The sequence below is a fragment of the Chryseobacterium pyrolae genome (assembly GCF_025153485.1).
In the GTDB taxonomy this organism is placed as follows: Bacteria; Bacteroidota; Bacteroidia; order Flavobacteriales; family Weeksellaceae; genus Chryseobacterium; species Chryseobacterium antibioticum.
The window spans coordinates 57672-106605 of sequence record NZ_JANZQH010000012.1 but is presented as its reverse complement, the minus strand read 5'-3'; the positions used below and the strand labels follow the sequence as shown (position 1 = coordinate 106605).

The 48934-nt window shown below is 37.2% G+C and carries 59 protein-coding genes and 1 riboswitch (1 of these 60 running past the window's edge); of the genes, 35 read left to right on the top strand and 24 right to left on the bottom strand.

Going from position 1 to position 48934, the window contains the following annotated elements:
* Positions 1-380: 380 nt before the first annotated feature.
* The 8 genes from NZD88_RS19815 to NZD88_RS19780 all read right to left on the bottom strand — a co-directional run bounded on the left by NZD88_RS19815 (position 381) and on the right by NZD88_RS19780 (position 5764).
* Positions 381-1298, bottom strand: a complete 918-nt coding sequence (locus NZD88_RS19815) for an alpha/beta fold hydrolase (RefSeq protein WP_259831428.1) — start codon at positions 1296-1298, stop codon at positions 381-383.
* A 68-nt stretch (positions 1299-1366) separates the two neighbouring features.
* Positions 1367-1945, bottom strand: a complete 579-nt coding sequence (locus tag NZD88_RS19810; RefSeq protein WP_259831426.1) for a hypothetical protein — start codon at positions 1943-1945, stop codon at positions 1367-1369.
* Between the two features lie 133 nt (positions 1946-2078).
* The gene (locus NZD88_RS19805; RefSeq protein WP_259831425.1) at positions 2079-2315 is read right to left on the bottom strand and encodes a bacteriocin-like protein; all 237 of its coding nucleotides are present in this window, start codon (positions 2313-2315) and stop codon (positions 2079-2081) included.
* A gap of 217 nt (positions 2316-2532) precedes the next feature.
* Positions 2533-3270, bottom strand: coding sequence for an SDR family oxidoreductase (locus NZD88_RS19800; protein ID WP_259831424.1), 738 nt, complete (start codon positions 3268-3270; stop codon positions 2533-2535).
* 71 nt (positions 3271-3341) lie between these two features.
* Positions 3342-3926, bottom strand: coding sequence for a TetR/AcrR family transcriptional regulator (locus NZD88_RS19795; RefSeq protein ID WP_259831422.1), 585 nt, complete (start codon positions 3924-3926; stop codon positions 3342-3344).
* A 98-nt stretch (positions 3927-4024) separates the two neighbouring features.
* Positions 4025-4558, bottom strand: coding sequence for a GNAT family N-acetyltransferase (locus NZD88_RS19790; protein WP_259831419.1), 534 nt, complete (start codon positions 4556-4558; stop codon positions 4025-4027).
* Positions 4559-4582: 24 nt separating this feature from the next.
* Complete coding sequence (locus NZD88_RS19785) at positions 4583-4975, bottom strand: VOC family protein (protein WP_259831417.1); 393 nt, start codon at positions 4973-4975, stop codon at positions 4583-4585.
* A 9-nt stretch (positions 4976-4984) separates the two neighbouring features.
* The gene (locus NZD88_RS19780; protein WP_259831415.1) at positions 4985-5764 is read right to left on the bottom strand and encodes a hypothetical protein; all 780 of its coding nucleotides are present in this window, start codon (positions 5762-5764) and stop codon (positions 4985-4987) included.
* Positions 5765-5865: 101 nt separating this feature from the next.
* On the opposite strand from NZD88_RS19780, the gene pafA reads away from it, so the two are divergent.
* A complete protein-coding gene (gene pafA / locus NZD88_RS19775; protein ID WP_259831412.1) occupies positions 5866-7512 on the top strand; it encodes an alkaline phosphatase PafA in 1647 nt (548 codons plus the stop codon).
* 89 nt (positions 7513-7601) lie between these two features.
* Here pafA and NZD88_RS19770 read toward each other — a convergent pair whose 3' ends face one another.
* From NZD88_RS19770 to NZD88_RS19725, 10 genes are all read right to left on the bottom strand, one after another.
* Entirely contained in the window at positions 7602-8417 is an 816-nt protein-coding gene (locus NZD88_RS19770; RefSeq protein WP_259831410.1) for a hypothetical protein, read from the bottom strand.
* A 38-nt stretch (positions 8418-8455) separates the two neighbouring features.
* A complete protein-coding gene (locus NZD88_RS19765) occupies positions 8456-9250 on the bottom strand; it encodes a hypothetical protein (protein ID WP_259831408.1) in 795 nt (264 codons plus the stop codon).
* A gap of 42 nt (positions 9251-9292) precedes the next feature.
* Positions 9293-10084 carry a hypothetical protein gene (locus NZD88_RS19760; RefSeq protein WP_259831405.1) on the bottom strand — a complete coding sequence of 264 codons (792 nt, stop codon included), beginning with the start codon at positions 10082-10084 and terminating at the stop codon, positions 9293-9295.
* A 335-nt stretch (positions 10085-10419) separates the two neighbouring features.
* Positions 10420-10740 (bottom strand): barstar family protein, encoded by a 321-nt coding sequence (locus NZD88_RS19755; RefSeq protein WP_259831403.1) that lies wholly within the window; start codon positions 10738-10740, stop codon positions 10420-10422.
* The gene (locus tag NZD88_RS19750) at positions 10737-11351 is read right to left on the bottom strand and encodes a matrixin family metalloprotease (RefSeq protein ID WP_259831401.1); all 615 of its coding nucleotides are present in this window, start codon (positions 11349-11351) and stop codon (positions 10737-10739) included. The genes NZD88_RS19755 and NZD88_RS19750 overlap by 4 nt, the downstream gene beginning before the upstream one ends.
* Positions 11338-11853: a ribonuclease domain-containing protein gene (locus NZD88_RS19745; protein ID WP_259831399.1), complete on the bottom strand. Its 516-nt coding sequence runs from the start codon at positions 11851-11853 to the stop codon at positions 11338-11340. The genes NZD88_RS19750 and NZD88_RS19745 overlap by 14 nt, the downstream gene beginning before the upstream one ends.
* A 29-nt stretch (positions 11854-11882) precedes the next feature.
* Complete coding sequence (gene nadE, locus NZD88_RS19740; RefSeq protein ID WP_259831397.1) at positions 11883-12677, bottom strand: NAD(+) synthase; 795 nt, start codon at positions 12675-12677, stop codon at positions 11883-11885.
* Between the two features lie 317 nt (positions 12678-12994).
* Positions 12995-13138, bottom strand: a complete 144-nt coding sequence (locus NZD88_RS19735; RefSeq protein ID WP_259831396.1) for a hypothetical protein — start codon at positions 13136-13138, stop codon at positions 12995-12997.
* A 58-nt stretch (positions 13139-13196) separates the two neighbouring features.
* On the bottom strand, positions 13197-13721 hold the full coding sequence (locus NZD88_RS19730) for a GNAT family N-acetyltransferase (protein WP_259831395.1): 525 nt from the start codon (positions 13719-13721) through the stop codon (positions 13197-13199).
* Positions 13722-13730: 9 nt separating this feature from the next.
* Positions 13731-14372 carry a leucine-rich repeat domain-containing protein gene (locus tag NZD88_RS19725; RefSeq protein WP_259831394.1) on the bottom strand — a complete coding sequence of 214 codons (642 nt, stop codon included), beginning with the start codon at positions 14370-14372 and terminating at the stop codon, positions 13731-13733.
* A 52-nt stretch (positions 14373-14424) separates the two neighbouring features.
* Here NZD88_RS19725 and gldB point away from each other — a divergent pair, with 52 nt between their 5' ends.
* From gldB to NZD88_RS19665, 12 genes are all read left to right on the top strand, one after another.
* Positions 14425-15408: a gliding motility lipoprotein GldB gene (gene gldB, locus NZD88_RS19720; RefSeq protein WP_259831393.1), complete on the top strand. Its 984-nt coding sequence runs from the start codon at positions 14425-14427 to the stop codon at positions 15406-15408.
* A 189-nt stretch (positions 15409-15597) separates the two neighbouring features.
* Positions 15598-15924: a gliding motility protein GldC gene (gene gldC, locus NZD88_RS19715; RefSeq protein ID WP_169236241.1), complete on the top strand. Its 327-nt coding sequence runs from the start codon at positions 15598-15600 to the stop codon at positions 15922-15924.
* Positions 15925-15955: 31 nt separating this feature from the next.
* Positions 15956-16516, top strand: coding sequence for a hypothetical protein (locus NZD88_RS19710; RefSeq protein WP_259831392.1), 561 nt, complete (start codon positions 15956-15958; stop codon positions 16514-16516).
* 11 nt (positions 16517-16527) lie between these two features.
* Positions 16528-17670 carry a cystathionine gamma-synthase gene (locus tag NZD88_RS19705; RefSeq protein ID WP_259831432.1) on the top strand — a complete coding sequence of 381 codons (1143 nt, stop codon included), beginning with the start codon at positions 16528-16530 and terminating at the stop codon, positions 17668-17670.
* A gap of 20 nt (positions 17671-17690) precedes the next feature.
* Positions 17691-18173 carry a nuclear transport factor 2 family protein gene (locus NZD88_RS19700; protein WP_259831391.1) on the top strand — a complete coding sequence of 161 codons (483 nt, stop codon included), beginning with the start codon at positions 17691-17693 and terminating at the stop codon, positions 18171-18173.
* Positions 18174-18178: 5 nt separating this feature from the next.
* Entirely contained in the window at positions 18179-18631 is a 453-nt protein-coding gene (locus NZD88_RS19695) for a GNAT family N-acetyltransferase (RefSeq protein ID WP_259831389.1), read from the top strand.
* 121 nt (positions 18632-18752) lie between these two features.
* Entirely contained in the window at positions 18753-19259 is a 507-nt protein-coding gene (locus NZD88_RS19690; protein ID WP_259831387.1) for a DinB family protein, read from the top strand.
* Positions 19260-19632: 373 nt separating this feature from the next.
* Complete coding sequence (locus tag NZD88_RS19685; RefSeq protein WP_259831385.1) at positions 19633-19971, top strand: hypothetical protein; 339 nt, start codon at positions 19633-19635, stop codon at positions 19969-19971.
* A gap of 118 nt (positions 19972-20089) precedes the next feature.
* Entirely contained in the window at positions 20090-20515 is a 426-nt protein-coding gene (gene tnpA, locus NZD88_RS19680) for an IS200/IS605 family transposase (protein WP_259831383.1), read from the top strand.
* A 296-nt stretch (positions 20516-20811) separates the two neighbouring features.
* Positions 20812-21360: an L-threonylcarbamoyladenylate synthase gene (locus tag NZD88_RS19675; RefSeq protein WP_259831381.1), complete on the top strand. Its 549-nt coding sequence runs from the start codon at positions 20812-20814 to the stop codon at positions 21358-21360.
* Positions 21361-21463: 103 nt separating this feature from the next.
* Positions 21464-21808, top strand: coding sequence for a nuclear transport factor 2 family protein (locus NZD88_RS19670; RefSeq protein WP_259831378.1), 345 nt, complete (start codon positions 21464-21466; stop codon positions 21806-21808).
* 45 nt (positions 21809-21853) lie between these two features.
* Positions 21854-23275, top strand: coding sequence for a CCA tRNA nucleotidyltransferase (locus NZD88_RS19665; RefSeq protein ID WP_259831377.1), 1422 nt, complete (start codon positions 21854-21856; stop codon positions 23273-23275).
* A 162-nt stretch (positions 23276-23437) separates the two neighbouring features.
* Here NZD88_RS19665 and NZD88_RS19660 read toward each other — a convergent pair whose 3' ends face one another.
* The 3 genes from NZD88_RS19660 to NZD88_RS19650 form a co-directional block, all read right to left on the bottom strand.
* Positions 23438-24481: a YncE family protein gene (locus tag NZD88_RS19660; protein ID WP_259831375.1), complete on the bottom strand. Its 1044-nt coding sequence runs from the start codon at positions 24479-24481 to the stop codon at positions 23438-23440.
* 13 nt (positions 24482-24494) lie between these two features.
* Positions 24495-26336 carry a TonB-dependent receptor plug domain-containing protein gene (locus NZD88_RS19655; RefSeq protein ID WP_259831373.1) on the bottom strand — a complete coding sequence of 614 codons (1842 nt, stop codon included), beginning with the start codon at positions 26334-26336 and terminating at the stop codon, positions 24495-24497.
* 31 nt (positions 26337-26367) lie between these two features.
* Positions 26368-26544: riboswitch (cobalamin riboswitch) on the bottom strand.
* A gap of 300 nt (positions 26545-26844) precedes the next feature.
* A complete protein-coding gene (locus NZD88_RS19650) occupies positions 26845-27327 on the bottom strand; it encodes a cytidine deaminase (protein WP_259831371.1) in 483 nt (160 codons plus the stop codon).
* A 99-nt stretch (positions 27328-27426) separates the two neighbouring features.
* Here NZD88_RS19650 and namA point away from each other — a divergent pair, with 99 nt between their 5' ends.
* From namA to NZD88_RS19555, 19 genes are all read left to right on the top strand, one after another.
* A complete protein-coding gene (gene namA, locus NZD88_RS19645) occupies positions 27427-28479 on the top strand; it encodes an NADPH dehydrogenase NamA (protein ID WP_259831370.1) in 1053 nt (350 codons plus the stop codon).
* A gap of 9 nt (positions 28480-28488) precedes the next feature.
* Positions 28489-28782 (top strand): DUF2752 domain-containing protein, encoded by a 294-nt coding sequence (locus NZD88_RS19640; RefSeq protein ID WP_259831369.1) that lies wholly within the window; start codon positions 28489-28491, stop codon positions 28780-28782.
* Between the two features lie 183 nt (positions 28783-28965).
* Positions 28966-29370, top strand: coding sequence for a type VI secretion system tube protein TssD (gene tssD, locus NZD88_RS19635; RefSeq protein WP_259831368.1), 405 nt, complete (start codon positions 28966-28968; stop codon positions 29368-29370).
* A 165-nt stretch (positions 29371-29535) separates the two neighbouring features.
* Complete coding sequence (locus NZD88_RS19630) at positions 29536-31467, top strand: type VI secretion system Vgr family protein (RefSeq protein WP_259831367.1); 1932 nt, start codon at positions 29536-29538, stop codon at positions 31465-31467.
* A gap of 1 nt (position 31468) precedes the next feature.
* Positions 31469-31639, top strand: a complete 171-nt coding sequence (locus NZD88_RS19625) for a hypothetical protein (protein WP_169236510.1) — start codon at positions 31469-31471, stop codon at positions 31637-31639.
* Positions 31626-32678, top strand: coding sequence for a DUF2931 family protein (locus NZD88_RS19620; protein ID WP_259831366.1), 1053 nt, complete (start codon positions 31626-31628; stop codon positions 32676-32678). Before NZD88_RS19625 ends, NZD88_RS19620 begins: the two co-directional genes overlap by 14 nt.
* Positions 32679-32722: 44 nt before the next feature.
* Positions 32723-34135, top strand: a complete 1413-nt coding sequence (locus NZD88_RS19615; protein WP_259831365.1) for a T6SS phospholipase effector Tle1-like catalytic domain-containing protein — start codon at positions 32723-32725, stop codon at positions 34133-34135.
* Positions 34136-34146: 11 nt separating this feature from the next.
* Complete coding sequence (locus NZD88_RS19610) at positions 34147-34446, top strand: hypothetical protein (protein ID WP_259831363.1); 300 nt, start codon at positions 34147-34149, stop codon at positions 34444-34446.
* A gap of 38 nt (positions 34447-34484) precedes the next feature.
* Entirely contained in the window at positions 34485-35525 is a 1041-nt protein-coding gene (locus tag NZD88_RS19605; RefSeq protein WP_259831360.1) for a hypothetical protein, read from the top strand.
* Positions 35526-35544: 19 nt separating this feature from the next.
* A complete protein-coding gene (locus NZD88_RS19600; RefSeq protein ID WP_259831358.1) occupies positions 35545-36588 on the top strand; it encodes a hypothetical protein in 1044 nt (347 codons plus the stop codon).
* A 2-nt stretch (positions 36589-36590) separates the two neighbouring features.
* Positions 36591-37088 carry a DUF4280 domain-containing protein gene (locus NZD88_RS19595; RefSeq protein WP_259831356.1) on the top strand — a complete coding sequence of 166 codons (498 nt, stop codon included), beginning with the start codon at positions 36591-36593 and terminating at the stop codon, positions 37086-37088.
* Between the two features lie 3 nt (positions 37089-37091).
* The gene (locus tag NZD88_RS19590) at positions 37092-39926 is read left to right on the top strand and encodes an OmpA family protein (RefSeq protein WP_259831354.1); all 2835 of its coding nucleotides are present in this window, start codon (positions 37092-37094) and stop codon (positions 39924-39926) included.
* An 82-nt stretch (positions 39927-40008) separates the two neighbouring features.
* Positions 40009-40902, top strand: coding sequence for a hypothetical protein (locus NZD88_RS19585; protein WP_259831352.1), 894 nt, complete (start codon positions 40009-40011; stop codon positions 40900-40902).
* A gap of 101 nt (positions 40903-41003) precedes the next feature.
* Positions 41004-41378, top strand: a complete 375-nt coding sequence (locus NZD88_RS19580) for a hypothetical protein (protein ID WP_259831349.1) — start codon at positions 41004-41006, stop codon at positions 41376-41378.
* Positions 41379-41415: 37 nt separating this feature from the next.
* Positions 41416-41769 (top strand): hypothetical protein, encoded by a 354-nt coding sequence (locus NZD88_RS19575; protein WP_259831347.1) that lies wholly within the window; start codon positions 41416-41418, stop codon positions 41767-41769.
* 140 nt (positions 41770-41909) lie between these two features.
* Positions 41910-42464, top strand: coding sequence for a hypothetical protein (locus tag NZD88_RS19570; RefSeq protein ID WP_259831344.1), 555 nt, complete (start codon positions 41910-41912; stop codon positions 42462-42464).
* 114 nt (positions 42465-42578) lie between these two features.
* The gene (locus NZD88_RS19565; RefSeq protein WP_259831341.1) at positions 42579-43361 is read left to right on the top strand and encodes a hypothetical protein; all 783 of its coding nucleotides are present in this window, start codon (positions 42579-42581) and stop codon (positions 43359-43361) included.
* On the top strand, positions 43361-43921 hold the full coding sequence (locus NZD88_RS19560; protein ID WP_259831338.1) for a LemA family protein: 561 nt from the start codon (positions 43361-43363) through the stop codon (positions 43919-43921). Before NZD88_RS19565 ends, NZD88_RS19560 begins: the two co-directional genes overlap by 1 nt.
* Positions 43902-44288 carry a hypothetical protein gene (locus NZD88_RS19555; RefSeq protein ID WP_259831336.1) on the top strand — a complete coding sequence of 129 codons (387 nt, stop codon included), beginning with the start codon at positions 43902-43904 and terminating at the stop codon, positions 44286-44288. Before NZD88_RS19560 ends, NZD88_RS19555 begins: the two co-directional genes overlap by 20 nt.
* Before the next feature lie 104 nt (positions 44289-44392).
* Here the strand turns inward: NZD88_RS19555 and NZD88_RS19550 are convergent, their stop codons facing one another.
* The gene (locus NZD88_RS19550) at positions 44393-45916 is read right to left on the bottom strand and encodes an endonuclease (RefSeq protein WP_259831334.1); all 1524 of its coding nucleotides are present in this window, start codon (positions 45914-45916) and stop codon (positions 44393-44395) included.
* Between the two features lie 199 nt (positions 45917-46115).
* Here NZD88_RS19550 and NZD88_RS19545 point away from each other — a divergent pair, with 199 nt between their 5' ends.
* A complete protein-coding gene (locus NZD88_RS19545) occupies positions 46116-46586 on the top strand; it encodes a hypothetical protein (RefSeq protein ID WP_259831332.1) in 471 nt (156 codons plus the stop codon).
* A gap of 63 nt (positions 46587-46649) precedes the next feature.
* Here the strand turns inward: NZD88_RS19545 and NZD88_RS19540 are convergent, their stop codons facing one another.
* Both NZD88_RS19540 and NZD88_RS19535 read right to left on the bottom strand, forming a co-directional pair.
* Complete coding sequence (locus NZD88_RS19540; protein WP_259831330.1) at positions 46650-47177, bottom strand: DUF4136 domain-containing protein; 528 nt, start codon at positions 47175-47177, stop codon at positions 46650-46652.
* Position 47178: 1 nt separating this feature from the next.
* On the bottom strand, positions 47179-47361 hold the full coding sequence (locus tag NZD88_RS19535) for a C1orf53 family protein (protein WP_076510366.1): 183 nt from the start codon (positions 47359-47361) through the stop codon (positions 47179-47181).
* A gap of 41 nt (positions 47362-47402) precedes the next feature.
* On the opposite strand from NZD88_RS19535, the gene NZD88_RS19530 reads away from it, so the two are divergent.
* Both NZD88_RS19530 and NZD88_RS19525 read left to right on the top strand, forming a co-directional pair.
* A complete protein-coding gene (locus tag NZD88_RS19530) occupies positions 47403-47729 on the top strand; it encodes a hypothetical protein (RefSeq protein WP_259831329.1) in 327 nt (108 codons plus the stop codon).
* A 317-nt stretch (positions 47730-48046) separates the two neighbouring features.
* Positions 48047-48934, top strand: the 5' portion of a protein-coding gene (locus NZD88_RS19525; protein WP_259831327.1) for a 1-aminocyclopropane-1-carboxylate deaminase/D-cysteine desulfhydrase. 24 nt of this gene lie beyond the right edge of the window; the window shows 888 of its 912 coding nt (coding positions 1-888); the start codon lies at positions 48047-48049; the stop codon falls past the right edge of the window.

Below are 48934 nucleotides of genomic sequence, written 5' to 3'. Positions count from 1 at the left end.
GTTTTTTTATTTTTTTTTTTTTTAAATAATATAAATAAAAATTGTTTTTTTTTTTTTTTTTAAATTTTTTTTTAATTTTTGGGGGGCGCCTTTGGCCCCCCCCGAAACTATTTTATTTTTTAAGAATTCTCCTATTTGATCTCCTACCAAATTCCAGATCCCGCTTCTGGATCATTTGTTGAGGCTCCATTAAAGATACTGTCCATTTGCTATATCCGTATGGTAGTATTTAGAAAATTCCAGTTTTTTATAAAAAAATTCTATTGGTTTTTTTGACCGTAAACTAATGACTGAATCAGGATTAGACAAAAAATGGAAAGTAGTTTTTTCATATTTTACCAAAAATGATAAGGGCGCAAATTTAATGAAAGTACTTAAGTTTAATGATGTCTGCTGACGAAATGCCAAACAGAATTAATGAATTTTCTATTTTTCTCATAGTATAAAAGATGCCCTCCATCAATAGAAACAACTTTCTGATCAGGAAACTGAAACGTTTTATAGTGCTGTGTTCCTACGGCTTTATCCTTTTTTCCGGTGATAATTAATACAGGAACATGAATGGTCTTTGTAGCTGGTGCATAATCAGCATAATATTCAGGAAACTCTTTAGGTTTTGAGATCACGGCCATTCCAAAATCGATAATTCTGGGATGAAGCGAGTCTATTTTGTCCATCTGTTTGATGGTTTCGATATCTTCAGTGAGAAATTTATAGCCCATTCTTTTCTTTCTTAGCGCAGCGCTTATTTTTGAAAGTTCAATAGAAAGGCTGTCTTCAGGAACGACTTTATTTTTCTGTAGAAGAAGACTGTTTCCATATTCAATCTGTTCCTTCACCGATTCGTTATTCAGAAAATGGAGTGTGATATTGGATAAAATCAAACCTTTTGTATGCTGAGGATATTTTTTAGCATAATTGACCGCAATAATTCCTCCGAAAGAATGCGCCAGCAGGAAAATTTTGTCAAGTTTCAGATGTTGCCTAAGTTCTTCAATATCCTGAACCATAGCCTCCAGATGATAATTTTCAGATGTTCCGGATTGACCGGATCCCCGCTGATCCATATAAATCATCTTCATATTTTTTTCAAGATGGTTTCCACCCATAAGTTCAAATGATGGATACCCCTGTCCCGGACCTCCCGGAACATACAAGCAGGCTTCTCCTTTTCCGGAAACCTTATATTTGATTTTAACGTGATCAGAAGTCTCAAAAATGTCTTCAGAACTGCTTTTCTGAGCTGAAACAGCAGTCGCAAAAAGAAAAAGAAACAAAAGTAAGTAGATGGTTTTCATATAATAATAACAACTAAAGGGAAGTGTTTATTACTTTGTAGAAATAAAAATTAAAGATCCAGGAACTGTCAGAGATTTTCTTCAAAGTCCTCTAAGTCACCTTTGATACCCTTTATTTTCTGGTTTTCAAAATGATTAATATACTCGTCCCTCGTTTTGAATATGATATCCGGATCAGATTCATAATATTCAATGGTAGTGAGGATTTTCTTATTCAGTTCTTTATTTTTTGTGTCTGATGTAAGGTATTGCTTCATTTGCTCTTTGTCATATCCAAATATCAGTTCAATGTCTACATACACCTGCGCATCAGTGCCCGCCCCGAATTTTGTCTGATAAAGGGCATAGACATCTTCATTACTCATATATTTGTACAGCATAAAGGCACAGACATCTGAAGTGTAGATGGGAAGATCAATCTGAAACCCTTTCTGCTCTTCTTTGAGTAACCATTGAATAAGAGGTTTGTGCTCCAGACCGTAATCATTGTACAGTTCGAATATTAATTCTTTTCTCTGCCAGTAGTTCACATCAAAAGAATCATAATAACCTGTTTTTCCATTGTGAAGAAACTGGAAGCCTTTTAAAAGAGTGTCGTCCGCATGATTTTTATATGCTTCAATGATCTTTCTTAAGGGGTTGCTCATCTGTTATAAATTATAGGTTGTTTGCAATATAATATTTATTGCTTAAGATATCAGGTAGGGTTGGGTTAATGGTTTATGGGCACAAAAAAAAGAGCAGTAAAAACTGCCCCCTTCTTTATCTAACAATATTTTTTTAAAAGTAAACACATCCGCATCCGGTTTCCCACGGTTGGCATAAATGTTTGGGCTCATTACATTCTCCTCCGGGATTACCTCCGCCGCCGCTTTCTCTATAACAGGTTCCGCCGCTGCAATAATAGACTCCTATAGTAGGCGGACAGTTTCCGTCAACATCACATATAGCATACGCAATATCGCCTCCGCTAATGAATTCCAGCTGCTTCCTCGTTAATTTTTTTAAATTTTTCATAGCAGTTTATATTTTTAATTTGTTGATTACTAATATATAAAAATTTTTAATACCCATATAGGTGATTTAATTAATATTGTTTAATATTTAAATGTTTTATAATTTAAATAGCGTAAAAATGGGGTAAATTGATCTTTTTGATGAGACATATTAATGAAGCTGCAGGAAAAGAATAATTTCTTCCCCTGCAGTAGTAAGACTGGATGTATGGAACCAGCTATTGGTTCATCATTTCAAAAGCACCATCAGAGCCAGCAAAGAAATTGCTGTATAGAACTTCAGTGTTTCCTACACGAATTTCAAAGGTATCATTCATCAGGCCTTGTACTAAACTGTCAGCTACCTCTAAAGCCGGAATACCATTTTCCCTGCCTCCGATTTCTGCTGAAAGATCTGTATTAACAAGTGGCGGCATCAGCTCAAAAACTTTAACAGCGGTGTCTTTGGCCAGTTCATACCTTAGCAATTTTGTATAGGAGTGGAGCGCCGCTTTAGAATCAGAATAAGTTGGGACATGAGAACCCGGTGCAAATGCTACAATAGAAGAAACATTCACCACAGCTGCATTTTCCTGTTGTTTTAATAAAGGAAGTAATTTTTCTGTCAGACGTATCGGGGCAAAATAATTGGTTTCAAATTCTGCAGAAGCTTTGGTGTAAGTGTCTGAGGTATCGGAAAGCGTATAAGCATAGGCGTGTCCGGCATTATTGATCAGAATATTCAGTCCACCGAAATTCACTTTAATTTCCTCTGCCAATCGGTCTACATCATTTCCATTGGTGATGTCAGCCTGAATGGTAAAAACATTGTCAAGACCCTCTGCTGCGGCATCAAGCTTTTCTTTGTTTCTTCCGGCAATAATAATTTTGTTGGTTGCATGAAGTGATTTTGCAATTTCCAATCCTATTCCTGATCCTCCGCCAGTAATTAAAATCGTGTTGTTGGTAATGTTCATAATATTTTTTGGTATTAAATGATTAGATATTTTTAAATTGTACTAATTGGTACAGAATTGAGTAAAAAATTTTAGTCCAGTATTTTAAGATTCAGTTCAATAATGCTTTTCAATATTTCCGGTGAGCTTTCCATCCTTTTCGTTACATGAATTCCGTTCCATAGATTGCTGAGATGCCATGCGATAATTTCCGGATCTTCAATGCTAATGATCTGCCCGGTTTCCTGTGCGGTTCTGACAGTCTCTGCAAACAAAACCTGAAGTTTTTTCAGCATTTGAGCTGTGATCTTTTTTATTTCATCATCCTTTTCAGAAAGCTGTACCAAAGCATTTCCCAAATAGCAACCAGGTTCTTTGTCGCATTCAGAAGTGTTGGCAAGATTCAGAAAAAACTTTTTGAGGAATTGGATTTTATTCTCGGATGCTGCAAGACTTTCCGAAATTTTTTGATAAAAATGGTCTGAAAACTGGCTGATTGAGCGGATATAAAGCTCCTTCTTTCCTCCTTTAAAAGTAAGATAGAAACTGCCTTTCCCGATGCCCATAGCACGTAGCAGCTCGTCAGCAGAAGCTGTATCGTAGCCCTTGTCTCTGAAAACTTCAGTGGCTTTTGCTACCACTTCATGCTCGTCAAATATTTTAGGTCTTCCTGCCATTGAGATTCATTTTCTGAGACAAAGGTATATAATTGTACTATTCGGTACAAAATAATAAATTCAATATGTTTTATAGTTTCTGTCGATCATTAAACTTATTATAAGTCTAAAGTCATAAAAACAGCAGTTTCCTCAGGATTGTCGTACAATCTTGTATTCAGTCCCGTTATGCTGAAGCCCATTCTTCTATAAAACTGTATCGCCGGATAATTGGTATTTTGTGTTTCCAGTTCGATAATTCTGCAGTTTAAATTTCTGGCTTCATGCACCGCACTTTTAATGAGCTGAACTCCGGCTCCGTTTCTTCTGAACGTTTCACTGATCAGTATATTTTCGATGTAGAAACTGTTGTTCCAGGTCCTATGCTCACCAATGATCCAGCCCATGAGTTGCCTATTTTCAAAAACTCCGAAAGAATGTCCTTTTTCTATGATTTCATTAAGATCATCTATATCGCTGGAATTCGTTTCCCAGACTTTGGTGTAGTGCAGCGGTTTTTCTCTTAATGTAAATTCAAAAGAACCGCTATATTCAACAAAAGAGATGGATAATATTTTGTCGGTGCTGTACCCGTTAAGTCCCCAGTTTGACGTAGGGTTTTCAGTCAGTTTTTCTAATTTTTTTATTTCCATGGAAATGCAGAATGAGATGGATTTTTATTGAATTTCTGTACAGATCTCCACCAAATAATTGTTGAGATCTTTAACGTAGGCTACCTTTTGTCCCCATGGTTTTACAGCGATATCTTCATACAGGAGCGCTCCATTTTTAATGGCTTTTTCTACCAGTTTCTCTACGTCATCTGTCGTAAACCCTAATTCTATTCCGAAAGGTTTTTCTTCAGACCTGGAAGATAAAAATCCCTTCTTTATATTGGAGTTGGCCAGATGTACGGATGCGAAAGCCAGACTGGTTTCTCCGCTAATCAATTCTCCGTAATCTTTTTCAGGCGTGATGAATTTAATGGGTGTATCAAATGTTTCGTGGTAAAAGTTCATCGACTTTTCAACATCTTCAACGTATAAAATGACGTATTTGAATTTGATCATAGTGGGTTTTTATTTTTTATTTATAATGTATTCTTCGTCCGTGACCAGCTCCGTATGAGGACCGTTCCGCGGATAATTGTCCCTCCCTCCGAAATGCCCGAAATGAAGCGGATACTTCTGTTCCAGCTCACGTACCTTACTTTCAAATGCATTGATATTGACATTTTGAACGGCATTTTCCATCTGTCTTCCATTGGAGAAGAAAAGCATCAGATTGCATTGGTCTTCAAAGTCCCGATCAAAATAGTAGAATACATGGATATTCTCTTCAGTACAGATAACAACAATATCATCAATGAAGTCTTTTTTATAGGAAAGTGGGAGATTACAATCAATTCTTATTGAAAGATTTTCAGCATTATCTTTTTTGAAATCTGAACCGATGATTTGGATAAACCAATGTTCAATGGTCTCATATTTTACATTTTCCGGTCTTAAATTTCTGCTTAATCTTACTTCAAAAGAAGAGTCAATTACGTTTGCATTGGCAAGAATCAGCAGCTTCTCTATCTCTGAGACGAACTGAAAATGCTCATCAAAAAGGGTGTAGTCACCTGTCGAGATCAATAACTGGTTTTCATTGATCTTAATATCCAGATACATTCTTTTAAAACGGAAATGTAATTCCTCCAGTTTTTTGATGAGGTTTTCAGGATGCTCTACTGAAACTCTGGCTTCCAGCTCGGCAAGATTATTGGCATGGCCTCCAATTCCTTTGAAAAATTTAAAAAACTGGAAACGGTATAAGTTTTCGGGAAATTTAAAATACCAGTATACGCCTAAAATCATTACTGCATGCCTTGGTTTAAAGATGTTCCCAAATTTAAATAAAATTTCACACTCCAAAACATTCAAAACCCGTAAATTTGTGGTCAACAAAAATTTACTAGATGCTTAGGAAAATTTCAATTGTGGCAGCAGCCCTTTTGTCCGTAATGACAATCAATGCTCAGAAGAACAAAAACTCTCAATTAGAAAGACCCAAATTAGTTGTAGGACTGGTTGTAGACCAGATGAGGTGGGATTATCTGTACCGTTTTTACGGTAAATACGGAAATGATGGTTTTAAAAGGCTCCTGAATACAGGATATTCTTTAAATAACGTCCACATCCCTTACGTACCTACCATTACGGCTTTGGGACATACCTGCATCTATACAGGTTCGGTACCTGCGATCCACGGGATTGCCGGAAATGACTGGACGGATAAAGAAACCGGAAAAAATGTATACTGTACGGCAGACGAAAGCGTTCAGCCTGTAGGAACAACCAATGCGAAAACGGGAAGTCATTCTCCGAAAAACCTTTGGTCTACCACCGTTACAGACGAATTGAGACTGGCTACCAACTTCCAGGGAAAAGTAATCGGAGTTTCATTAAAAGACCGTGCTTCGATTCTTCCTGCAGGCCATACGCCGAACGGAGCGTTCTGGTTTGATGATAGTACCGGAAACTTTATTACAAGCACCTGGTATATGACTGACCTGCCTCAGTGGGTAAAGTCTTTCAATTCCCAGAATCTGCCTGAAAAATTAGTAGCAAACGGTTGGAATACTTTACTTCCGATCAATCAATATACAGAAAGTTCACCGGATAATTCTTCTTGGGAAGGACTGCTTGGAAGCGCGAAAACACCTGTTTTCCCTTACAGCAATTTAGCTCAGGATTATCAGACGAAAAAAGATAATATCCGCTATACTCCTTTTGGAAATACACTGACACTGAAACTGGCTGAAGCTTCTGTAGAAGGCGAAAAGTTAGGAGGTGATACTATTACCGACTTTTTAGCAATCAACCTGGCTTCTACGGATTATGCAGGTCACAAATTCGGACCTAATTCTATCGAAGTGGAAGATGTATATTTACGACTTGATCAGGATCTTGCCGAGTTTTTCAGCTATCTGGATTCAAAAGTAGGAAAAGGAGAGTACACTGTTTTCCTTTCTGCCGACCACGGTGGAGCTCATTCAGTAGGATTTTTGAAAGAGCATAAGATCACTACAGGATTCTTTGGGGATGGAATGGAAAAAGATATCAATCAAAAACTGAAAGATAAATTCGGAGTTGATAAGCTGATCAATGCAGTAGACAATTACCAGATCTATTTCGACAGAAAGCTGATGCAGGATAACAAAATAGAGTTGGATGATCTGAGAGATTTTACAATCAAAGAATTGCAGAAAGATCCTACCGTTTTATATGCAGTCTCTGTAGATGAAGTTCAGGAAGCTACGATTCCGGAACCCATCAAACAGAGAATCATCAACGGAATCAACAGACAAAGAAGCGGTGATATCCAGCTGATCTCCCACGATTCTATGCTTCCTCCATATTCCAAGACTGGAACTACACACAGTGTATGGAATTCTTATGACTCCCATATTCCATTGATCTTTATGGGCTGGGGAATTCAGAAAGGAGAAAGTAATAAAGCATATAACATGACTGATATTGCACCTACCATTTCATCATTACTGAAAATTCAGTTCCCAAGTGGAAACGTAGGAAACCCGATCACAGAGGTTATTGGAAGATAATAAATATTCCGGAACACTTTTTATCATGTACAATTAAAGAGATGCAGTTTTTGCATCTCTTTTTTTAATTTCAATCAACGATAAAGATATTATTTGGAAGGAGTCGCCCTTATATTAATGGTATCACGGTTTCCTGAACCAAATGTTACTCTGAAAGCAATTCCACTGGCACCGGCGCCGTTTAACGTAATGGTATAATTTCCTGCTGGTAAATTAAGTGTAGTGCGGGGCACAAGATAAAAATTACCAGTGGTGATAAAAGTGGCAAAACTATTAATATAAGATAGGGAAGATATTCCGAATGCGTTATTGATAGGTATACCGGCCGGCGCAGCCGTAAATGAGTAGTACATATTACAAAGTTTCACTGCATTATCCGTTATTCCTGCTCCGGTAGCGCCCGGGGCAATACCAAAATTGGTGAAAATAGCAGAGATGTTGGAATTAAACTCCACTAAAGAAGGTTTGCTTAAAGTAAAAGATATTGTAGCCAGCGTAATGGTGGTAATAGAGCCGCTGGTTGTAGCTGCCGGAACATCCAGAGCTGTTGTAGCCAGTGCGTCTCCACCTAGGGTTCCCCCTGAAAGCATTGTTCTTTCAGACCAGGCTGATTTTCTCTGCCATTGGGTGCCGTCATTATAATACTCTCCCGGATACACAGGATTGGTTGGTACAGAGGTATTGGTTGCGGTATTGTATACACTCATTCCTGCCACATGTGCTGAAAGTGGTGACGAATTATTGGTCGCTGTAAGAGCTATTCTGGGAAGCAATATCCCTTTATTTGTACTGCTTACCTCCAGCATTGCATTGGTATTGGGTGAAGCAAGGCCTATTCCCACTTGAGCCATCGTCTGGGATGAAATACCTAGAAAAGCAAGGACTGTCAGAAATATATTTTTCATGATTAGGTTTTAGTTAGTTCATATTAAAAATCTTACCGTTATTTTGTAGGCGTGGCTTTAATCTGGGCCATATCACGGATTCCGGACCCATACATAATTCTAAAAGCATTACTGCTGGATGCCACTCCGTTTAAATTAACCACATAGTTTCCCGCTGGCAATTGGAGGATAGCATGCGGAGCAGTATACAGATTTCCTGTAATGGTCGTTATATTAGCCGTGATGGCATTCATATAAGTTACTGTACTGTCTCCAAATGGAGCATTGACAGCTATTCCGGCTGGTGCTGTGGTAAATACAAAATTCACAGTTGCCAATTTTACTGACGAATCTCCCAGTGGCGTAGTGCTGTCACCACTCACCGTAAAAGATGTGGAAATATTACCTCCGAACTCTACTCTGGATGGTCTGTCCAGAGTAAAGGAAAACGTACTTAAAGTAGTAGTGGCGGGAGTGCCTGCTGCAACATCTACGGTGATAGGGGAAAGTAAATCAGCGATTGTACCTCCCGTTATCATTCTCACATCGTTCAAAGCGGATTTTCTTTGCCATTGTGTTCCGTCATTATAATATTCACCCGGATACACGGGATTGGCTGCTACAGAAGTATTGGTGGCAGTATTGTATACCGTCATACCGGCTACGTGAGCTGTTAGTGGTGAAGGATTATTGGTAGCGATTAATGCCAGTCTCGGTAGTAAAAACCCTTTATTGGCACTTGTGATATCCAGCTGAGCATTAGCATTTGGGCTGGCTAATCCCACGCCAACCTGAGCATTTGTCAATAAAAAGAAAAGCAGAAAGAACGGGATTGTATATTTAATTTTTTTCATTGTATCATATTTTAATGATGTTAAAAATAAAAAGGCTTCCCGTTACTGTAATGGGGTAGCTATGACTTGGATCATATCATGGGTACCTCCGCCAAAGCCTATTCTAAAGGCAGTTCCGCTTAAAACCGTTCCTCTTACAATCAGGACATAGCTTCCTACTGGCAAAGTGACTACGCTATACGGATTCAGATAAACATCTCCTGTTGCAGTCCCGGCAGCAGAAAGTGAATTCGTGTAAGAGGTGGAGTGATCACCAAAAAAAGCAGTCGTAGAAACTCCTGCAGGAGCTGTAGTGAACTGAAAGTTGACCGTACATAATTTTATGGCTCCGTCTGATAAAGGGGTTGTATTGCTTCCGGAAGCGGTATACTTTGTAGAAATATTGGCACTGAACTCTACGGTAGACGGTCTGTCTAAAGTAAAGGAAACAGTACTCAATGTTATATTGGATGCTGTTTCGGCAACAACGTCTGTTGTGATCAGCGCAATAGGGTCGCTTATGCTTCCTCCGGTAATCATTCTGGCATCATTCCAGGTAGATTTCCTTAACCATTGGGTACCGTCATTATAGTACTCTCCCGGATATACAGGGTTGGCGGGTACTGAAGTATTGGTAGCTGTATTGTATACGGTCATTCCGGCAACATGGGCTGAAAGGGGAGAGGCGCTATTGGTAGAAACAAGGGCAAGTCTTGGAAGGAGTACACCCTTATTGGTGCTGGTTACATCCACTCCTGCATTGGCGTTGGGTGAATTTATTCCAATTCCTACCTGTGCTTCTGAAATGGAAAAGCAGGCCAATAGTAAAGGAATAATAAAGTTCATCGTTTTCATCGCTGTTTAGTTTTATTTAGGTTTATCAAAAAATATTCCGATAATTAATTTTATTCTAAATTTTTGTAATTATTTTGAATAAAAATCATTTTAAATAATTTTATGATGTTGATTTAGTTTTTTTTTCTTTTGATTTAAACTGTATTTTGATATCTGTTTTTTTATTAATTCTAATGTTTCTGTCGACGGAAATGCAATCATAGGTTCCGCGATGATACTTCATATGTAGGGAACAATGTAAGCCGAGTTACGTACATAACTCATCCAAATTCCTCGGTTTTTCCCAAAAAAAACTCGCAGGATTTTCTGCGAGTTTTGTTTTTATTCAGGTGAAATTATTCTTTGTCTTCAGCGACATCCTCATCCTCGTTTTCGTCTTCTTCATACTGCTCCAGGTAATACGTGAAACTGAAATCCTCTATTTCATCTTCCGCGTCCTCAAGGGTCGTCAGCAAATCTTCAAAGATCTCCAGTTGGTCTACCGTCATATTGACGAATTCAAGGTGAAGCGGCATTTCCAGCTCTCCGGTAATGACGTCAGACAAAGCGTCAAGATTATCTCCGAAATATTCCGGAAGAGTCACTTTTTCCTTTAATTGGGCGTAAAAATCTTCGTAGTCGCCGATGTCTGTAAAATCGATATATATTGTCTTCATATAGAATTAAATTTCCAGTTTTTATTCATTAAAAAAGTTTTGCATTTCTGGCAGAAATCTGTTTCCTCATCAGTAGGGTTTCCACCTTCAGCATCTCTCATAAAGCATGTTTTTTCAGGACAGTGTTTCAGTCCCTGTGTATGTCCAAGTTCGTGGATTGCTATTTTAAAGAACTGCTCATCCCTATTTTTTTTATTCAGCCTGAATGTTGAAGCTACGCAGGCCTTTCCGGGTCTGTAACCAAGTCCCATGATTCCGTAGTCCTTTATTTTTCCTTTAGTAACGCTGATGTCTTTTGAAGTTAAACCAATCGTAACAAAACTTTCTTTTGTGTGGTTATCCAAAAATTTTATGATAGAATCTGCGCGATAGCGGTTTCTTGCTTTATAATAGGCATTTTTCGGAAAATCAATGGGCTCAAGAACTTTCACGCTAGGATATATTTTCCTGATTTCTCCTGCGGTTTGTTTCACGTTTTCAGAACTGAAATCTTTGAACGGCTGAATCAGTATGGTCATCGGCTTGCCACTCTTTTCGGGCTGCTGTTTTTCCGAGCATGAAAATGCTAAGGATACTATTGCTGCCAGACCACAAAAACTACTGCTTCTCAAAACTTTTATAATGGTTTTTAGTCAGATAAACATCACCGTTTTTTGTAAAAATAATCCGGTCTGCATTTCGGTTGCCACAGCTGTAGTTCACATCTGCTTCATAATATTTTTCATCTCCGGGAAGTCTTTTCTCACGGTTGCTGAACTTATCACCACCAATGGCTTTTCCCGGCAATACATCGCAGAGGTTTCCTTTTCCCGGGTTCCAGCCCAGTTGTTTGGCTTCATTTTTAGTGATGTAATAGTCAGGAAGCTTGTGGTTCTGTTTTACATAATTAATAACCGTTTTTTCTGCTGTCAGTTGGTCTATGGACTGCGACGAAGAATCTCCATGGGTACTTTGAGAATCCGTGGAAGTACTTCCATAACGTGAATTTTCTGTTTTTTCGGTTTCTGTTTTTCCCTTTTTATCTGCAATAAAATTATTGTAGACATACATCACAGACATTCCGAACAGAAGCCCCAGACAAATGAAAAATACCGATCTTATTTTACCGTTCATAAATAAAACTTATAATTTATAATTCAGAACTAATCATTTCTCCACTCCTCAGGAATATCACAAACCGGGATAGGATTGATTTTATGTTGAGCTGCTTTATGCATTCGGTCAAAAATTAAAAAGACTTCTTTATCACGACCTTCATAATCGTCAGCGGTTTTGGTTCCATATTCTTTCTGGATCTTTTCCAGTTCAGGATAGGTAGCCCCGATCTGTTGTTCATCCGTTCTGTCTACATCCCAAAGACCATCCGTAGGAATCGCTTCCTGGATGTTTTTAACCAGATTTAAAGCTTTTGCCAGCGTATACACTTCAGTTTTGTAAAGATCTGCGATCGGAGAGACGTCTACACCGCCGTCGCCATATTTTGTATAAAACCCGATTCCGAAATCTTCTACTTTATTTCCTGTTCCGCATACCAAAAGACCATTGATCTGCCCATAATAATATAGGGTAAGCATTCTCAGACGTGATCTTGTATTGGCGAAAGCCAGTTTCTCGTTAGGAAACAGGTCATCTTTTACATCAAATGTTTTATAAAGTTCTTCAAAAGCAGGGGTCAGATTCACAGACATAGCCTCTACATTGGGAAACTTTGATTTCAGGTCGTTCATATGTTCCCAGGCACGGTCTATCTGATCCGGTTTCTGGCGTATCGGCATTTCAATCAGAAGGGTTTTCAATCCTGTCATGGCTGCAAGAGTAGAAACCACCCCGGAATCTACGCCTCCGGAAACACCGATGACATATCCTTTTACGTTAGCTTTTACAGCATAATCTTTTAACCACTGTACAAGATGATCTATTACTTTTTGAGTCTGCATTGTTTATATTTTTTAATCTATTTCAATTTTTTTTAAGGGTATTTCACTACACCTTTTATATTTCTAATCCGTCCTTTGCTAGTTCTACAACCATTCCGTTACCTTCAGAATTGCAAACGGAAAAGATATTCCAAAATTACTGGTTTTTTCGTAACCAGATTTAGGATAATAATTTTTGTGCCCCCATCAGAATCACCGAGCTATAGCCGAGCTCTTTAGCAATTGAATGTCCTTGAAGGAGAAGCTGTCCTCCAATCTCCCGATTCTGAAAAGGAGCCAGAGCCGGCGATTCAAATGTTTCGACACCATTCACTATTTTAAGTTTTGGCAATAAAAATATGACTGGCCATTTCACCGTTTTTGATTTCAGCAATTAGAGAAAGTTCGGAAATGAAGGTATAATGTCCCCTTAGTCTTTTCACAATGGTCACTGTATTCCATATCTCTGAAAGCTTCTTCAACAAGCTCAAAAACTTTTTTGTGATCTTTAACCTATCCTGCCGCATAGTAAACATAAGTCTAAAGATATTTTTCGCTCTTCAGTTCATACCAGTTGCAGACTGCGTCAGGTTCTGTAAATTCACCCGTTTTCTCAAAGCCTAATTTTCTTAGTATATGATTGGATCCGTTATTCTCAGAATGAGCACAGGCATAAATGATTTCTGCATTCATCTCCTTAAACCCGAGATCAAGAGCCGCTTCAGCTGCTTCTAATGCATAACCTTTCCCCCAGAATTCAGGAAGGAAACGGTAGCCCAACTCTAGAACGTCTTTATAGCCGTTGATTGGCTGTGTCAGCAGTTTTAAACCGCTCCAGCCGATCAGAAGACCGGTTTCCTTTTCAATTACAGCAAGTCTTCCTGTCCCGTTTTCCTCATATTGTTTACGGATCATTCTGATCACATTTAATGATTCTTCCGGTTTTGTGAGTACCGGAACACCAATGTATTTCATCACTTCCGGGTTCGAATCCAGCAAAAACATGCGTTCAACATCTGTTTCTTCAAGTTTTTTTAAGATCAGTCTTTTTGTTTCTATTTTCATAGTCATAATTTAGGGCTCAGTTCCAAAAATAGTTACATCGGTTTTTATTCCCTTATTAATATCCGCTTCTTTGATTTTATTTCCTCCCACATTCAGTGTCTGAAGGGCTGGATTTCCGGAAATGTCAAGTTTTTGAATCTTATTATGTTCGACGTTCAGCTTTCGTAAATTTTTGAGCGCAGTGATATCGATGGTTTTTAGTTGATTTAAAGATAATGTTAATTGATCAATTCTTGGAGTTTCATTTAATGAAATATTCTCCAGAAGGTTGTTATCAAGATACAGTGAAGCCAGATTTTTAAGGCTTTCTCCTCTGAAAGAAGATATCTTGCATCCCGTACAGGAAAACAGTTCGAGATGGGGGAGTTTGCTAATAGAAACGCTAGAAATAGCATTGTCATCAAGCACGATCATTTTAGCATTGGGAAAGTGGTGTGAATCTTCGGCTGATTTAATGCCTTTCTGAACCAGAAATAAATTAGCAACCGCATCTGCCTCCAGCTGTTCCAGTGAACCGTTTTTATTAAGGTCAAAATTTTCAAGCACAGCCTTTTCAAAGTTTTGATCTTTAAAATTAATTTTTTGAGCACAGAAAAGAGAAAATCCTGAAATAATCAGGCCCAAGGTTACAAATATTTTAATTTTCCTCATCGATTGTGTTTTTAATCCTTATTTTTGTACACTTAAATTTCATGTAAAAATAATGAAGATTTTTAAAATTATTGCCCTTTCTTCTATTTTAGTTCTCGCTTTGGATTCTTGTAAAAAAGAACCCGAAAATCAGTGGAAAGTAGAAGTGAAAAATACTGCAGAAAAAGTGGAAGTAACTGATATTTCCAAGGAATTTTATAATCCGGATATTCCTCTGGATCAGTTTAAAGCTAAATTTCCATGGTTCCAGGGAACCGTTTCTGATGCAGATTTTGGAAAAAGAAGAGCAGATGAGAAAGAGATCAAGATCTATAAAGAAGCAGCAGGAAAAATAGATGAGGCAAAGCTTCAAAAAGAGCTTCAGGATCTGTTTGCCCATATGAAATATTATTTTCCACAGTTCAAAAGCCCTAAGGTTTATCTGTTTTCGTCCGCATTGCAGATGATTCAGGATCCTATTTTTTATGATTCTAAAGGAAATCTGTTATTCATAGATATTACAGGATTTATGGGGGATGGCAATGCCAATTACAAAGGACTCGAACTCTATTTTCAGAAATCGATGAATCCTCAGAATATTGTTCCTAAAGTTTCTCAGATCTTTGCTGAAAGTATTGTTACGGAATCTCGTGATCACCAGAAATTTATAGACAAAGTTATTCTGAACGGAAAAGTTATGATCCTGCAGGATGCTTTCCTTCCCGATACACCGGATTATCTGAAAATGAATTACACCAAAAAGCAATACGAATGGGCTGTAGCGAATGAATCCAATATCTGGAATTATTTCGTGGAAAGTAACCTGATTTTCGGAGATGACCCAAGACTGGTAGAACGTTTCATTTCTCCCGGACCATTCTCAAAATTCTATACGGAAATTGATAACGAATCTTCGCCTCAGATTGGAATCTTTACAGGATGGCAGATATGCAAAGCCTATTTCAGACAGAAACCCGAAACCAAACTGGCGGATTTCTTAAAGCAGGATGCCACAAAGATATTTAATGAAGCGGTTTACAAACCTAAAAAACCGTAACGGTTGAAATAAATGATAACCTTCAAATCAATTGGAGGTTATTTTTTTTAATTTTAAAGACTCATATTTCTGTGTTTTGTGAAGGAAATATTTTTTACTTTAATAAACCATTTCCTGATGAAGATAACTTCGTAGAAATTTTAGATAAGCTGAAGAAGTATTAACTTTGCGGAAAATTTTTAAATTGATATGAGAAAAACTCAGATTACAATAGATGTAGAGTTGGATGAGAACCACATTCCTGAAAGTATAACATGGAACGCTCAGGACGGTGGTGTGGAAAAAGAAGAAACGAAAGCAACGATGATCTCTGTTTGGGACGACAAAACAATGGAAGCTTTAAGAATCGATCTTTGGACAAAAGAAATGCCGGTAGACCAGATGAAGATGTTTATTCACCAGATTTTGGTATCTTTAGGAAGTACGTACCAGAGAGCTACGGGAGAAGAGGATGTAGCACAATGGCTGGAGCAGATTGCTGATGAGTTTGCAGTAAAATCAGCTATCAGATTGTAATACCAAAACTCCACACCAATCACAAAATTATATGAAAAAAGTACTTCTAATCATCAGTACGGCGGTATTGTTGGCCGCGTGCGAAAAGAAAACTGAGGTAAAGGAAACAAAAACAGCAGATTCTGCTGTAACGACAGAAAAACTTCCGGCTTCTGAAAATAAAGAAGTTTCCGGGACGGAGAATGTTTCTGAAAACGCGGATATGAATATTGCTTTATTCAAAGAAAAGGATATTCCAGCAGCGATGTTAAAGGGAAGCCTTCATCCTCATGATATGGAAGGTGAATCTGTGATGGAGCTTGTTCCCAGCATGGATGATTTCATTAAAGGAAACGGCTCAGATATTGCTTATATAGATGATTCCCTGAAAAAAATAATTCTCAAAATCAACGGAAAGTTTGAAGAACTTAAGGAAACCAGCACTGATAAATACGAAAACAGTGAATATCAGGCCTCTTTTACCACTACTGTTCCAGATAAAGTTCCGGAAGATATAGAAGTTCTGGCTTATGCTTTTAACGGAAAGCTGGAGGTGAAAAGAAAATCTGATAACGTTTCAAAGAGCCTTGATTTTTTTATGGGAGGCTTATAAAAAATAAAAATATTATGAATTTTAATACAAAAGTAATTCACGGAGGGCAGCACCACGAGTCTGCAACAGGTTCTGTTAATGTTCCTGTATTTTTAACGTCTACATTTGCACAGAAAAGTCCTGGAGTACATTCCGGATATGAATATTCAAGAGCTGCCAACCCTACAAGACAGGCATTAGAAGACTCTTTGGCCAGCATTGAGAACGGAGCAAGAGGTCTTGCTTTCGGTTCCGGACTGGCTGCTATCGACTGTGTTTTGAAATTATTGAACCCCGGTGACGAGGTAGTAGCGGTAGATGACCTTTACGGCGGTACTTACAGAATGTTTACAAGACTTTTTGAAAAATATCAGCTTAAATTTACTTTCGTGAATTTTGATGATGTTTCGAAAATTGCCGACGTCATCACAGACAAAACAAAACTGATCTGGGTAGAAACGCCTACGAATCCTTTGATGAAACTGGTAGACATCAAAGCCGTGGTGGAAATGGCCAAAGGAAAAGATATCCTGGTTGCTGTAGATAATACTTTCGCAACACCCTATATCCAGAGACCTATTGATTTGGGAGCAGATATCGTAATGCACTCAGCTACAAAATATTTAGGTGGGCATTCAGATGTAATTGCCGGAGCATTGATCGCAAAAGATGCTGAACTGGGAGAAAAACTTCACTTCATCCAGTTTGCGAGTGGTGGTATTTTAGGACCTCATGATTCTTACCTTGTTTTAAGAGGGATCAAAACTTTAGCATTAAGAATGCAGCGTCACTCAGACAACGGACTTGCAGTGGCCAAATATCTGGAAACTCATCCTGCAGTGGATAGAGTGATTTATCCGGGATTGGAATCTCACCCTCAATACGAACTTGCAAAATCTCAAATGAGAGAACCGGGAGGAATGGTTTCCTTCACTTTCAAATCAGGAAAAAAAGAAGATGCCGTTAAATTCCTTGAGAAAGTAAGAGTATTTACTCTGGCAGAATCTTTAGGAGGAGTAGAATCTTTAGCGAATCACCCTGCGTTGATGACACATGCGTCTATTCCTGCAGATAAGCGTGAAGAACTAGGTATTACAGATGATCTTGTACGTTTAAGCGTTGGGATTGAAGATGCTGAAGACCTGATCGCAGATCTTGAGAGAGCTTTTTCTTAATACACTAAAATAAAAATATAATGAGAAAGGTTCAATTTTTTTTGATCTTAAGTTTTTTCAGTCAGATGGTATATTCTCAGGTAAAAACTACTGATGAATTGTATAAAACGGCCAAAAAGCTGGACAGTCTGATCTTTGATATAGGATTTAATAAGTGCGATCTTTCTCATTATAAATCTATAGTCAGCAACGATCTGGAGTTTTACCACGATAAAGGAGGAATCACTTCCGGTGAGAAAGCTTTTACCGCTTCCATTAAAAATAATATCTGTGGCGGACCCAATAAAGTGAAGCGTGACCTCGTACCCAACAGTATGAAAGTTTATCCTTTATACAACAATAATGTTCTGTATGCTTTCATAGAAGAAGGAGAGCATGATTTTTTCGAATTTTCCAATGGAAAATGGAATCAGGGGAGCAGAGCAAAATTTACTATTTTGTGGATTTTAGAAGATAAACAGTGGAAAATGAAAAGGGTATTGAGCTATGATCATCATTTATAAGCCATATGAAAAATACCAGAAAAGCTACTTTTGAAGATGTGAATCAGTTGGCGGAATTATTTGACCAATACAGGATTTTTTATCATAAAGAATCTGATATTCCTGCTGCTGAAAATTTTCTCAGAGAAAGGATCGGGAACAAAGACTCCGAAATTTTTGTGGCAGAAGAAGATGGAAAACTGACAGGATTTGTCCAGCTGTATCCTATATTTTCATCCACAAGAATGCAGCGATACTGGCTGCTGAATGATCTCTATGTCAACGAAAATCACAGAGGGGAAGGCTATTCCAAAGAACTGATCGAAGAAGCCAAAGAATTGTGCAGAGCATCAAACGCGTGCGGAGTTCTGCTGGAAACTGGAAAAAGCAATGAGGTCGGAAACCAGTTATATCCAGCCTGCGGCTTCGAACTCTATGACTCTGTGAATTTTTATGAACGGACGAATAAGGGGAATTAAAAAATTAAAAATGAAGAATTAAGTCAATAGGAAATGGTCTTTTCTAAACCATCACCACTGATTTTTTCATTCATCATTCATCACTTTTCATTCATCACTAATAACTTATAATTCAAAAAATATGTCTGATTTTCAAAAATACGTACAAAGATATCTGGACCAGATTCCTTCTGAGGACTGGATTGGAGAATTAAAAATATCTGGCGAGAAAACGGCAGAAATATATGCTGCTTTTACAGAAGAACAGTCTCTTTTTGCTTACGCAGAAGGAAAATGGACCCTGAAAGAACTTTTACTCCATTTATCTGATACCGAAAGGATATTTCAATACAGAATTCTGGCTTTTGCAAGAGGTGATAAAGCAGAATTGCCGGGCTTCGATGAAGAAGAGTATGCCTCGGCTTCTTTTGCCAATAACAGATCTTTAGAATCTCTTTTGGAAGAGTACAAACTTGTAAGAAGGTCTTCACAAATTCTAATTGAAACCCTTGAACCATCTGTTTTAAATAATACAGGGATAGCCAACGGAAATCAATTGGCTGTGGAAACAATCGGAAAACTGATTGTGGGACATAATTATCATCATTTGAGTATAATTAAAGAGAGATACTTGCCAGGATTGGAATAGGTTTTAGATTTGAATAACCAGTAAACCAAGATGGTAGATCTTTAACAATAGGCATAAAATTTAACAGGAACGGGTTTTAGCCCGTTTTTTGTAATTTTGTTAAAAAGTTTTACTCAAATTTGTGATGAGGACATTAAAAAATTTGGATATTAATAAAAGCATTGAATTAAAGAAACTGGTTTATGAAGAAGGCGGTTATAGTAAGTTTGACACAATTTTCATTTATTTCATTTTTTTATTATTGATTACGGAAATGGGACTTTGTTTCTCAGAATTAGAATCATTTTCAAAAAATGGATTTGAATATGTTGTTTTGATTGTTGTAATTACATTTTTCTTATATACTTTATACTGTAAGTTTTCAGAAAAAAGATTGAAAACAATAAAATTCAACATCCATAAAGAAGAAGCTAAAAAGAGAATTATTGAATATGGTAAAAAATATAATTTCAGAATTTCCAAATGGTCTGGGAACCTCATACTCCTTAATGAATCCACCGATAGCTTTAGTTCAGAAGAATTTGAACAGACTACAATTGTATTCTTTAAAGACAACGAGATTTTATACACGTTAATAAAAGAAGGGAGAAAAACCAATTTTCCGGTTTTGTTTTCCCAGCATTTTACTAAAAGAGCGTTCACGAAAATCTTAAATCAAACAACGATAGAGCCCCAAAAAAGTTATTTCAGTGCGTTCTTTAATGAATTGTAGTGAAAGAAAAAATATTCAGTAGAAACGGGCTTTAGCCCGTTTTTTTATGGTAATCAATCAAATAAGGCTTTAGCCAAAACATAAATAAAAAATATTATTTTTGGTTAAAACAACGCAAATGTCCTATATGAAAATTTATGTCCATCTTGTTTTTTCCACAAAAAACAGAGTTCCATATTTAAATACATTCGATTTAAGAGTTAAAGTATGGAAACATATTAAAGAAAATGCTTCAGAAAAAGGGATTTACTTAGATATGGTTAACGGTTATTCAGATCATTGTCACTGCCTGATTTCGTTGGGATCTGGTCAGAATATAGAAAAATTAGTACAACTGTTAAAAGGAGAATTATCTTTTTGGATTAATAAAAACCAACTTACTCCAGAGAAATTTTCATGGCAGGATGAATATTTCGCCGTTTCAGTTTCTGAATCGAAAGTAGATGCTGTGAGAGAATATATTAAAAATCAGGAAAAACATCATCAGAAAAGAAGTTTTGCAGATGAATATCAGGAATTTATTGGAAAAAATAATTTTATATAGGTTTTGGCTAAAGCCATTGTCATGAATTTCCTATTGCAAACGGGCTAAAGCCCGTTCCTATTGAATTTTATATGGGATATTTTGTAATAATGCAAGTGTAAAATACCATATATCAATCCAATACATAATGTTGTTATTTCGCCTTTAGTCATAACAAAGACTAATATATTCAATAGAAATGGGCTTTAGCCCATTTAACAAAGAAGATAAATTGCCAAAACATTTATTCCTCTATTTCTTGGCCAAATCTTCCTGTTTTTTTACCTTTATACACGGGTTTAATAACCTTTTAAATTATGGAAAACATTATCGAAATATTAAAATCTGGCGGAACGATTCTTTACCCTACAGATACCATCTGGGGAATCGGATGCGATGCCACCAACATAGAAGCTGTCAACAAGATTTTTGACATCAAAAAAAGAGAAAAAAACAAATCAATGATCATTCTGGTGGAATCTGAAAAGAGACTTCAGGATTTGGTTGATGTTCCGGAAATGGCTTGGGAAATTATTGACCTTAGCGAAAAACCGGTAACTATTGTTTATGAAAATCCCCGCGGACTTCCAAAAGAACTTCTTGCGGAAGACGGAAGCATAGGAATCAGACTGATAAAAACGGATTTTTGCAGAAAGTTGATTACAAAACTTAACAGACCTCTCGTTTCTACCTCCGCTAACTTTAGTGGTGATAAGAGCCCATTGAAATTTTCGGATATTTCTCCGGAAATGATTAAGCTGGTAGATTATGCTGTAGAAGAAGACAGAGATAAAGTTTCAAAATATTCAGGTTCTTCTGTAATAAAAATATGGAGCGACAACAGGATTAAAGTTCTTCGTGAATAAAATCCTAAATAATCCTTCATTTTAAAATCTTGTCAATGCATATCGGCAGGATTTCTTTTTTTTAATTTCTATCTTTGCACTTTCAACTGATAAAAGACATCCCATGAACCACCAAAAGTTTGCTGAAGAATGGATTAATGCCTGGAATTCTCATGATCTTGAAGATATACTGTCCCATTACGCCGAAAATATCGAGGTGACAACACCTATGATTACCTTGGCTACAGGAGGAAAAGAGAGCACTTTGAAAGGAAAAGAAGCTGTCCGTGAATATTGGAAAAAAGCACTCAATAAATTCCCTGATTTGCATTTTGAACTAATCAAATCAACAGCGGGTGTAGATTCTGTGGCTTTATTTTATAAATCCATAATGGATAAATATGCTGTGGAAGTTATGTTTTTTGATGATGAAGGAAAAATTAATAAAATGTATGCCCATTATGATTAATGGAAAAAATATATTGCTAGAAAAAAGACGATCTATTTATTAACGATGAAAATTAATCTTACCCAAAATAAAAATTTAAAACTATTCAAGATCATCGCAGATGCTGCGGAAAAAAATAACCAGTCGGTATACATTGTCGGTGGTTATGTCCGAGATCTTCTGATGAAGAGAACAGCGTCTACCGATATCGATTTTGTTACTGAACAAAGCGGTATTGAGCTTGCAGAAACGGTTGCGAAAGATATTGATCCTAAATTAAAAGTTTCTGTCTTCAAAACGTACGGAACAGCCATGATTAAATATAAAGATCTTGAGCTGGAGTTTGTTGGAGCCAGAAAAGAAAGTTATACTGAAAACAGCCGCAAACCTGAAGTAGAAGGCGGAACACTGGAAGATGACCAGAAAAGAAGAGATTTTACCATCAACGCCATGGCAATTTCTTTAAATAAAGCTAACTTCGGGGAGCTTATGGACCCTTTCAATGGAGTTGAAGATCTGGAGAAAGGAATTTTAAGAACTCCTTTAGAACCGGCCCAAACGTATTCTGATGATCCGCTGAGAATGATGAGAGCTGTTCGTTTTGCCTCAACATTAAATTTTGTGATTGAAGAGAAATCCCGGAATGCCATCAAACAGGAAGCGGAAAGGATCAAGATCGTTTCTATGGAAAGAATCATGGTGGAGTTCAACAAGATCATGATGTCTAAAAAACCTTCCATAGGACTTGGATTAATGGAAGAAACCGGACTTTTAAATCTGATCATTCCTGAGCTGATAGAACTGAAAGGCGTAGAAGAAGTAGAAGGACAGACTCATAAAGATAATTTCTACCATACATTGGAAGTAGTAGACAATATTTCCGAAAATACAGACAATCTGTGGCTGCGTTGGTCAGCATTACTGCACGATATTGGTAAGGCACCAACCAAAAAATTCGTAGAAGGAGCAGGCTGGACTTTCCATGGACATGAATTTTTAGGTTCAAAGATGGTAAAGACCCTTTTCCACAGACTGAAACAGCCGTTGGGAAGTGATATGAAGTATGTTCAGAAAATGGTAAAGCTTTCTTCACGACCGATTGCTCTGATCACTGATGATGCCTCAGATTCTGCATTGAGAAGACTTTTATTTGATGCCGGAGAAAATCTGGAGGATCTTTTTACCTTATGTAAAGCAGATATTACGACCAAGAATTCCAAAAAGCAGGAAAGATTCAAAAAGAATTTTGAATATGTGGCAGTGAAAATCAAAGAAGTGGAGGAAAAGGATCAGGTCCGTAATTTCCAGCCGCCAATCACCGGAGAAGAGATCATGAAGATGTTTGATCTTAAACCCGGAAAAGAAATTGGAATCCTGAAAGAGAAAGTGAAAGAAGCTATCCTGGAAGGTGAGATCCTTAATGATAAGGAAGAAGCTGAAAAGTTTGTGATTGCCGAAGCTGAAAAATTGGGATTAAAATACAATTAAGCCTTAAACTACATATAATAGCTTCGGCGGGACTTTGTCCCGCCGAAGCTATTATATAAAATCAATGAAACAAAATCAGGCCGCTTCGAAGAAGCGGCCTGAAAAAAAACACAAATGATGAAAAAAAATAAAATTTATAGATAATACCGAAGTATTAATGTCTTAGTTTGGATAGACTGAGTTTGAGCCTATACCTGTAGTAAATGCTCTGATAATAGCTCCTGAAGTATTGTAAACCACAATTTTGCTCGCCTGGGTAAACCCATTTGAATCCGAAGTGAAAATTTTGTCATTAATTACACTGAATCCGTATAGAGCAGAGAAATTATCAACACTGTTTGCTACCGTGAATAGAGGCGATGTAGGTGCTGTTGTAGCACTCATATCCATTGTGTAAACGTTTTTTCCTGAAGAGAAATAAAATTTACCATTTGAAATCTCAAGATTGGTAGCATTGGCGATACCCGTTAAAGTCGTTGTCTTTGTGATGCTTCCTGTACTTGAAATCTGATAGATATAAGAATCGGCAGTTCCGGCAGCAATAGCATACACATTTTGATTGCTTGAAATGATTTTGTTGATGTTTCCACTTGGCAACGTGATGGTAGACTGAACCTCGTTCGTAGAAGTATTGATATAAGAAATCTTATTCCCATAACCGAATGAAGCATTCTGTACGAAGATGTTATTTCCAGCTTCCACAATTCTCTCAGCAGCATCTGTGAAAGTTATTTTTTTGATGAAAGAACCGTCTGAAACCTTATAAATACTTACAAATTTATCGCCGTTATATTTATCGTTTGTTACATACATATTGTTGTTGGCAAAAGCCATGTAACGGGGATTATTAAGTTCAGCTGTAATTTGGCCAACCGCTTTAAAATTATAACGGTTTGCGATTTGGATTTTATTGGAATTATTCAGTAGCAAATAAGCATTTTCACCTTTGAAAGCAACCATCTGTAAAACATCACCTAATTTCGCTCCTCCGTTATTCAGTGCAAAAACATTGTCCTGTTTTAGGTTTAAGTCTGCACTTACAAACGTTACGTCTCCTTCAGGTTTTCCATAGGTACCTTCATTAGCAATCAAAAAACCATTGCCATAGAATATTTCCTGCTCATCATTATTATCATTGTTACACGATACAATGCCCATAAGAAGTGCAAAAGCAAAAAGAAAATTTAGAAATTTGTTCAGTTTCATAATATTTTTAAGTTTAAAAATTAATAGTTGCATACATACTGTAATTTCTCTTAGGCATCGGGTAAAGAGATACCGTCTGATAAACCGTATTGGTCACGTTGTTCACTTTAAATCCTAAAGTGTACTTCTTGAAAAGTGCGGCAGAAATTCCTGTATTCAAAATAAAATAGGGATCAATGGCTGTCGACCTTTGCTGGTCGGTAGTAGTATAGGTAAGGCCATTGAAAAGCCCTTGAGCATACACCTTTAAGAAAGAATATCCATACTCTATATTTCCGACAGCTTTGTGAATGGGAACATACATCCGCTGCAGTTGAGTGTCTTTATTGACTGATTTTGAATAGGAATAACCTGCATCCAGTTTCAAAGCGTGTTGTCCAAAGGTTTTATTCCAGCTAACCTGCGATTCCAAACCATAAGACTCTACTCTGGTCGTATTGAACGGTGCCCAATATCCGAAAGAGGTCGGAAGCCAGTTGATAAGATTTTTGATGTCCATGTAATAAGGACTTAATGTCACTTTAAAATCTCCAAAACTGAACTCATGGTTCATGTCAATATTGGTGGAAGTTTCAGGAAGTAAATCCAGATTTCCTCCCGGTTGCCAGTAGAGATCATTAAACGAGGGGAATCTGAAGTTTCTTGAAAAGTTGGCCCCGACATGATACCATTTTAAAGCATTCCACTTTCCTGAAAAAGAATAAAGAAGGGGAGAAGATATACCTTCTACAAAATCCTTCTTAATTCCGGCTTCAAAACGAAGATCTTTTTTGGCAAAATACCGGATTAAACCAGCTAAGGATCCCACATTTCTACTGATCACTCCCAATCCCGATTTATAACCTTCACCCTTATTCACCTGAAATTCTCCAATGGCGTTAACATTGATCTTTGGCGTGATGAAATAATTGAAATCATTTTTAAAAATATAATTCTTTCCCTCTGCACCACTTGCTTTAGGAAGATTAAGATTTGAAAAATACTGGAAATTATCCTGCGTATAAGCTGCTTTTAAGCTGTTTGAAAGATTGTTTTTTTGAATATCCCATGCGATCAGACTTCTTAAGGTCTGCGCGTTGTATTTGGTCCTGTTACCGTTGTCCTCAAAAATAGGATAGTGCTGTGATGCATCAAAGATCTGATTCTGCCAGGAAATGGTCTGGTGATCAGCAATTTTATAAGAAGCCCCAATGTTCACTGAAGTATTGAAATATCTTCCGTTAACATTATTGAATCCTGTATTTCCTACAACAAACTCAGGAACTTTATAATCATTTTGGCTCGTTAAATAGCTGCCTGAAACCTTCACACTTAACTTTTCATTACTGAAAGAAGCCTGTGCAAAATTATTATACGTATCAAAAGAAGCCACTTCCGAATAAACAGAACCTTTAAAACCCCTGTTGAAATCTAAAATATTGTTTAAATGAATACTTCCTCCGATAGCCCCACTACCATAAACAACACTTCCGCCACCAGCTTTTACATCGATCTGATCATATCCGAATACCGGAATATTATTCACATCTCCCTGTCCCAAAAAACTTGAATTAATGTTGATTCCGTTCCATACAAAAGCCGTTTGCTGGGCAGTTGTTCCACGGAATGATGGAGAAGAAACAGCACCACGGCCGTTTTCTTTGATGTAAATGGAAGACTGATAGCGTAAAAGTTCAGAAAGGTTCGTTGAGTTTTTCTCAATATCCTTTGGAGTAATCGTACGTACCGGATGAAAAAGTTTTACTTTGCTCATCTGGCTGTCGAAAATATAAATAGTGTCAACCGCCTTCTCCTGTCCCAAAAGAAAGCTGCCATAAGACGTACAAAGCAGTAATAAAGATCTTTTTATATCCATACAATTTTACTTTTCCTCCGAAAGCAATGTGTTTTTAGTTATAATTTTGGCAGGTCTCCTGACTTTCGCGTTCTGCACCTTCCCGTATGAACAGTGGTTTTTTTGCAGAAACTCTTAATGCGATTTACAGTTGCGGGGACAGTTTGGGTATTTCACCCAATTCCCTATTATTTCCAATACGCTGGAAACCAAAATTTTTGCAAAGATAACTTTTTAAATGTATTGCGCAAAAATGACAAAAAGTAAATAATGAATGGTGAATTCCGCTTCGCAAGGAAATTTTTTAAATGTATAATTATCAGTAACGGAAATGATACTATAAAAATTGAAAAATAGTTCTTTAAATTAACTATTCATCTGCAAAGCAAAATTGATAAAAAGCCTAAAAGTGAATAGTGAATCATCAATTTTGCTTCGCAATTGAATGGTAAGGATAAGCACCTTTAAAATTCATTTTTGACTTGCGAAGCAAAATTCACCATTGACAAAGCAGGCTCACTTTTCTCGGCTATAAAAACGTCGAATCAAAATAAAACGGAAGCAAATCCTTGATAGAATGTACCTTTACCACTTCATCATTCATACTTGAAAAATAAAGATCTATATTTTCGTTCTGTTTTGTTTCATATTCTATTAAACTCTGTCGGCAGGCTCCGCAAGGTGGAATTGGAGGATTTTTCTCGTGGAATTCCCTAGGACCTCCTACAACAAAGATCTTTTTTACTCTTACATCCGGAAAGTTGGCTGCCACCCAGAAAAGAGTTGTCCTTTCTGCGCATAATCCTGACGGATAAGCCGCGTTCTCCTGGTTGTTACCGGAATAAATTTCACCGTTTTCCAGCAAAACGGAACATCCCACAAGGAAATTAGAGTAGGGCGCATAAGCATTTTCACGGGCTTGTTTTGCTCTCTCAAATAATGTTTTTTCTATATCGTTCAGTTCACTGCTGTTTTTAAAGTGCTCGTAACTGATCTGTATGTCTTTTTTCATATATTAGTCAGGCTAAAAAGGGGGCCAAATTTACTTCTTTTTCATCAGTTGGACAATGTTTTTTTTGTTCACTATTAAATTGAAATTCAAAAAAATAAAATGCTATATACATCAATACAATTCCGAAATATAGAACTAAAAAACAGATGGGTAATGTCTCCCATGTGTATGTATTCATGCGAAAACGGGATCGCAAATGATTTCCATTTTGTGCATTACGGAAGCAGAGCGCAGGGCGGGACAGGTTTAATAATGGTAGAAGCTACCGGAGTAGAGCCAAGAGGAAGAATTACCAATCACTGCATGGGAATCTGGAATGATCAGCAGGCAGAAGAGCTGGGAAAAATTGTTGACTTTGTCCATTCCCGTTCAGAAAGTAAGATCGGAATTCAGCTGGCCCATGCCGGAAGAAAAGGTTCCACCTGGAATAATCTGCAGATTCCTCTTGAGGAAGGCTGGGAAACCATTGCTCCGAGCGCTATTCCTTATCATCCATCTGAGAGAATTCCACACGTTCTTACCGTGGAAGAAATCAAAGAACAGGTCCAGAATTTTAAAGAAGCAGCAAAAAGAGCCGTAAAAGCAGGTTTTGATATCATCGAAATTCATGGGGCGCACGGATATCTGATCCACCAGTTTTTATCACCACTTTCCAATATACGGACAGACGAGTACGGCGGAAGCTTTGAAAACAGAATCCGGTTCCTGCTGGAGATTGTAGATGGTGTCAACGAAGAACTTGATGAAAATACAGCCCTTTTTGTACGGATTTCCGGAACCGAATACGCTGAAAACGGATGGAATATCAATGACAGTGTTGAACTGGCCAAAGTTTTAAAAGAACATTCTGTAGATCTCGTAGATGTTTCAAGCGGAGGTAATATTCACGGAGCAAAAATATCCGTATTTGATGGTTATCAGGTTCCTTTTTCCTCTCAGGTTAGAAACGAAGCTGAAGTGAAAACCGGATCCGTAGGATTGATTACTACAACGGAACAGGCAGAAGAGATCCTGCAGAAAGGAGATGCAGATCTGATATTTGTAGCAAGAGCGATCTTAAGAAACCCATATATGGCGGTTCAGGGATCATTTGAGATGAAAGAAGAATGCTTTTTTCCTCATCAGTATACAAGAGCGAAAATTTCGTCATAAAACTCCGGGATGAAAATTGAAGACTTTATGCTGACCTGTCCCAGCAAGAAATTTCTGGGAGTTGAGTGCTTAGGATGCGGTGCCCAAAGAGCCATTATGCTCGTTTTTGAAGGAAAATTTTCAGAAGCTTTTCATTTGTATCCGGCTGTTTATACCGTGTTGCTGTTTTTTTTTACATTAGGTTTGAGTTTTGTAGATAAAAAAAGGAAGTACGGGCGTATGCTGATGATTATGGTGGTTGTAAATCTTATTATTATGATGGTATCTTACTATTATAAACATTTTTACATTCATTCTCATTGAAAAAGCAGAACCGAAACTATGTATTTTTTTAATGTTTATTTAAAATTAATAGAACAAAAGTCGTAGAATTACTACAAAATATGAATCTGTTAGATAAAAACTTTTTAAATTAGAGCTTGAAGTCTATCTTTGTTAGACAAACTTTGTGAAAAGTATAATCATAAATGATTAAAATGTAAGAATATGGCAGGAAATTCAAGAGGAATCTTAAAATTCAATGGAGGTGAAGAACAAAAACTATTAAAGCTTAATTACAGCGTATCAAGATCTACCGATATTTCAGGACGTGTAGCGTCCGATCCATCAAACGCTTTGATTAAAGTAACAATCGAAGCCACTGAAAAATCTGATATTCTGGAAAGTTTATTGAATGGTAAATACAAACCCACAAGCGGTGAAGTTACTTTTAATAAATCTCATGAAGAAGGAACACTTATCACCCTAAAATGGGAAAACGGATATGTGATCCACCATGAAATGGATTTTGATGCCATCGACAGCAATAATATGCTGGTAAGTTTCGTAATAAGTGCAGAAAGTATAGCTTACGGAAATTCAATCTATGACGGATTCTGGCCATTAAGCTAAGTCTTGAGTAGTACAAATACAAAGAGACTGTCCATCAAGACGGTCTTTTTTTACCTGTTGTGAATGCTATTTTCTGGCAAGGAATATTTGTTTATTTTCAAAAATTCCCGATTGGATGAATAATACATACACTTTTTTTTTAACACACAAATCACTTTATAAAATATGTCTACTACACCTGAAAAATCAAAGGGAGCGGCTTTTCGCCCAGCACAGAATGCAGATGGGGTGTCCGAAAATCACCATACCGGCATCAACCGTCTCGTAAAGCTTTCCTTAGTCATAGAAGGAAAGATCATCAAATTTTATAAGCATTTTAAACTTAAACAGAGTACTCAGCGTCATCATGAATTTACACTTACCCTGGCTCATGATACCTTGGGAGACCGCCAGACCCATTCGCTGGAAGAGGCCAATAAATTTCTCGGTAAACGTCTTACGGCAGTCATTGCCTATAAAGATATTGAAAACAGCCCCGAAAGAACCTTTGTAGGAATTATCACAGGAGTTGCATTCAGCCAGGAAAAAATGAGCCTCGGAAATATTGTGCTTACCGGATGCAGTCCTACGATTCTGCTGGATGGTGCTTCCCATATCCAGAGTTTTGGAGGAGGCCAGCCTGTAAATATCGGGATCATTGCTGAAGAAGTAATCAAACAGGGAATTGATAAAGGCCGTTTTGATATCAGGGTGGATGCCAATAATTTTTCCCAGATCATTTACAGCAGTCAGTACGACGAAACGCATTACAACTATTTGGCAAGGATGGCTGAAGCATATGGTGAACAGTTCTTTTATGACGGAGAAGTCCTTCATTTTGGGAAACTACCGCCTCAGAACAAACCGATTACCCTGACCTACGGAAGCAGCGCCAATGATATAAAAGTGGAACTGAAAGCAGTACATACCAAACCCCAGTTTTATGGGTACAACAGCAACAAAAATGAAAAGCTGACTTCAGGATCTACTCCTATTCAGCATGTAAGTGACATTGCCAAAACAGCGTACGAACACAACAATAATATTTATAAAACCCCAGCGCTTCAGGTAGCGCCTATCAAAGCATCAACCCATCTTGACGTTGAATATTCACAGAAAAGTGCTTCAGGAAGCGAGGCCGTCAATGTATTTTCCATCTCAGGAAATACCACGGTTCCCTTCCTTCACCCTGGATGTATAGCCGATGTTCAGATGAGAAAACCAGACTCGAATGAGACTTCGTACTTCACAAGAATTATGATTACTGAGGCCGAACATGAGATCGATACGATAGGCCATTACAAAGGAAGCTTTACAGGGATAGCAGCAGATACAGGATTTATTCCAAGACCGGAATACAAAATTCCTAAAGCTGAACCTCAGACTGCGGTCGTCATATCCAATACAGATCCGGAAGGACAGGGTAGAATACAGGTACAGTTTGACTGGCAGACGAGCGATACGACACATTTTATCAGGATGATGAGTCCTGACGCGGGAGGAACCGATCAGATCACGCAAAACAGAGGATATGTAGCCATTCCGGAAGTCGGAGATCAGGTGATGGTCAATTTTGTTCACAGTCACCCGGACAGACCTTTCGTCATGGGAGGAATGTTCCACGGAGGAATCGCTTTGGGGGGAGGAATCAATAATCACCTGAAATCTATTCAGACCAGAAGCGGGATCAGGATTTTGATGAATGATGAAGAAGGAAGTGTAAAAATTATGGACCCCAGCGGAAATATCTATTTTATGGATGGCGCAGGTAATATCAGTATGAAAGCGCCAAAGAATTTCACCCTGAATGCGGGAGATAATATCAATATCACTGCAGGAAAAGAAATTTCGGTCAGTGCAGGAGCAGGAATCAACACTTCTGCCAATGACAGTATTATTTCCACAGCCGGAAAAGATATCGTTCAGACTGCTGCCGGTGATATCCGGGAGTCTTCTGATACCAGAACGGAAATGGTGGAAAAAGAATTCACAAGACAATCTGAAACGTCTAATGAAATAGCCGGAGAGATATCCATGTTCAGCGAGCTGGAAAACATGACTATGCAAAGCGGCAAGATTGTAGAATTCAACAGTGCTGAAAAATCAAAACTTTTCTGATATGGCTATCATCAAAACAGCTAAAAATATACACATAAAAGTCACAGACTCTTATCATTTGAATGTCGGCAAAAAGGTTGAGAAAATTGCGCAGAAAATTAATGTGGAAGCCCAGAAAAACAACCTTGTTTTGGCAAGCAATAAGAAAATAATGTCGCATGGAAACAAATAAATTAAGAATTCTGATTCTTTTTATTGTAGGTAGTTTCTCATTAATCAATTGTCAAAATAAAAAAATGGAAGAAAAATACAGCTGGTTAGGAACCCTCTCGGCTCCGCAGGAATATCCGATGGAAATTTACAAAGGAGCCATTATTGCGGATGATTTTACCTACGGCTTTGATGCTATCTGGGGAACACAGAATACAGGTTGGGGAAATGAAGGCGGTACAATGAGTGTAGAAACCCGGCAGATGAACATTCCTTCTCAACTGGAATTTACCTGGTACTCTCTGGTAGAAAATAAATTTTATACCGGAAAATGGGACCTGGATAAAGAGAAAATAAAAAATCTTTTCGCAAAAGGATTTATAGATCAGGACAATGGAAAGAAAACCACGTACACCAATTTTATTGTAGGACTAGCTCCAAAAGGACGCGTGGTTTTATGGATTAATGGTCCGGGCAACCAGAAAGAAGTAGGCGTTTTTCAAGCTAAGGATACCCTGATTACCAAAGAAAAAGCATACGAAAATGCACAGTATATGCTGAAAGAAGGTTTTGCAGACAGAATGCTTAAAGATCCGTCTTATGAAACATTTAAACCGGAAATCAGAGCTAAAATAGAAAAGGAAGGTTATCCTGATGCAGGTATTTATGATGTATACAGAGAAAGGTATAGCTGGAAGCCCTCAGTGATCCTGCCGGAAGGTAGCGAATGGATCGATTTCGGATTGACCAACTATAATGGCGAGCAGGAAAATCTTTTCGGTGAAAGCTTAGCCGCTGATACCTATACAAAAAGAGCGGTTCCAAAGTTCTGTGGTTTTTACTGGAAAGACAAAAATAAGAACAGATACGGAGTATGGATAGATTCTTTTGACGAGAAAGAAATTTTTGAATTGTTCCAAAAGCTCGGAAAGGAAAAGAATATAGATTTTACGATCAAGGTTAATGCAGATAATACAGGCGCCGCTCTATCATTAAAGAGCGAAAATGAAGAACTGCCCGTTACAAAAGCGAAAATCAGATTATCCCGTAAAATAGATTAATTATATTTTATTGTTATTCTGTCACTCAAATTAAAATAAGAACGATGCACAATAATAAATTTGGAGAGTACACACCGGAAATAACCAAAGAGGAAGTATTAGACATTACTCTTGGGATGTTTTTTGACGGAACTTTGAATAATAAAACCAATACTACGGAAAGAATAGGCGAAACTCCTGAATATAAAAAGAATGGAGGCTCACCTACGGATAATAACAGTTATAATAACGACTGGAGCAACGTAGCCCGTTTGTGGGACAATTACGATAAAAATTTTGGCATCTACATAGAAGGGATAGGAACTGAAGATAAAGAAAAAGATTCTATGCTGGGATATGCTTTCGGAACAGGGGCTACCGGGATCCGGAGTAAAGTGAGGAAAGGATGCGAAGAGATCGTAAAAAAAGTAAAAAATATCAAGAACGCTAAAAAAGCAGATAAGATTGCAGTTCTTACTTTCGATGTTTTCGGTTTTAGCCGTGGTGCAGCAGCAGCCCGTAATTTCGTTCATGAAATAGGAAAATCAAAATATAAAGCAACCACCACTACCGTTTCACATGAAGGGATGACGGTGACCTCCCGCTATGACAGCGATGGTACCGGAGTAGAAGGTGAAGAACTTCCGAAATGGGGACATTTGGGCCTGAAACTGCAGGAAGCCGGAATCACAGTGGATGTACTCAGGGTGAGATTTCTGGGTATTTATGATACTGTTTCCTCTTATTCGAAAAACTTTTCTGCCACGCCGAACTTTCACAATGATGTAGAAGAGCTGAGTCTGAATGATATCGGAAGAGCACAGACCGTGATTCATTTTGTAGCAGAAAATGAGCATAGAGAAAATTTTGACCTTACGAATGTGCATGTAGGAATAGAGAAAACATTTCCCGGCGTCCACTGTGATGTAGGAGGAGCTTATGAAGATGGCGTAGAAACCTGGGAGGAGATTGAAACATCATGGACCACCAGTGCAAAACTAAAAGCATTAAGAAGTCAGCTTATAGCAGATGCCTGGTACAAAGAAGATCAGCTTACCATTAATCCGGGCTTTTATCTCTCCTTAAAAGGAACCCGTAAATTGGTAAAAAGATACAGCTATGTTCCTTTGCATTTTATGGCAGAATATAGTGTTCAGAAAACAGTACCTCTGACGATAAAAAAACTTACAGACGAAACTTATTCTATTTCAGGAGATCCTTTGCTGGTAAGGGTAAAAGACAGGCTGAGATCTTATGCAATGGCAGACGGGAAACAATATGTTTTTAAAAGGTATAAAGATGTTGAGACCGCATACGGAGGAGCGTCAATACCGGAACAGAAATATGCAGACTACCAGAAAGAAATGAAAGAACAGGACGACCTGAGAATCCTGAGAAATGAATACCTGCACTGGTCGGCAAGAAGAGAAGGAATAGGAATGGACCCTACGTCAGACAGAGTAAGAGTCCTCCATTAATCCTTTATCCAATGAATAAACATCTGGCATTAAGAATCGGAATTTTAGTAGCAGGATTTATACTGATTTACGTATATGATCACTGGGATTCATGGTTCCATCCGGTTCAGTCTATAGGAGGAAACAGTGGAATGTCAATTCCTATGAATCTCGTTTTGAATATCTGCTGGATCATTTTATGGTGTTTATGGCTTTTGATAGAGATTGTGGTAAGTTTTTTTAGCAAAAATATAAAGAACAGAAATACAAATTTAATATTGATACTGTCGGGGATCACTTTGCTGGTCATTTATATCCTGAATATTAAGTAAAATAGACAGACAGAGAACCGTGACGCCGGATCATTTTTATGCAGAAATTTAACATACATACCGTTCAGAAAGAAGAAAGCTTGAAAAGTATAGCTTCACTGTACAGTTTAGATACAGATGCTTTAAAGTCATTTCATAACAATCATTGTGATGTAAAGGATATGATCCTGATTGATCTTACTGGTCAAAAGGAACTATTTCTTCCCAGAACAGCGGTCACGGATAAAAAGAGGCTGGTACAGTTCGGGAGAGGAAATAGTCTCGCTTTCCAGCCTGAGCATTCATTTTACAGATATGGAGTTGCCATTAATATCGAAAATGATGATCATAAAAATGAACTGAAATATGAAACTTCAGTACGCTGGCTGAAAACAGAGAATAAACTTCATTTTTTTGAAATAGACAGAATATCAAATCTTTATCTGAACGAAGAAGAAGTCAATGAAATAGCCGATCTGCTCGCTTATAAGACCTCTAAGGTTTTGTATCCGCTACAGGTCAGTGTAGATGAAGAAGGAAAATTTAATGCTGTAGAAAATCTTTCGGTGTTTAAAGAAAGATGGACTGCAGTAAAGGAGGAGGTTTATAAAGAATTTGAAGGAGAAACGGTAGACAGCTACTGTGAAAAAATAGAAAAAGTAATACACGAAACTGATGCAATGAGTCTTTATCTAAAAAATGATTATTTCATCAGGACCTTATTTTTCGGGATTTATAAGAGTTTCGGACCTCATTATGAAACCAGTATAGCGGAAAGTTTCCCTATTGTAAATAATCCTGTGGAACCGAAATATGAAGTAAAACTGGAAATCGACCCGCTGAAAGATGAATATGACCTGGTTACTATAAAAGGAGAAGGAATTTTAAACGATGAAAGGACCATCTATGATTTTATAAATAGAGCTCCTTTTTCATTTATTATTGAAGATCATCCGGAAATGAATCATAAGGGAAGTTTCAGATTGGCATATTATCTGAACGGAGAAACTTTGCTGTCAGAATCATTGTATTTGGAATGCAGTATAGACCTTGAGAAAGAAAAGAAAATATCAGTAGTCATTGCGGCTCTGACAGACTAATTGATAAAAACGTAACAACATGAAAATTAAAACCAATCACAAATTATCCATATTGATCTTTCTATTAAGCTTTAGCCTGTACTTCGGGCAAAAAGTAGAGTTTAATATTCCGAAAGACATCCAAACCTTACAGAATTCCATTTTTGATTTTAAAAATGATTTCACAAAAGATGAAGCTAAAGCCGCTGCCGCATCAGACACGGACTTCTCAACGACTGTTGAGCTTTATGATTTGAAATATGAAGGAACCCAAAAAAATCTTTATCTGGATTTAGCGTTGAAAACCGGAGCAAAGCCGAAACAATTTATTCAGCAGGCAGTTTGGAACATCAATATGAAAAAGGTTTCTTCTAAAAGCACGAAAATCACTGTTTTTCTTGAAAAAGTAGTGCCGGATAGCTGGTCTAAAAAAGAAGTGGATACAAAACTCACCAAATCCACAGGCAAACTTGAGAAAGAGATCAAAGAATTTCTATTAAACCACAAGCCAGCAGAACATTCAAATGATCTGGTAGCTGTTGACGCTTCGTCCACAGATGAGGAAACCGAAGCACAGGCAACGGCTCAGGTAGTTGCCTTTGAAGCAAAAACGACTCAAAAAACGATCGTATCTAAAAAGTTGCAGAGTTTATTTAGTAAAAAACAATTTATCGCTTTACCAGCCACATCAGGAACTTTTACAAAACTTTTACAGACAAGTCCAAGTGAATTGGAATGCAAAGACTGTAAAGGCGGAAAATATTCCAACTGGGATTTTGAAGATTTTAATATGATTTATGCCAATATGAATGGTGGAGAAGAGTACTATGCCATTCAGTATTACGGGGAGAACAGTGTTTCAGGATTACCATTTGGCTTAGTATTCAATGACAGCTCACCCTCGGAGTGTAAGCAAAAGTTTGCACGGTACAATGCTCAGCTTTACCAGACAACCGTTGATACAGATGAAAATTCATCAAAAGCGTTAACGGTGGTTACTTTCAAGATGAACTCCTCTTTCGTTCGTCTGGAATTTGGGAATGACTATTTAGGCAGACTCGTAATTTCAAATAAAGAATTGTAGCCATGGCAGAAAAACATATTGTAGTACAGGGTGCTATGTGCAAATGCCAGTTCGGACAGCTTCCGGACAAGCTTAAAGTACTCTCACACCAGAAAGAATACGCTAATGATAAAAATGCTTCACAAAAATTAATTGTGACCACAAAGGAAATTGGAGCGGCTACATTTGAGAAGAATACATTCGGTAACTGTACGAAAATTGTACCGCCGCCACCCTGCAAAATCATGGTGACCGAGTGGAAAGATTTTTATGAAAAAGTTCAGCTTAATAACGGAGGATATATCATTCTGGAAACCAGCAAGGCCATCTGTGCCATTGCCGGAATACCGTGTATTGAAATCATAGATCACGGGCAAAGGGCGGAAGCCAGTGCACAGAATTTTAAAAATGCTGATCAGGATGTGCAGCAACAGATCAATCCGTTGGTAAGTTCTGAGGAAATGTACAAAGAGCAACCCACGCATGAAGGTTTAGAAGCCGGAGAATCCCCAAAATTGTAAGTTATGCCAAAAGGAATAAAAAAAATAAAATTTGTATCCATAGCCAACGAAGCTAATAATTCAAATTCCAAATTTAGTCCGGATAGATGGGCGTGCGTTCCAGCCAATAAAAAAGCACATTTTCATATCAAGGATTGGCATAATGAAACAACGGATGCCCAGAAGAAAGGAAAGATTTACTGGATTGTTTTAGACAAGGATAGAAAAAATATTGTTGACCGTCTTCAATGTATGACGGATAAACTGTTCTCTTATAAGATCCCTAAAAATCTTTGTGGTTACCCTTACTACATCGAAGCAAGTATGACAGGAAAACCAGACTCCACTTTTACAGGGCTTTTCTTAAGCGGATACTGTGATCCGCTTATTGTTTCCAGTGCGTGGAGCAGAATCAGAGGAGGCAAAACCATTAAAAATAAAAATAGCCAAAACTTCGGTTTATCATATGGAGAGGTCGTGCATTTTCATGCCAGAACAGAAGGTATTAATGGAGAAATAGTGATCATAGAAGTTCACAATGAAATGTGGAACGGAGACTACAAGGTGCGTACATTATATAATGTAGAAGTGAAGGACGGGCAGATCAATCTTGAAATTCCAAATACTTCACAATGGAAAGCCCATATAAAACAGATTCAGGATAATGAAGAGTTTTATGTGAAAATTAAAAGAAAAAATGGTCCTTATCTCAAAGACAAGGAAGGAAATGACAGACATGGCCAATATCTGAACATTAAAAACCAGCTTAAGGCAGTCAATAAAACAAAACCTTCCAATCAGACTCCTCTTATCATCGGGCAACCGAGCAACAATATTGCAAGAGTAGGATCCTGTACATTTAAACAGATCAAGATCAATGAAACCGATGAGTTCCCTGTTTTTGTTGACGGGAAAACAAAGGTTAAACCTATTTCTACCACACCATTGGAAGAAAGACATTTTGTGCATTTTGATTTTGGTAAACCCGGAGTGAGAGGAGATGCACAAAGTGTATTGAATCCTTTAATTTCCTTACTGAAAGCCAATCAGCATTCCAGAATAATAATAGACGGACATGCAGATGAGAGAGGCCCCGGAAATTATAACCTGAAACTTTCTCAGGATAGAGCAGAAGCCATTATGAACTTTCTGAAAAGTAACGGACTGGGAAGTTCAAAGTTTGAATGCCACGGTCATGGAGAAAGCCAGTTGAAACATAAAGGAGCAAACCTCACTGAAGCCCAGCATCAGGAGAACAGACGTGCCTCAATTCGATTCAATTACTATGAAAATACCTTTTCACCAATTGTTTTTGAAACGATTGCCCCATTTGCCGGAAAAACAAAAAAAATGACGGTAAGTGCCGTAGGAAAGGAAAGAAAAGGTTGCCGCGGCAGTCATAAGGATGAAATAAAAGTATTGGATGGAACTATTTCCAAAATAGAGCCGAAAAATACAATCACTTATCCTGTAAGTGCCAATATCGGAGATGATTTTATCAAAAATTATGTACTTTATTTTGGGAAATACATCAACTACTTTTCCTCTATACACAAAAGCTATTATTTCTATATCAACAGTTGTACCTATTATCCACAAAAGGATAAACCGACAATCCACCTAAAAACTTATCCCGACATTGTCTGGCTGGCTCACGGAAAATATGATTATGAAGAAGATTATTTCTTCCATAATCACAATCTGACCCTCCAAAAAGGCCTCGCGCCGGAATTTGAATCCTTGATAGATAATATCTATAAATGGACTTCCCTGAGTATGGTGGATTATATGACCAAAAGAGTCCTGCTGGATTATATAAAAGCGGAAGCTCAGAAAATTGAGATAGGTCTGCATGCCATTCACAACCGTACCCAGGAAAAGAAAGGCGCAGCTTTAAGTCTTACAGGAACTACCGTAGATTTTATTGCTCAGACAAAATACACCAAATATGCCACAAGTGCAGCCATGTATGGTTTTGTCTGCCTTCAGATTGTAGTGGAAATCCTTATTCTGATTCTTACCAGAGGAAGAAGTGGAATCAGCAAGCTGAAGAAAATCAAGAAGATAGCTAAAGAATTGAAAAAAGTCAAGAAGCTAATGGACAGCCTGCCTGAAGATGTTGAAATATTAGGCCCCTCTATGGCATACAGAAGCGGTCTGTATTATTATAAACAGGCAGACGGAAGAATTGCCCTGATATGGGAAGCTGATCTAAAGATAGAGCCCGTGGTGGCAGTAGAATATAAAAAGGAATTTGATCTTTTAGATTATATTACTGACAAGACTGTAAAAGATAAGATTACCGGTAAACAAAAACAAAAAGACTTTGAAGATATACGGGATAAAGCAAAAGGAACCTACGAGGATAAGCTCAATAATATTGCGGCTTCCATATCGATTGTGGGAGGGATAAGCATAGAACAAAACATAAAATATAATTTCCTCACGAAGTCTTATGGTTTTTCAAAACAAGCCGGAAATTTTTATGATGAAGCAAGGGGAGTTGTTGCCTATGGTCAGTATGTAAAGTTAGCAGCGGAAGTAAAACTGAAAATGGCGTATGAAGATTTCATTTTTGGCCTAATTTATCATAAATTTGAAGGAAATCTTGAGTTTAAAGGCAGTGCTTTAATTGGATTATATCAATCCTACGGAAAAGATACAGAAGGCTTTTACATAGAAAATTATATCTCTTTTTCTGGACTTAAGGTAACTTTGAGCGCAAAAGCGAAATTGATGATCATTAAATACACAATTTTTGACGTTAGTACAGACGATGAAAAAGGTAAACCCAAAGAATATGAACTGCTTGCTCCGGATAGAGTTAGATTATTTAAAATTTATTTATTGAAAATATAATGTTATGAAAAGATATATTTTATTATTAACAATCTTATTAACAACTTTAAGCTGCTCTCAAACTTCTAACAATCAATTAAATATGAAACAGAATTCAGAAATTAATTCTAAAAATATAATAGAAAAAACCCTTCAGAATATAAAGCACTACCCAAAAGAGCCTAAATATGTTATTTACCATACGAATGGGATGTGCAATTTTGAAATTTTTATAAATGATATTAAAGTTACAAAAAGCTTTAATAATGAATCATTTAGTACAGGAAATGAAATCAATCCATATCTTACTGGAAATACCAACACATTAAAGGTTGTTCTTTATCCACGGGAAGATTTAGAAAAATTAGACGGTCAGACAGAGTTTGATGTAAAAGTGGAGTCTTATGAAAATACGGACAAGCTTTCAGCTGAAAAACAGCAGGATAACTTATTTGTCTATAATGCACCAAAGGATAAGGATAACTTATTTAAAGATACAGGAAAAGACCGTTTTGAAGAAACAAGAACATTTAAGCTGTCCAATGTGCCTTATACCATAGAGGGCTGGAAAGACAGCCAGGATCTGAGAAATCTTGACAAAAAAATATTGGAAGCTAAGGTACTTGAAGCATATAAAATGATTGAGGCTGCGTTTAAAACAAAGGATATGGATAAAATTGCACAGTTTTCTTATAATAAAATAAAAGACCAGGCAGTTTCCCAGTATTTTGATAAAGATGAAGTGCAGGAAGGCTGGGATGAATTGATCTCTATTGCAAAAGCCGAAAATTTAGAATTTATGCCGTTGAGTAACTACGAATTGGTTTTCTATGGAGATGGAAAGCTGGTAGGATTAAAAAGCATAAAGAAAGAGAAAGGCTTCAGAGGTGCTTCTGCTTTACTGTGTAAGTTTAAGAAAGATGGAAGTTGGACCGGAGCTGAATTAGATTATTTATTACATATCCCAAAGGGAAAAACAGAATTTGAGATCTATTAATGTTTAAATATTTTTTAATCTACGAAGAAAACTGTGAGACCACTCTTTCTGAAGAGGAGTTTTATAAGCGGTTTACATACATGAGCTACAGATACATTAATATGAGAAGAGAAGGTGGGATCAGGTATGTGTCATTTCATTTTAAAAATAATGGGTTTTCAAAGTCTCTTTTTTACCTGTCCACAAAAATATCTTTTATTCCATCAGCGAACAGGTCAAAAGTAACTATTCGTTATGAACCTAACTACTTTTCGATAGCTTTATGCTTTGCAGTTGCGTTGGGGATAAGCATATTGCCTGCTCTATTTGTTGAGGTAATAAAAATTGATCATAAGCCTCATATTGTTGGTTTTACAGATAGACTTCTGATCGCTTCCATTTCAATAATACCATTAGGCTTTTTACTAGCTGATATATTCAACTATCACAAAGCTAAGAATTGGATGAGAAAAGAACTGTCTTTGGACTGTCATTAAAGATGCTCATTTGTTTTAAATAATAATAAGAAATACAATGAAACATATTTTAATTATTTTAGGCTGTTTTCTTGCGTTGAGCTGTCATTCACAAAAAAAGAAAGATCCCCAACTTATAGGGAAATGGGAAGGTGTTCTGAAAGATTCAAAAACGGGAAGTTCAATGGACAAGATTGTTCTGGAGTTTACAAAAGAAGGTAAATTTCGTCAGCATCTGGGAGAAGGTAAAATGCAGAATACAATAGAATCAACCTTTGAAGTTCAAAATGATGAAATAATCAGTGTGGATCAGGACACGAAGGAGAAATCTGAAAGTAAATACATCATTAAAAACGATACATTAACCATTCTCTATGAAGGAATGGAAAATAAATACATAAAACTTAAATAGGGAATGGACGTAAGCACCTTTCCCTATAAAAAGATCCACGCATGACTTTTTTTGGATACTTAGTTCTGATAGTTAGCTTATTATCAGTGTATTTAGCCTACAGGATATTTGATAAAATACGGAAAAAGAAAAGCTCCGTAATGGGAAAAGAAGGTTTTGTGGAAAAAGGATTTGTCTTTCTTTTTATCTGTCTTTTAATGATTTCCATCAACTCATTAACGATGATCCTGTCCTACACTTTCTTTTGGGAAAAAGCATACAGAAGTGTAAGCGAAAACCAGTATGAAGCAGTAGTAATCGGTTATAAAAAAGAGATCACAAGAACTCAAAATTTCAGAAGCTCATCCTATCATAATACGGCAATCTACTTTCCCAAAGTGAAATATGTGAATTCAGAAGGAAAGGAAGTGATAAAAGTAGTGGATATGACGAGCAATCATCCGCCTTCTCTCGGACAAACGCTGAACATTACAGATAACAGAACCAGAAGAAGTGCCAATAATACCGACATAAATGGGCTCGTGTTTATTTTCGGATGTATTTTTACCGGAGTAGCAGCATTTTTTGCCATTTTAATAGCTACTTATACCACAGAATATTCCTTAAAAATAAGAATTACTATATCTGCATATGGTGCACTTATCTTGTGTGTGATCAATGGAATAGGTGTACTTCTGATTTATCTCAGACAGTGAAGATAAAACAAGTTTTTGACTTCTGTAAAAAGCATGTTGTAAATACGAACCTCATTCTAAAATAAAATGTATTTTTGGATGTATACGAAATCTCAAACTCGACACACAAAATACATGGAGAATAAAAATAGAGCACCGAAAGCAGTTTACGTTTTTTTAGGAGTTATATTATTCTGTTTTCTCTATTTTATCTTATGGCTTATTTTCAAAGAAAAAATGCCTCTGCCTCCGTATTTGTATGAAATTTCTAAGAATTACGACCGCTATGCAGAACGTGCTTTTGTTATCCTGCCCTTGGTGTTTTTTGTAGCTGTAGTGATAGAGTTGCTCCGGCCTACATCGGCTAAACGTTTTCTGAGACTTCAGTCGGCAATTCCCACCTCAAAAATAAAATCTCTGGCCAAAGGATTGGTAGAGGTCGAAGGAGCGCTGATCATCAGGCAGCCCCTCATCTCACCTGTAGACCATGAAGAATGCATAGGGTACTATTATACCATTGAAAATATCAGTCAGGATTCTGACGGTAAAAATTCCTATTCTACCATTCATAGAGAAACCCAATGCAATGCTTTTCAGATCAAAGATGACACGGGAATTATAGATGTAATACCTGAAGGGATTGAACTGATACTTTTGAACGAAACAAACGTAAGAAGCAGCGGCCATAAACGCTACACAGAAACCCTGTTGAAAAATGGACAAAAAATGCTTCTCGTAGGATATGCAGATTCAGATAACGGAGTTCCATTCATCAGAAAGGATGATCATTACAAGGTTTTAGGTATTACGTCCGCATCGGGAATTTCTGTCTGGAACAAATACCAGCCACTATTACGGTCATTCATGTTTACCTGTTCAGCAATTATTATAATCATTATATACATACTTATACAATAATGAATCAGACGACTGCAATGGCATTAGCCGTACTGCTCGCTGTAGCCGTAATCAGCTTTTTCATCAACCTGTACAACAAGTTGGTGATGATGAAATTCAATGTAGAAAAGGCCTACAGCAATATAGATGTTGTTCTCAAACAAAGAGCAGATGAAATTCCCAACCTTGTAAGTGTCGCCAAACATTTCATGAATTACGAAAAAGAAATTCTCACTCGCCTTACGGAGCTGAGGACTTCTTACCATAATGCATCTGGTTCCAATCAAAAAACAGGACTTGCCAATGAAACTTCAAGAGCTCTGAAATCATTCTTTGCTGTATCAGAGAATTATCCTGAACTGAAGTCCAACAATAACTTTCTGGAACTTCAGAAAAGAATTTCTGAGCTGGAAAATAAAATAGCAGACCGTAGAGAATTCTTTAACGACAGTGTCAATCTTTATAATATCGGGATTCATGAATTTCCCAACGTAATTTTTGCTAAAATGTTCGGGTATAAAGACAAAACCTTACTGGAAATCCCCAACTCAGAAAAACAGTATGATGGAGTTCAATTTTAATACCTTTTTCGGATTCGAGCAGGATCTTGCGGCTTATCCTGAAGTTGCCATATTCGGAGCCATGTTTGCACCGATACTACTCCTGATTCCAATATCGGTCATAGGCTGGATATTCAGAAAACTCAAACTTAATATGTACATCATCCATGCCCTTTTGTATACGCTTATGTTTACATTTGTACTCGGATCTTTTTCTATGCTTATCCTTTTCTTTATAACGGATAAAGATGGAATTAAACTGGCCTACTGCTGGTTGACCATTCTTACAGGCATGTTCTTTTTTAGTTTGATGAACGCGAATACCATCACCAAAATGTTCACAGACTGGTTAAAAGTCACCAAGGAAAAAAACAATTCACAAAGATAAGTTTTCCCTACTATTCTTAAAGTAAAACATGCTCTAAAAGCTTTGCGTCAAAAAAAGCCGGGTCAAAAATATTGAACCGGCTATACATTATGGTTAAAAATCAATTATTTCACAATAAACTTCAGCGTAGACTGATCCATTTTTAAAATATAAATTCCCTGCTCAAGATTTTTGATCTTAATGGAATTTCCATTTTTAAAAGGACTGTTAATCGTTTGAAGAGTTTTCCCCTGAAGATTATAGATTTCTGCTGTTTTGATACTTCGGGTATCGCCTTTTACAAAAATTTCCTGTCCTGAAATCGGGTTAGGGTAGACCTGAAGTTCCTGAACAACACTTTCGTCAACTGCTACTTTTTGAGCCTGTCTGGCAGTTCCCGAATAACAGGTCCATTTAAGATCATCAATAGCCACTCTGTTGCTGGATGAGCTGTTAACAAGACTTATCGTAACATTTCCTGAAATATTGATATTATTAATGGTTGTCGTGGCCGCAGTAGCGCTGTAAGGTACGGTACCTACCGTTGTTCCGTTTACCTTCACATCAAAAGTTCCAGCGCTTCCTGAAAATTTAAGCTGTGTAGTCACCGTCAGTGATCCGATACCATTGGAAGAACTTCCGGAAGTTAAAGATCCGGATCTCACTGTAATGGCTTTGTTATTGATCGTCTGATCAGTTCTAGCATCCGTAGCAGTCCATGAAATACTACTTCCTGTCCATGTTCTTGTTGTATAAGAAGCATCAGCGGCGGGAATACTTTCAAAAGTTTCATTCACACAGTCTGTTCCGGGATTAGGTGTTCCCGGATCTGTAGTTCCCGGATTGGAGCCCCAGATCTGACCCACATAATTCGGGTTATCAATAAATGGGTTTCTGTTTCCCTGATAAGTATAAGAAGCATTATTTCTTGCGATCTCTGCTGCAGAAACAGGATCCTGATTGTGCCACGCCAGAAGAACGTTCAGTTCCCACGTCTGTAGTCCCGGAAATGTGGAACTCCCAAGCATATTACCCGAAGAAAAAGATGAAAGTTTGCTTTGGTAACGCGTTACAAAATAGAAGATCATTCTTGCCACATCGCCTTTAAATTCATCAATCGGCTCAAAAACCGTCCCTGCATATCCTGAAGAGGAAGAACTTCCCAGCTTTGATCCGTTTTTGGACGTGAATGTTGCTGTACCTACTTTTCCAAAAGGATAATTACTTCTCATTCCATTCACTTTCCCATCGGTAGCTCTGATGAAATGAATATCCGAGACCATAGGCGCAGATTCATTGAATAAGCTTTGAGGAACAATATGCTCTCTGTTGTAACAGTTTCCTTCTACAGAATACGTACCACACTGGTTGGTACCTGGCGTATATTTGTAAGGATCGGTCCCGGAAGGTTTCTCTGAATAAATATCCATGATAGAACCGTCATTTTCATAATTTTTATCAATATCAGTCGTTTTATAACCCGTCCAAAGTCCGTTGTACCCTTTGTCCTGATGTCCGCTCGTAATGATAGAACTTAATGCTGTTTTAAGTGATGCACCACTCAGCCCGTTGGCAGAGCTGTAATATCCTGCAGGAGCCTGGGCATTGGCAAACCCCGCTATTACAGTACATAATATCAATTTTTTCATACTCATAAAATTTCTGTAAGAATACTATATTTTTACGAATAAAAAATTACATTATTGTTAATTTTAACATGTACAGCATGCCATTATTATGCATACCATTACAATGATGATGAATGTTTGGGAAATTAATAATGCTCATCATATTTGGAAAAGCTCTACTTTTATAGTATAAAAGTTGATACCAGGAATAAAGTAAGCTATGGGAAGTATTTATATAGGAATTGTTTTCGTTTTTATCTTTTTAACACTAGCACTTTCTGCGGTTTCAAAACAGAAAAAAGTAAAATTTTATATCCCTTTCGTTATATATTTTATCATGCTTTGCGGATATCTTGTAAAAGCAGGCTATGATCTTAAAGAATACAATTCTTATAACAACGAAGTATTCTCAAATGTAACAGGAATAGGTATTAATAATCAAACCGTTAATAAGAAGGAGTATGATAAACTTTTTGAGGAATTAAAGTTTGATGAATTTACCTGGGTCAACCATCCTATCAAAAGAAAAGAATACTTTGTGAGTATACATACAAAACAAAGAATGTATAAATTTAAAATCTGGGACACTTATAATCAGGGAGTTTTAGTATTTAGGATAAACAAAAACGGAAAAGAATTTGTCACGAACAGGAATGATAAAGTAATCTATTATTTAAACAATTTCAAATAAAAAAAACGCCGGTACAGTTTTCCTGTATCGGCGTTTTTATATGCTATTTGATTTAAATACATCTTATTTTCTCTGAGGCGGGTAATTTTTCATGATTTCAGCCATAATCTCAGGAATCTGTCTTTGTTTGGCTTTTGGAGAATCCACGGAAATTCCGCTTCCGATACCCTGCCAAACCAGTTTGTTTGTTTTAGAATCGATGAGGTCAACAATCAGTGCTCCTTCATTGTAATTGCTGGTCCATGTTCTGCTCATTCCAACGCCCCATCCGAAAGGACCGCCCCATCCCCACATTCCATATGGAGAACTGCTGTTGATATCGGTTACCTTTTTATGATTAGCTTTTACATTGACGATCAGATCAGGATTTTCGCCGGATTGAAGTCCTTTGGTCTGAAGCTGTCTGGAGAGTTCATTCAAAACTCTGTCTTTATCAATATCATTCAGTTTCAGATCGTCAATTCTGATCTTATACGTTTTATAAGTCGTAAAATTGGCTGTTTCAGCATAATCTGAACGCACCTGGAAAGGACTGCACGATGTAAGGCCTAATGCAGCCGATGCTAACAAAATAAAAATATATTTTTTCATTTTATTTATTTTTTTTATCGTTTTTAATGAATGTATCAGTCTTTTTATCGTACCCGTAAGGACAGTGTCTGCAACCGCTTTTACAGCAATGCCCCCTTTTCAGATGGAATTTTTCTGTAAAAACCTTGTACCCCTGTTCATTGTAGTAGAAGTCTTCACCTTCTTTGATGTCATATTGGGCCATAAGTTAAATCTCTAAGTCAAAAAAACTTTATATTTGTTAGTATGATAATTATATGCCAAAAGCCATTAAAGAAATTAAAAATTAACGGCATTGCTCTATTTCCCTTTATCTTCATTAGGAAACCCGAAGATAAGGAAAATAAAGTACTTATCAATCACGAAAAAATTCACTTGAGACAGCAGCTCGAAATGCTCGTTATTTTCTTTTACATTTTTTACGTCATCGAATATTACTACTGGTTTTTCAAGCTCAAAGACGGTTTTCTGGCCTATAAAAGAATTTCATTTGAAAGAGAAGCATACGCCAATGAGCGGGATCTGAATTATCTGAAAAAAAGGAAATTCTGGAATTTCAGGAAATATTTGTAATAAATGTAAAATGTATACCTTAAAATTCAATAGGGGTGGGCTTTAGCCTGCCTTCAAAAAATAAACCGCCTTATCCGGCTTTAGCCAAACCTAAATTAAAACACAAATTTCACAAATATTCCCACAAATAATCACAAAAGCAACTTATAAATAAACAATCCATCATCTGCGAAAATCTGTGTCATCTGTGTTCAAAAAATAGGCATAAATTTTTCTGTGCTCTTTAATGTAAAAAACAAAATGATTCATGTCGTTATATAAATCCACACAAACGTAAATCTTTTACTAATTTTGCAGATAATAGTTAAACCATAAAAATGCTATTAAAAGCTCCGGCAGAACCCATTCCGATTCAGGAAATTTCTATTCATCATAAGAATATTAAACTCTTCATCAAAAGAGAAGACCTTATCCATCCCCAGATCTCAGGAAATAAGTATTGGAAACTTTTTTACAACATCAACAATTACCTGGATGAAAATCCGGAAAACCCATATCTTATTACGTTCGGAGGAGCATTTTCCAATCATATTGCCGCAGTTTCTGCCGCAGGAAACTTATCCGGCGTTCCAACACTGGGAATGATAAGAGGAGAAGAACTGGAAAATAAATGGCGGGATAATCCCACCCTTCTTTTTGCCAAAAGAAACGGAATGAACCTGAAATTTGTGACCCGTGAAGAATACAGGCATAAAGAAAAATTAACCGAATTTCTACAGAATGGGTTTCCGGAAGCCCTTATTATTCCGGAGGGAGGAACGAATGAAGAGGCTGTAGAAGGCATTAAAATGATGCTGAATGACCAAACAAAAGATTTTGATTATCTTTGCACCGCAGTGGGTACCGGAGGAACGGTTGCCGGAATTGCGAAATTTTGTGAAGACAATCAGAAAGTTATAGGATTTAAGGTCGTAGACGATGCTTCACTGGAGAATAAGATCTTGGAATTAACTTCCGGACGAAATTTTAATCTAATAGATTCATATTTTGGAGGTTATGGTAAAATAAAGGATGAAAACATCCGTTTTATCAATGATTTTAAACAGAAATACGGTATCCCTTTGGAACCGGTGTATACAGGAAAGATGATGCAGAAAGTTTTCGAACTGATAGATGAAGATTATTTTCCTGAAAACAGCAGAATTTTGTGCTTTCATACCGGCGGATTGCAGGGGATTGAAGGAGCCAATCTGCTTTTGGAAAAA

Excerpts from the sequence above, each read along its gene's own strand:
- NZD88_RS19785 (WP_259831417.1), bottom strand. The coding sequence starts at position 4,975 with ATGATCAAATTCAAATACGTCATTTTATACGTTGAAGATGTTGAAAAG.
- NZD88_RS19545 (WP_259831332.1), top strand. The coding sequence starts at position 46,116 with ATGGGAAGTATTTATATAGGAATTGTTTTCGTTTTTATCTTTTTAACA.
- NZD88_RS19565 (WP_259831341.1), top strand. The coding sequence starts at position 42,579 with ATGGAGAATAAAAATAGAGCACCGAAAGCAGTTTACGTTTTTTTAGGA.
- NZD88_RS19745 (WP_259831399.1), bottom strand. The coding sequence starts at position 11,853 with ATGAACGGTAAAATAAGATCGGTATTTTTCATTTGTCTGGGGCTTCTG.
- NZD88_RS19600 (WP_259831358.1), top strand. The coding sequence starts at position 35,545 with ATGAAAATTAAAACCAATCACAAATTATCCATATTGATCTTTCTATTA.
- NZD88_RS19555 (WP_259831336.1), top strand. The coding sequence starts at position 43,902 with ATGATGGAGTTCAATTTTAATACCTTTTTCGGATTCGAGCAGGATCTT.
- NZD88_RS19540 (WP_259831330.1), bottom strand. The coding sequence starts at position 47,177 with ATGAAAAAATATATTTTTATTTTGTTAGCATCGGCTGCATTAGGCCTT.
- NZD88_RS19610 (WP_259831363.1), top strand. The coding sequence starts at position 34,147 with ATGAATAAACATCTGGCATTAAGAATCGGAATTTTAGTAGCAGGATTT.
- NZD88_RS19535 (WP_076510366.1), bottom strand. The coding sequence starts at position 47,361 with ATGGCCCAATATGACATCAAAGAAGGTGAAGACTTCTACTACAATGAA.
- NZD88_RS19695 (WP_259831389.1), top strand. The coding sequence starts at position 18,179 with ATGAAAAATACCAGAAAAGCTACTTTTGAAGATGTGAATCAGTTGGCG.
- NZD88_RS19710 (WP_259831392.1), top strand. The coding sequence starts at position 15,956 with ATGAAAAAAGTACTTCTAATCATCAGTACGGCGGTATTGTTGGCCGCG.
- NZD88_RS19590 (WP_259831354.1), top strand. The coding sequence starts at position 37,092 with ATGCCAAAAGGAATAAAAAAAATAAAATTTGTATCCATAGCCAACGAA.
- NZD88_RS19690 (WP_259831387.1), top strand. The coding sequence starts at position 18,753 with ATGTCTGATTTTCAAAAATACGTACAAAGATATCTGGACCAGATTCCT.
- NZD88_RS19805 (WP_259831425.1), bottom strand. The coding sequence starts at position 2,315 with ATGAAAAATTTAAAAAAATTAACGAGGAAGCAGCTGGAATTCATTAGC.
- NZD88_RS19675 (WP_259831381.1), top strand. The coding sequence starts at position 20,812 with ATGGAAAACATTATCGAAATATTAAAATCTGGCGGAACGATTCTTTAC.
- tnpA (WP_259831383.1), top strand. The coding sequence starts at position 20,090 with ATGTCCTATATGAAAATTTATGTCCATCTTGTTTTTTCCACAAAAAAC.
- NZD88_RS19755 (WP_259831403.1), bottom strand. The coding sequence starts at position 10,740 with ATGAAGACAATATATATCGATTTTACAGACATCGGCGACTACGAAGAT.
- NZD88_RS19620 (WP_259831366.1), top strand. The coding sequence starts at position 31,626 with ATGGAAACAAATAAATTAAGAATTCTGATTCTTTTTATTGTAGGTAGT.
- NZD88_RS19640 (WP_259831369.1), top strand. The coding sequence starts at position 28,489 with ATGAAAATTGAAGACTTTATGCTGACCTGTCCCAGCAAGAAATTTCTG.
- gldC (WP_169236241.1), top strand. The coding sequence starts at position 15,598 with ATGAGAAAAACTCAGATTACAATAGATGTAGAGTTGGATGAGAACCAC.
- NZD88_RS19585 (WP_259831352.1), top strand. The coding sequence starts at position 40,009 with ATGAAACAGAATTCAGAAATTAATTCTAAAAATATAATAGAAAAAACC.
- NZD88_RS19795 (WP_259831422.1), bottom strand. The coding sequence starts at position 3,926 with ATGGCAGGAAGACCTAAAATATTTGACGAGCATGAAGTGGTAGCAAAA.
- NZD88_RS19760 (WP_259831405.1), bottom strand. The coding sequence starts at position 10,084 with ATGAAAACGATGAACTTTATTATTCCTTTACTATTGGCCTGCTTTTCC.
- NZD88_RS19780 (WP_259831415.1), bottom strand. The coding sequence starts at position 5,764 with ATGATTTTAGGCGTATACTGGTATTTTAAATTTCCCGAAAACTTATAC.
- NZD88_RS19810 (WP_259831426.1), bottom strand. The coding sequence starts at position 1,945 with ATGAGCAACCCCTTAAGAAAGATCATTGAAGCATATAAAAATCATGCG.
- NZD88_RS19770 (WP_259831410.1), bottom strand. The coding sequence starts at position 8,417 with ATGAAAAATATATTTCTGACAGTCCTTGCTTTTCTAGGTATTTCATCC.
- NZD88_RS19530 (WP_259831329.1), top strand. The coding sequence starts at position 47,403 with ATGATAATTATATGCCAAAAGCCATTAAAGAAATTAAAAATTAACGGC.
- NZD88_RS19630 (WP_259831367.1), top strand. The coding sequence starts at position 29,536 with ATGTCTACTACACCTGAAAAATCAAAGGGAGCGGCTTTTCGCCCAGCA.
- NZD88_RS19725 (WP_259831394.1), bottom strand. The coding sequence starts at position 14,372 with ATGAGGAAAATTAAAATATTTGTAACCTTGGGCCTGATTATTTCAGGA.
- NZD88_RS19580 (WP_259831349.1), top strand. The coding sequence starts at position 41,004 with ATGAGAAGAGAAGGTGGGATCAGGTATGTGTCATTTCATTTTAAAAAT.
- NZD88_RS19605 (WP_259831360.1), top strand. The coding sequence starts at position 34,485 with ATGCAGAAATTTAACATACATACCGTTCAGAAAGAAGAAAGCTTGAAA.
- NZD88_RS19700 (WP_259831391.1), top strand. The coding sequence starts at position 17,691 with ATGAGAAAGGTTCAATTTTTTTTGATCTTAAGTTTTTTCAGTCAGATG.
- NZD88_RS19615 (WP_259831365.1), top strand. The coding sequence starts at position 32,723 with ATGCACAATAATAAATTTGGAGAGTACACACCGGAAATAACCAAAGAG.
- NZD88_RS19560 (WP_259831338.1), top strand. The coding sequence starts at position 43,361 with ATGAATCAGACGACTGCAATGGCATTAGCCGTACTGCTCGCTGTAGCC.
- NZD88_RS19570 (WP_259831344.1), top strand. The coding sequence starts at position 41,910 with ATGGGAAAAGAAGGTTTTGTGGAAAAAGGATTTGTCTTTCTTTTTATC.
- NZD88_RS19670 (WP_259831378.1), top strand. The coding sequence starts at position 21,464 with ATGAACCACCAAAAGTTTGCTGAAGAATGGATTAATGCCTGGAATTCT.
- NZD88_RS19575 (WP_259831347.1), top strand. The coding sequence starts at position 41,416 with ATGAAACATATTTTAATTATTTTAGGCTGTTTTCTTGCGTTGAGCTGT.
- NZD88_RS19730 (WP_259831395.1), bottom strand. The coding sequence starts at position 13,721 with ATGAAAATAGAAACAAAAAGACTGATCTTAAAAAAACTTGAAGAAACA.
- nadE (WP_259831397.1), bottom strand. The coding sequence starts at position 12,677 with ATGCAGACTCAAAAAGTAATAGATCATCTTGTACAGTGGTTAAAAGAT.
- NZD88_RS19650 (WP_259831371.1), bottom strand. The coding sequence starts at position 27,327 with ATGAAAAAAGACATACAGATCAGTTACGAGCACTTTAAAAACAGCAGT.
- gldB (WP_259831393.1), top strand. The coding sequence starts at position 14,425 with ATGAAGATTTTTAAAATTATTGCCCTTTCTTCTATTTTAGTTCTCGCT.
- NZD88_RS19765 (WP_259831408.1), bottom strand. The coding sequence starts at position 9,250 with ATGAAAAAAATTAAATATACAATCCCGTTCTTTCTGCTTTTCTTTTTA.
- namA (WP_259831370.1), top strand. The coding sequence starts at position 27,427 with ATGCTATATACATCAATACAATTCCGAAATATAGAACTAAAAAACAGA.
- NZD88_RS19800 (WP_259831424.1), bottom strand. The coding sequence starts at position 3,270 with ATGAACATTACCAACAACACGATTTTAATTACTGGCGGAGGATCAGGA.
- tssD (WP_259831368.1), top strand. The coding sequence starts at position 28,966 with ATGGCAGGAAATTCAAGAGGAATCTTAAAATTCAATGGAGGTGAAGAA.
- NZD88_RS19595 (WP_259831356.1), top strand. The coding sequence starts at position 36,591 with ATGGCAGAAAAACATATTGTAGTACAGGGTGCTATGTGCAAATGCCAG.
- NZD88_RS19660 (WP_259831375.1), bottom strand. The coding sequence starts at position 24,481 with ATGAAACTGAACAAATTTCTAAATTTTCTTTTTGCTTTTGCACTTCTT.
- NZD88_RS19790 (WP_259831419.1), bottom strand. The coding sequence starts at position 4,558 with ATGGAAATAAAAAAATTAGAAAAACTGACTGAAAACCCTACGTCAAAC.
- NZD88_RS19665 (WP_259831377.1), top strand. The coding sequence starts at position 21,854 with ATGAAAATTAATCTTACCCAAAATAAAAATTTAAAACTATTCAAGATC.
- pafA (WP_259831412.1), top strand. The coding sequence starts at position 5,866 with ATGCTTAGGAAAATTTCAATTGTGGCAGCAGCCCTTTTGTCCGTAATG.
- NZD88_RS19655 (WP_259831373.1), bottom strand. The coding sequence starts at position 26,336 with ATGGATATAAAAAGATCTTTATTACTGCTTTGTACGTCTTATGGCAGC.
- NZD88_RS19625 (WP_169236510.1), top strand. The coding sequence starts at position 31,469 with ATGGCTATCATCAAAACAGCTAAAAATATACACATAAAAGTCACAGAC.
- NZD88_RS19550 (WP_259831334.1), bottom strand. The coding sequence starts at position 45,916 with ATGAAAAAATTGATATTATGTACTGTAATAGCGGGGTTTGCCAATGCC.
- NZD88_RS19815 (WP_259831428.1), bottom strand. The coding sequence starts at position 1,298 with ATGAAAACCATCTACTTACTTTTGTTTCTTTTTCTTTTTGCGACTGCT.